Annotated in this window: 50 protein-coding genes and 1 riboswitch (2 of these 51 only partly in view); of the genes, 22 read left to right on the forward strand and 28 right to left on the reverse strand. The window is 73.2% G+C overall.

Annotated features, from left to right (window positions below; translation table 11 throughout):
* From ACIO3O_RS24725 to ACIO3O_RS24735, 3 genes are all read left to right on the forward strand, one after another.
* Nucleotides 1-690, forward strand: partial view of an ABC transporter permease gene (locus ACIO3O_RS24725; protein ID WP_401749304.1) — the 3' portion only. The gene continues 219 nt to the left of window position 1, outside the view; the window shows 690 of its 909 coding nt (coding positions 220-909); the start codon falls outside the window, past its left edge; the stop codon is at nt 688-690.
* Between the two features lie 287 nt (nt 691-977).
* A complete protein-coding gene (locus ACIO3O_RS24730; protein ID WP_401749577.1) occupies nt 978-1,883 on the forward strand; it encodes an ABC transporter ATP-binding protein in 906 nt (301 codons plus the stop codon).
* 20 nt (nt 1,884-1,903) lie between these two features.
* The gene (locus ACIO3O_RS24735; RefSeq protein WP_401749306.1) at nt 1,904-2,581 is read left to right on the forward strand and encodes an ABC transporter ATP-binding protein; all 678 of its coding nucleotides are present in this window, start codon (nt 1,904-1,906) and stop codon (nt 2,579-2,581) included.
* 4 nt (nt 2,582-2,585) lie between these two features.
* Here the strand turns inward: ACIO3O_RS24735 and ACIO3O_RS24740 are convergent, their stop codons facing one another.
* Complete coding sequence (locus ACIO3O_RS24740; protein WP_401749307.1) at nt 2,586-2,939, reverse strand: hypothetical protein; 354 nt, start codon at nt 2,937-2,939, stop codon at nt 2,586-2,588.
* Between the two features lie 205 nt (nt 2,940-3,144).
* Here ACIO3O_RS24740 and ACIO3O_RS24745 point away from each other — a divergent pair, with 205 nt between their 5' ends.
* Nucleotides 3,145-4,089: a phosphatidylinositol-specific phospholipase C/glycerophosphodiester phosphodiesterase family protein gene (locus ACIO3O_RS24745; protein WP_401749308.1), complete on the forward strand. Its 945-nt coding sequence runs from the start codon at nt 3,145-3,147 to the stop codon at nt 4,087-4,089.
* Here the strand turns inward: ACIO3O_RS24745 and ACIO3O_RS24750 are convergent.
* Both ACIO3O_RS24750 and pgm read right to left on the reverse strand, forming a co-directional pair.
* Entirely contained in the window at nt 4,070-4,429 is a 360-nt protein-coding gene (locus ACIO3O_RS24750; RefSeq protein ID WP_401749309.1) for a DUF779 domain-containing protein, read from the reverse strand. The genes ACIO3O_RS24745 and ACIO3O_RS24750 overlap by 20 nt on opposite strands.
* 102 nt (nt 4,430-4,531) lie before the next feature.
* Nucleotides 4,532-6,172, reverse strand: a complete 1,641-nt coding sequence (gene pgm / locus ACIO3O_RS24755; RefSeq protein WP_401749310.1) for a phosphoglucomutase (alpha-D-glucose-1,6-bisphosphate-dependent) — start codon at nt 6,170-6,172, stop codon at nt 4,532-4,534.
* Nucleotides 6,173-6,397: 225 nt separating this feature from the next.
* Here pgm and ACIO3O_RS24760 point away from each other — a divergent pair, with 225 nt between their 5' ends.
* The 3 genes from ACIO3O_RS24760 to cobM all read left to right on the forward strand — a co-directional run bounded on the left by ACIO3O_RS24760 (nt 6,398) and on the right by cobM (nt 8,672).
* Nucleotides 6,398-6,475 (forward strand): 50S ribosomal protein bL37, encoded by a 78-nt coding sequence (locus ACIO3O_RS24760; RefSeq protein WP_373312619.1) that lies wholly within the window; start codon nt 6,398-6,400, stop codon nt 6,473-6,475.
* A 176-nt stretch (nt 6,476-6,651) separates the two neighbouring features.
* Nucleotides 6,652-7,926, forward strand: coding sequence for a precorrin-6y C5,15-methyltransferase (decarboxylating) subunit CbiE (cbiE, locus tag ACIO3O_RS24765; protein WP_401749312.1), 1,275 nt, complete (start codon nt 6,652-6,654; stop codon nt 7,924-7,926).
* Nucleotides 7,923-8,672 (forward strand): precorrin-4 C(11)-methyltransferase, encoded by a 750-nt coding sequence (gene cobM / locus ACIO3O_RS24770; protein ID WP_401749314.1) that lies wholly within the window; start codon nt 7,923-7,925, stop codon nt 8,670-8,672. Before cbiE ends, cobM begins: the two co-directional genes overlap by 4 nt.
* 671 nt (nt 8,673-9,343) lie before the next feature.
* On the opposite strand, the gene ACIO3O_RS24775 is transcribed toward cobM, so the two are convergent.
* Entirely contained in the window at nt 9,344-10,567 is a 1,224-nt protein-coding gene (locus ACIO3O_RS24775; protein ID WP_401749316.1) for a cobalt-precorrin-5B (C(1))-methyltransferase, read from the reverse strand.
* A 20-nt stretch (nt 10,568-10,587) separates the two neighbouring features.
* Here ACIO3O_RS24775 and ACIO3O_RS24780 point away from each other — a divergent pair, with 20 nt between their 5' ends.
* Nucleotides 10,588-11,337 (forward strand): cobalt-precorrin-6A reductase, encoded by a 750-nt coding sequence (locus ACIO3O_RS24780; RefSeq protein ID WP_401749317.1) that lies wholly within the window; start codon nt 10,588-10,590, stop codon nt 11,335-11,337.
* 4 nt (nt 11,338-11,341) lie between these two features.
* Here the strand turns inward: ACIO3O_RS24780 and ACIO3O_RS24785 are convergent, their stop codons facing one another.
* From ACIO3O_RS24785 to cobG, 3 genes are all read right to left on the reverse strand, one after another.
* Nucleotides 11,342-12,862 (reverse strand): precorrin-2 C(20)-methyltransferase, encoded by a 1,521-nt coding sequence (locus ACIO3O_RS24785; RefSeq protein WP_401749319.1) that lies wholly within the window; start codon nt 12,860-12,862, stop codon nt 11,342-11,344.
* Nucleotides 12,863-12,864: 2 nt separating this feature from the next.
* On the reverse strand, nt 12,865-13,491 hold the full coding sequence (locus ACIO3O_RS24790; protein WP_401749321.1) for a precorrin-8X methylmutase: 627 nt from the start codon (nt 13,489-13,491) through the stop codon (nt 12,865-12,867).
* A 62-nt stretch (nt 13,492-13,553) separates the two neighbouring features.
* Entirely contained in the window at nt 13,554-14,858 is a 1,305-nt protein-coding gene (gene cobG / locus ACIO3O_RS24795; protein ID WP_401749322.1) for a precorrin-3B synthase, read from the reverse strand.
* A 92-nt stretch (nt 14,859-14,950) separates the two neighbouring features.
* A riboswitch (cobalamin riboswitch) is annotated at nt 14,951-15,088 on the forward strand.
* Nucleotides 15,089-15,149: 61 nt separating this feature from the next.
* On the opposite strand from cobG, the gene cobN reads away from it, so the two are divergent.
* Nucleotides 15,150-18,749, forward strand: a complete 3,600-nt coding sequence (cobN, locus tag ACIO3O_RS24800) for a cobaltochelatase subunit CobN (protein ID WP_401749324.1) — start codon at nt 15,150-15,152, stop codon at nt 18,747-18,749.
* 86 nt (nt 18,750-18,835) lie between these two features.
* Here the strand turns inward: cobN and ACIO3O_RS24805 are convergent, their stop codons facing one another.
* Nucleotides 18,836-20,422, reverse strand: coding sequence for a PH domain-containing protein (locus ACIO3O_RS24805; RefSeq protein ID WP_401749326.1), 1,587 nt, complete (start codon nt 20,420-20,422; stop codon nt 18,836-18,838).
* On the reverse strand, nt 20,419-20,937 hold the full coding sequence (locus ACIO3O_RS24810) for a PH domain-containing protein (protein WP_401749328.1): 519 nt from the start codon (nt 20,935-20,937) through the stop codon (nt 20,419-20,421). Before ACIO3O_RS24810 ends, ACIO3O_RS24805 begins: the two co-directional genes overlap by 4 nt.
* A gap of 118 nt (nt 20,938-21,055) precedes the next feature.
* On the opposite strand from ACIO3O_RS24810, the gene ACIO3O_RS24815 reads away from it, so the two are divergent.
* The 4 genes from ACIO3O_RS24815 (at nt 21,056) to ACIO3O_RS24830 (ending at nt 25,813) form a co-directional block, all read left to right on the forward strand.
* Nucleotides 21,056-21,694, forward strand: a complete 639-nt coding sequence (locus ACIO3O_RS24815; protein WP_401749330.1) for a TetR/AcrR family transcriptional regulator — start codon at nt 21,056-21,058, stop codon at nt 21,692-21,694.
* Between the two features lie 53 nt (nt 21,695-21,747).
* Nucleotides 21,748-22,563, forward strand: coding sequence for a GntR family transcriptional regulator (locus ACIO3O_RS24820; protein ID WP_401749332.1), 816 nt, complete (start codon nt 21,748-21,750; stop codon nt 22,561-22,563).
* A gap of 174 nt (nt 22,564-22,737) precedes the next feature.
* Nucleotides 22,738-24,042 carry an amidohydrolase gene (locus ACIO3O_RS24825; protein ID WP_401749334.1) on the forward strand — a complete coding sequence of 435 codons (1,305 nt, stop codon included), beginning with the start codon at nt 22,738-22,740 and terminating at the stop codon, nt 24,040-24,042.
* A gap of 139 nt (nt 24,043-24,181) precedes the next feature.
* Entirely contained in the window at nt 24,182-25,813 is a 1,632-nt protein-coding gene (locus ACIO3O_RS24830) for a flavin-containing monooxygenase (RefSeq protein ID WP_401749336.1), read from the forward strand.
* Nucleotides 25,814-26,082: 269 nt separating this feature from the next.
* Here the strand turns inward: ACIO3O_RS24830 and ACIO3O_RS24835 are convergent, their stop codons facing one another.
* The 6 genes from ACIO3O_RS24835 to ACIO3O_RS24860 form a co-directional block, all read right to left on the reverse strand.
* The gene (locus ACIO3O_RS24835; protein WP_401749338.1) at nt 26,083-27,000 is read right to left on the reverse strand and encodes an alpha/beta hydrolase; all 918 of its coding nucleotides are present in this window, start codon (nt 26,998-27,000) and stop codon (nt 26,083-26,085) included.
* On the reverse strand, nt 26,997-27,800 hold the full coding sequence (locus ACIO3O_RS24840; RefSeq protein WP_401749339.1) for a glucose 1-dehydrogenase: 804 nt from the start codon (nt 27,798-27,800) through the stop codon (nt 26,997-26,999). The genes ACIO3O_RS24835 and ACIO3O_RS24840 overlap by 4 nt, the downstream gene beginning before the upstream one ends.
* Before the next feature lie 35 nt (nt 27,801-27,835).
* Nucleotides 27,836-28,789, reverse strand: a complete 954-nt coding sequence (locus tag ACIO3O_RS24845; RefSeq protein WP_401749340.1) for an SDR family NAD(P)-dependent oxidoreductase — start codon at nt 28,787-28,789, stop codon at nt 27,836-27,838.
* The gene (locus tag ACIO3O_RS24850) at nt 28,786-29,667 is read right to left on the reverse strand and encodes an LLM class F420-dependent oxidoreductase (protein WP_401749342.1); all 882 of its coding nucleotides are present in this window, start codon (nt 29,665-29,667) and stop codon (nt 28,786-28,788) included. Before ACIO3O_RS24850 ends, ACIO3O_RS24845 begins: the two co-directional genes overlap by 4 nt.
* 33 nt (nt 29,668-29,700) lie before the next feature.
* Nucleotides 29,701-31,329, reverse strand: a complete 1,629-nt coding sequence (locus tag ACIO3O_RS24855) for a FadD3 family acyl-CoA ligase (protein ID WP_401749344.1) — start codon at nt 31,327-31,329, stop codon at nt 29,701-29,703.
* Nucleotides 31,330-31,527: 198 nt separating this feature from the next.
* Nucleotides 31,528-32,862 (reverse strand): MFS transporter, encoded by a 1,335-nt coding sequence (locus ACIO3O_RS24860; RefSeq protein ID WP_401749346.1) that lies wholly within the window; start codon nt 32,860-32,862, stop codon nt 31,528-31,530.
* A gap of 340 nt (nt 32,863-33,202) precedes the next feature.
* On the opposite strand from ACIO3O_RS24860, the gene ACIO3O_RS24865 reads away from it, so the two are divergent.
* On the forward strand, nt 33,203-34,864 hold the full coding sequence (locus ACIO3O_RS24865; protein ID WP_401749348.1) for an FAD-dependent oxidoreductase: 1,662 nt from the start codon (nt 33,203-33,205) through the stop codon (nt 34,862-34,864).
* A 184-nt stretch (nt 34,865-35,048) separates the two neighbouring features.
* Complete coding sequence (locus ACIO3O_RS24870; RefSeq protein ID WP_401749349.1) at nt 35,049-36,194, forward strand: hypothetical protein; 1,146 nt, start codon at nt 35,049-35,051, stop codon at nt 36,192-36,194.
* A 42-nt stretch (nt 36,195-36,236) separates the two neighbouring features.
* Here ACIO3O_RS24870 and ACIO3O_RS24875 read toward each other — a convergent pair whose 3' ends face one another.
* The gene (locus ACIO3O_RS24875) at nt 36,237-36,683 is read right to left on the reverse strand and encodes an SRPBCC family protein (protein WP_401749351.1); all 447 of its coding nucleotides are present in this window, start codon (nt 36,681-36,683) and stop codon (nt 36,237-36,239) included.
* A gap of 109 nt (nt 36,684-36,792) precedes the next feature.
* Between ACIO3O_RS24875 and ACIO3O_RS24880 the strand changes: the two genes are divergently transcribed.
* The 7 genes from ACIO3O_RS24880 (at nt 36,793) to ACIO3O_RS24910 (ending at nt 45,211) form a co-directional block, all read left to right on the forward strand.
* Entirely contained in the window at nt 36,793-37,866 is a 1,074-nt protein-coding gene (locus ACIO3O_RS24880) for a substrate-binding domain-containing protein (RefSeq protein ID WP_401749353.1), read from the forward strand.
* 110 nt (nt 37,867-37,976) lie between these two features.
* Entirely contained in the window at nt 37,977-39,284 is a 1,308-nt protein-coding gene (locus tag ACIO3O_RS24885; protein WP_401749355.1) for an ABC transporter substrate-binding protein, read from the forward strand.
* 145 nt (nt 39,285-39,429) lie between these two features.
* Nucleotides 39,430-40,326 carry a carbohydrate ABC transporter permease gene (locus ACIO3O_RS24890; RefSeq protein ID WP_401749357.1) on the forward strand — a complete coding sequence of 299 codons (897 nt, stop codon included), beginning with the start codon at nt 39,430-39,432 and terminating at the stop codon, nt 40,324-40,326.
* On the forward strand, nt 40,323-41,261 hold the full coding sequence (locus ACIO3O_RS24895) for a carbohydrate ABC transporter permease (protein WP_401749359.1): 939 nt from the start codon (nt 40,323-40,325) through the stop codon (nt 41,259-41,261). Before ACIO3O_RS24890 ends, ACIO3O_RS24895 begins: the two co-directional genes overlap by 4 nt.
* A gap of 69 nt (nt 41,262-41,330) precedes the next feature.
* Nucleotides 41,331-42,302 carry a hydroxyacid dehydrogenase gene (locus ACIO3O_RS24900; protein ID WP_401749579.1) on the forward strand — a complete coding sequence of 324 codons (972 nt, stop codon included), beginning with the start codon at nt 41,331-41,333 and terminating at the stop codon, nt 42,300-42,302.
* A gap of 60 nt (nt 42,303-42,362) precedes the next feature.
* Nucleotides 42,363-44,378, forward strand: coding sequence for a PQQ-binding-like beta-propeller repeat protein (locus tag ACIO3O_RS24905; RefSeq protein ID WP_401749361.1), 2,016 nt, complete (start codon nt 42,363-42,365; stop codon nt 44,376-44,378).
* A 116-nt stretch (nt 44,379-44,494) separates the two neighbouring features.
* Nucleotides 44,495-45,211: a phosphatase PAP2 family protein gene (locus ACIO3O_RS24910; RefSeq protein WP_401749363.1), complete on the forward strand. Its 717-nt coding sequence runs from the start codon at nt 44,495-44,497 to the stop codon at nt 45,209-45,211.
* 7 nt (nt 45,212-45,218) lie between these two features.
* Here ACIO3O_RS24910 and ACIO3O_RS24915 read toward each other — a convergent pair whose 3' ends face one another.
* The 12 genes from ACIO3O_RS24915 to ACIO3O_RS24970 form a co-directional block, all read right to left on the reverse strand.
* Nucleotides 45,219-46,535 (reverse strand): glutamate-1-semialdehyde 2,1-aminomutase, encoded by a 1,317-nt coding sequence (locus ACIO3O_RS24915; protein WP_401749365.1) that lies wholly within the window; start codon nt 46,533-46,535, stop codon nt 45,219-45,221.
* Between the two features lie 7 nt (nt 46,536-46,542).
* Nucleotides 46,543-47,100: a dTDP-4-dehydrorhamnose 3,5-epimerase gene (gene rfbC, locus ACIO3O_RS24920; RefSeq protein ID WP_401749367.1), complete on the reverse strand. Its 558-nt coding sequence runs from the start codon at nt 47,098-47,100 to the stop codon at nt 46,543-46,545.
* Nucleotides 47,097-48,287: a polysaccharide pyruvyl transferase family protein gene (locus tag ACIO3O_RS24925; protein WP_401749581.1), complete on the reverse strand. Its 1,191-nt coding sequence runs from the start codon at nt 48,285-48,287 to the stop codon at nt 47,097-47,099. The genes rfbC and ACIO3O_RS24925 overlap by 4 nt, the downstream gene beginning before the upstream one ends.
* An 86-nt stretch (nt 48,288-48,373) precedes the next feature.
* Entirely contained in the window at nt 48,374-49,321 is a 948-nt protein-coding gene (locus tag ACIO3O_RS24930) for a glycosyltransferase family 2 protein (RefSeq protein ID WP_401749369.1), read from the reverse strand.
* Between the two features lie 28 nt (nt 49,322-49,349).
* Nucleotides 49,350-50,654, reverse strand: a complete 1,305-nt coding sequence (locus ACIO3O_RS24935) for a hypothetical protein (RefSeq protein ID WP_401749371.1) — start codon at nt 50,652-50,654, stop codon at nt 49,350-49,352.
* Nucleotides 50,651-51,925: a DUF4910 domain-containing protein gene (locus ACIO3O_RS24940; protein ID WP_401749373.1), complete on the reverse strand. Its 1,275-nt coding sequence runs from the start codon at nt 51,923-51,925 to the stop codon at nt 50,651-50,653. Before ACIO3O_RS24940 ends, ACIO3O_RS24935 begins: the two co-directional genes overlap by 4 nt.
* On the reverse strand, nt 51,922-52,947 hold the full coding sequence (locus ACIO3O_RS24945; protein WP_401749375.1) for an NAD-dependent epimerase/dehydratase family protein: 1,026 nt from the start codon (nt 52,945-52,947) through the stop codon (nt 51,922-51,924). Before ACIO3O_RS24945 ends, ACIO3O_RS24940 begins: the two co-directional genes overlap by 4 nt.
* Nucleotides 52,948-52,950: 3 nt before the next feature.
* Nucleotides 52,951-53,598 (reverse strand): PIG-L deacetylase family protein, encoded by a 648-nt coding sequence (locus tag ACIO3O_RS24950; protein WP_401749377.1) that lies wholly within the window; start codon nt 53,596-53,598, stop codon nt 52,951-52,953.
* Nucleotides 53,595-54,389: a glucose-1-phosphate cytidylyltransferase gene (locus ACIO3O_RS24955; protein ID WP_401749379.1), complete on the reverse strand. Its 795-nt coding sequence runs from the start codon at nt 54,387-54,389 to the stop codon at nt 53,595-53,597. Before ACIO3O_RS24955 ends, ACIO3O_RS24950 begins: the two co-directional genes overlap by 4 nt.
* A complete protein-coding gene (locus ACIO3O_RS24960; RefSeq protein ID WP_401749381.1) occupies nt 54,386-55,621 on the reverse strand; it encodes a class I SAM-dependent methyltransferase in 1,236 nt (411 codons plus the stop codon). The genes ACIO3O_RS24955 and ACIO3O_RS24960 overlap by 4 nt, the downstream gene beginning before the upstream one ends.
* A complete protein-coding gene (locus ACIO3O_RS24965; RefSeq protein ID WP_401749583.1) occupies nt 55,618-56,892 on the reverse strand; it encodes a glycosyltransferase in 1,275 nt (424 codons plus the stop codon). The genes ACIO3O_RS24960 and ACIO3O_RS24965 overlap by 4 nt, the downstream gene beginning before the upstream one ends.
* 2 nt (nt 56,893-56,894) lie before the next feature.
* A protein-coding gene (locus tag ACIO3O_RS24970) for an O-antigen ligase domain-containing protein (RefSeq protein WP_401749383.1) crosses the window boundary here: on the reverse strand, nt 56,895-57,223 show its end. The gene runs 937 nt beyond the window's last position; the window shows 329 of its 1,266 coding nt (coding positions 938-1,266); the start codon falls outside the window, past its right edge; it ends in the stop codon at nt 56,895-56,897.

A 57,223-nucleotide genomic window follows, 5' to 3' on the forward strand; every position in this document is an offset into this window, starting at 1 on the left:
TTCGCGCACCCCTTCGGCACCGACGACGTCGGCCGCGACCTGCTGCTGCGCTGTGTCTACGGGCTGCGCGTATCACTGCTGGTGGGCCTGGTGGCCGCGCTCGTCGCCACTGTCATCGGCACCGCCGTCGGCGCGGCGGCAGCGGCCTTCGGCGGCTGGGTCGACCGGATCGTCATGCGCCTGGTCGACACCTTCTCGTCCGTGCCGCACCTGCTGCTGGGCATCTTCATCGTCGCCATGTTCCGCCCCGGAGTGTGGCCCGTGATCGTGTCCGTCGCCCTCACGCACTGGCTGTCCACGGCACGCATCGTCCGCTCCGAAGTGCTGTCGCTGCGCTCGCGCCCGTACATCGACGCGGCGGTCTCCGGCGGCGCCTCCCGGCTGCGCGTCATCGTCCGTCATCTGCTGCCCGGGGTGATGCCGCAGGCGGCGCTCGCCGCCGTCCTGATGGTGCCGCACGCCATGTGGCACGAATCGGCGCTGTCCTTCCTGGGCCTGGGCCTGCCCAGCCACCAGGCGAGCCTCGGCAACCTCATCCAGACCGCCCGCAGCTCCCTGCTCGCGGGCGACTGGTGGCCGACGCTCTTCCCCGGCCTCTTCCTGATCGTCCCGACCCTCGCCATCGCGGGCCTCGCGGGCGCCTGGCGCGAGCGCATCAACCCGCGCCGCCGATCGGAGCTGATGCTGTGAGTACCCGTTCCGCTCCCGGATCCGCTGCCGCGAGCACGCCTTCCGGTGCCGAATCCGCCGCGGCGAGCACGCCTCCCGGTGCCGAATCCGCTGCCGCGAGCACCGGTCCTGCGTCAGGATCCGACGCCGCGAGCACCGGCCCCGCTTCAGGATCCGCCGCCGCGCGTACGGGGCCCACCGCCGGAGCCGATGCCGTGGCCGCCCGCCCTGACGAGGCTGCCGCCGGGGCGCGTGGCGTGGACGCCCGGCCCGTCCTCGCCGTACGCGATCTGTCCGTACGGTTCCGGATGCGCGGCGGCCGGCATGTCGCCGCCGTCACCGGGGCCTCCTTCGACCTTCCGGCGGGGGAGTGCCTGGCCCTCGTCGGCGAGAGCGGCTGCGGCAAGTCCGTCCTCGCCTCCGCCCTCCTCGGGCTGCTCCCCGGCAACGCCCAGACCGCCGGACACGCCCTCCTCGGCGAGACCGACCTGCTGGCCGCCGACGAGAAGACCCTCGCCCGTACGGTACGAGGCAGGCGCATCGGCCTCGTACCGCAGAGCCCCGCCGCCCACCTCACCCCCGTACGCACCGTCGGCGACCAGCTCGCCGAGACCCTCCGGGAGCTGACCGGCGTCCGCAAGCCCGACCTGGCGAAGGCCGTGCTCGCGGCGGCCGAACGGGCCTCCTTCCCCACCGGGCACCTCGACCGCTACCCGCACGAGCTGTCCGGCGGCCTCGCCCAGCGCGCGGCCACCGCCCTCGCCCTCGTCGGCGACGCACCCCTGCTGCTCGCCGACGAACCCACCACGGGGCTCGACCGCGACCTCGTGCACCGCACCGTGGACGAACTGCGCCGCCACGTCGACGCGGGCCACGCACTGCTGATGATCACCCACGACCTGGCCGCCGCCGAGCGCATCGCCGACCGGATCGCCGTCATGTACGCCGGACGCATCGTCGAACTCGCCGACGCCAAGGCCTTCTTCGGCACGCCGGGCCCCCGCCACCCCTACGCGCGCGGGCTCCTCGCCGCCCTGCCCGAACGGGACTTCACCCCGATCCCCGGCATGCCGCCCGAGCTGGGCGACCTCCCGCGAGGCTGCGCCTTCGCGGCCCGCTGCGCGCACGCGGCCGAAGCCTGCGACACCCAGCCGGAGTTCGCCGACTCCATCGCCTGCCACTACCCGCCGGACGAAGGGGCCTTCGATGCGTGAGCCCCACAAGGAGCACTCCCGTGCTTGAACTCGCCTCCATCACCGCCGGATACGAGCGCGGCCGACCCGTCGTGCGCGACGCCCACCTCACCGTGCACCCGGGGGAGTCCGTCGGGCTCCTGGGCCCCAGCGGCTGCGGCAAGTCCACCCTCGCCCGGGTCGCCGCACTGCTGCACCGCCCCGACGCGGGCACCGTCACCCTCGACGGCACCGTCGTCCAGGGCTGGCGGCACCGCGCGCCCCGCGCCCAACGCACCGCGATCGGCGTCGTCTTCCAGCAGCCCCGGCTCTCCGCCGACCCCCGGCTGCGGCTGCGCGACCTGATCGGCGAACCCCTGCGCGCGAACGGCCGCAGGGACGAAGTGGCCTCCCGTGTGGCCGAGTTGAGCGAGACGGTCGGACTCGGCGACGACCTGCTGAGCCGTCGCCCACACGAAGTGAGCGACGGGCAGCTCCAACGGGCCTGCCTGGCACGCGCGTTGGTGCTGCGGCCGCGCTGGCTGGTGTGCGACGAGATGACGGCCATGCTCGACGCCTCGACCACCGCCGCCCTGGTCGCCGTCGTCGAGAAGTACCGCAGCGACCAGGGCGCCGGGCTCCTGACGGTCGGTCACGACCGGGTGCTGCTGGAACGCTGGTGCGACCGTACGGTGCGCTGGGACGAGGTCGCCCCGGGATCAACTCCCGTACAGCGCTGACGGATCAGGCCTCGTTGGGGTTGCTGGGCAGCCCCCGCACCGCGTCCAGGCAGCCCCGTACCCAGGACTGAGGGGCGTCGTCGGCCTTCTTGCCGCCGTCGGCCACCCACTGCTCGCAGCCCCCGGCGACGGCCTCCTTCACCTTGTCGCCGGTGCGGTCCATCTTGCGGATCTGCTGGCCCCGGTAGAAACCGGCCTCGTAGCCCACGTTCTGCGCCCACGGCGGACGTTCGTTGAACTGCGTGACGATCACCCACAGGGCCGCCGCGAGCACGGCCGCCGCGACCACCCCCGCGATCAGCAGGTTCTTGCGGCGCGGGCCGGGGACATGGGTGGACAGCTCGCCTGTGAGGACCATGTGAGCACTCTTTCAGACGGTTCGCACGGATGATCCACCGGGTCCACCAGACCTCCCCGCACACCTGACGCACCGTCAGCAGGCCGCATGGGCGCACCGTTGGCGGGAACTCGCGTGCGGGAACTGACACAGGGACGGCGACGGGCGGATACTCTGCCGCAGCCTGTCCGACGCCCGCTCCGCCGACCCCGGAGGCGCCCACCTCATGTCGTCCCTCACGACCCGACGCACCGCAGCCGCCGTCCTCGCCGGAGCGCTCGTGGGCGCGGCAGGCTGGGCCAGCACCCTGTCCGCCGCCGGTTCCCCGTACGGACCGCAGGAGAGCCGGCGCCCCGAACGCCCCCTGCGGCGCGCGCACGCCCACAACGACTACCTCCACGAACGCCCCCTGCTGGACGCACTGGACCACGGCTTCACCAGCGTCGAGGCCGACATCCACCTCGTCGACGGCCAACTCCTGGTCGCCCACGACCCCGCAGAGGTCGACCCCGCGCGCACCCTCGAAGCGCTCTACCTCGACCCCCTCGCCGCCCTGGTGCGCAAGAACCACGGCACCGTCCACCCCGGACACCACCGCCCGCTGCACCTGCTGGTGGACATCAAGACGCAGGGCGCGGCCACGTACCGGGAACTCCACCGCAGGCTGCACCCGTACCGCCGCATGCTCAGCACGTACGGCGGCGGACGCGTCCGGCTGGGCGCGGTCACCCCCGTCGTCTCCGGCGACCGGGCCGCCCGCGCCCCCATGGAGGCGCAGCGCACCCGATACGCCTTCTACGACGGGCGCCTGCCGGACCTGGCGACCTCGGCCCCGGCCTCGTTCATCCCGCTGATCAGCAGCAACTGGGCGGAGAGCTTCACCTGGTCGGGCACCGGCCCCTTCCCCCGCGCGGAACAAGACAAACTGCACGCCCTGGTGCGCGGCGCCCACCACAGGAGCCGGCGCGTGCGCTTCTGGGGGACACCCGACACACCGGGCCCGGCGCGCGACGCCCTGTGGCACGCACTGCTGGCCGCCCGCGTCGACCACATCAACACGGACGACCTGACGGCCCTGGAGAAGTTCCTGCGCGCGTACGACCCGGAGGCGGGCGGACAGCGGCCTGCGCACGGCCAGGACGTGACCGGGCTCAGATCAGCCGGGACCTGATCAGGAAGCGCACCCCCTCCGGAGCCTCCAGGGAGAACCCGCTGCCCCTGCCCTCGACGACGTCCACGATCAGCCGGGTGTGCCGCCACACCTCGTACTGGCTGGTCGACATCCAGAACGGAACGCTTTCCTGCACGCCCTCCACCGCGAGGGACGCGAGCAGGACGTCGGAGCCGCCGGTGCGGAACTCCCCGTCCGGGTAGCACATGGGGGCGCTGCCGTCGCAGCAGCCGCCGGACTGGTGGAACATCAGCGGCCCGTGGGCGTCCCGAAGCCGCCGTACCAGTCCTGCGGCTTCGGGGGTCAGCTCCACGAGCGGAGCCTCGGGGACGGAACTCATGGGCACAGCCCCTCTCGCGTACGGTCGGTCGTCACCGACCAGCATCCCTCGCGGACGCCGTCGCCGACACCCCGCGAGAGGGGAACGGGCCCTCCCGCGGCCTCAGTCGGCGAGCGCCGCCGACACGACCGCCTTGGCCTCCTCCTGGACGCGGGCCAGGTGGTCCGCGCCGTGGAAGGACTCCGCGTAGATCTTGTACACGTCCTCGGTGCCCGAGGGGCGGGCCGCGAACCAGGCGTTCTCGGTGGTCACCTTGATGCCGCCGAGTGCCGCGCCGTTGCCGGGGGCCGCCGTCAGCACCGCCGTCACCGGCTCGCCCGCGAGGGTGTCCGCGCCGACCTGCTCCGGCGACAGCTTCCCGAGGACCGCCTTCTCCTCCGGCGTGGCGGCCGCGTCGATGCGCGCGTACGCGGGCTCCCCGAACCGGGCGGTGAGCTCCGCGTAACTCTGCGACGGCGTACACCCGGTGACCGCCAGCATCTCCGAGGCCAGCAGCGCCAGGATGATGCCGTCCTTGTCGGTCGTCCACACGGACCCGTCCCGGCGCAGGAACGACGCACCGGCCGACTCCTCGCCGCCGAAGCCCAGCGACCCGTCCGACAGACCGTCCACGAACCACTTGAAGCCCACCGGCACCTCGACCAGCGTGCGCCCGAGGTCCGCGGCCACCCGGTCGATCATCGACGACGACACGAGGGTCTTGCCGACCCCGGCGGACGCCGCCCAGTGTGTGCGGTGCGCGAAGAGGTAGGAGATCGCGGTGGCCAGGTAGTGGTTGGGGTTCATCAGCCCGCCGTCCGGGGTGACGATGCCGTGCCGGTCGGCGTCCGCGTCGTTGCCCGTCGCGATCTGGTACCGGTCGCGCTGCTCGATGAGCGAAGCCATCGCGTACGGCGACGAGCAGTCCATCCGGATCTTCGCGTCCCAGTCCAGCGTCATGAACCGCCAGGTCGGGTCGGTCACCGGATTGACCACCGTGAGGTCGATCCGGTGCTGCTCGGCGATCCGCCCCCAGTACGCCACCGAGGCGCCGCCCAGCGGGTCCGCGCCGATCCGCACCCCGGCCGCGCGGATCGCGTCCAGGTCGAGCACGGTGGGCAGGTCGGCGACGTACGTCCCCAGGAAGTCGTACCGCTCGGTGGTGTCGGCGGCGAGCGCACGGGTGTACGGGATGCGCCGGACGCCCTTGAGCCCGTTCGCGATCAGCTCGTTCGCCCGGTCCTGGACCCACCCGGTCGCGTCCGACCCGGCCGGACCGCCGTTCGGCGGGTTGTACTTGAAGCCGCCGTCCGCGGGCGGATTGTGCGAGGGCGTGACCACCACACCGTCCGCGAGGCCGCTCGTACGGCCCTTGTTGTACGTCAGGATGGCGTGCGACACGGCCGGGGTGGGCGTGTAGCCGTCCGCCGCGTCGATCAGCACCCGCACGCCGTTGGCGGCGAACACCTCGACCGCGGTGACCTTCGCGGGCTCGGACAGCGCGTGCGTGTCGGCACCCAGGAACAGCGGTCCGTCGATGCCCTGTTGGGCGCGGTACTCGCAGATCGCCTGGCTGGTCGCGGCGATGTGGTCCTCGTTGAACGCCGTGTTGAGCGAGGAACCCCGGTGCCCCGAGGTGCCGAAGGCGACCCGCTGGCGGGGCTCGGCGGGATCGGGGTGGAGCGCGTAGTACGCGGTCACCAGCCGGGAGACGTCGACAAGATCTTCCGGCCGGGTCTGCTGTCCCGCTCGTTGGTGCGGCATCCGCCCGTTACCTCCATGGTGTGTCGCAGTGCGGTCGGCACATTGTCCCGGACCGGAGGGGGTGTGTGCACGCACGGGTGTTCGTCGGGAAAAGAGTCGTAACGCGACAGGAGTGACTCTCGTTGCGGCGGGTAGCAGGGCCGATGTCGGCGAGTGGAATACCGCATCAAATGGGTGGAAACTCGTCGATGAGGCACAGATCCATCGAACGTGAGGAGAGGCACCATGTCGTCGAAGCGCCGCCGCAAGAAGAGGGCACGTCGCAAGAACGGTGCCAACCACGGCAGCCGTCCCCAGTGCTGACACGTCAGCGCTGAACCACCGCTGACGTGGTGCCCGAGCGGCGCCCTCCCCGCACTGGCGGGGAGGGCGCCGCTCTGTGCCGGCGCAACCCGGTTCGTACACCTGCGCGGAGGCGTCCGGCGTACGGACAGTAGAGTTTCGGCTGCGTCGTCCCCTGAGCACCGAGGTACTTCTCCGTGACCCCCGCAGCACCCGCCCACCCCGCCCCACCTGCGGTGACCGTCATAGGCATCGGAGCGGACGGCTGGCAGGGCCTTCCCGAGCGGTCACGTTCCGTGCTCCAGGACGCCCAGGTCCTCATCGGCGGCGGACGCCAGCTGGACCTGCTGCCCCCCTCCTGCACGGGCGAGCGCGTTTCCTGGCCGTCGCCGCTGCGCCCGGCCGTCCCCGGGCTGATCGCCGCCCACACGGGCAGCCGGATCGCGGTCCTCGCGAGCGGGGACCCCATGTTCTACGGGATCGGGCGCGCCCTCACCGAGACGCTGGGCCCCGACGCCCTGCACGTCCTGCCGCACCCGTCCTCCGTGTCGTACGCCTGCGCCCGCGTCGGCTGGCCGCTGGAGGACACCGAGGTCGTCACCCTGGTGGGCCGCCCGGCGGCCCGCCTCGCGGCCGCCCTGCACCACGGACGCCGCGTCCTGGTGCTCAGTGCGGGCGCGGACACCCCCGCGACCGTGGCGGAGCTCCTGCGCGAGCGCGGCTTCGGGCCGAGCCGGATGCGCGTCCTGGAGCAGCTCGGCGCCGAGGACGAGCACGCCGTGGCCGGCACCGCCGACACCTGGACGCACGCACCCGGCGACCCCCTCAACGTCATCGCGATCGACTGCGCCCGCGCCCCCGACGCCCCGCGCCTGGGCGCCGTCCCCGGCCTGCCCGACGACGCCTACGAGCACGACGGCCAGCTCACCAAGCGCCACGTCCGCGCGGCCACCCTCGCCACGCTCGCCCCCGCACCGGGAGAGCTGCTGTGGGACGTCGGCGGCGGCTCGGGCTCCATCGCCGTCGAATGGATGCGCACGCACCCCTCCTGCCGGGCGATCACCGTGGAACGCGCCCCGGTGCGCGCGGAGCGCATCGCCCGCAACGCGGACCGCCTCGGGGTGCCGGGACTGCGCGTGGTCACCGGCCGTGCCCCCGACGCCCTCGCCGGTCTGCCCGCCCCCGACGCCGTCTTCATCGGCGGGGGCCTCACCGCCCCCGGCCTCCTCGACGCCTGCTGGGACGCCCTCCCCACGGGCGGCCGACTCGTCGCCAACACCGTCACCCTGGAGTCCGAGGCGCTCCTCGCCTCCTGGCACCGCCGCCACGGCGGCGACCTGGTGCGGCTCGCGGTGGCGCACGCGGTGCCGGTGGGCGGCTTCACGGGGTGGCGGCAGGCGATGCCGGTCACCCAGTGGTCCGTCACCAAGTCCTCTTCCGCATCCCCCTCTGGCTCTGGAGAACCCTCATGACCGTGTACTTCATCGGCGCCGGCCCCGGCGCGGCCGACCTGATCACGGTGCGCGGTGCCCGCACGCTCGCCTCCTGCGCGGTCTGCCTGTACGCGGGCAGCCTCGTCCCGCGCGACCTGCTCGCGGAGTGCCCGCCGGACGCGCGTCTGGTCGACACCGCGCAGCTGGACATCGAGCAGATCACCGCCGAACTGGTCGCCGCGCACGAGGCGGGCCACGACGTCGCCCGCCTGCACTCCGGCGACCCGTCGGTCTTCAGCGCCGTCAACGAGCAGATGCGCCGCCTGGACGAGGCAGGAGTGCCCTACGAGGTGATCCCGGGCGTCCCGGCCTTCGCCGCCGCCGCGGCCGCCCTGAAGCGGGAACTGACCGTCCCCACCGTCGGCCAGACCGTCATCCTGACCCGCATCGCGCAGCGGGCCACCGCGATGCCGGAGGGCGAGGACCTGGCGACGCTGGGGCGCAGCGGTGCGCTGATCGTCCTGCACCTGGCCGCCCAGTACGTCGACCGGGTGGTCGACGAGCTGGTCCCGCACTACGGGACGGACTGCCCGGCGGCGGTCGTGGCCTACGCGTCCCGGCCGGACGAGATCGTGCTGCGGGGGACGCTGGAGGACATCGCGGGCCAGGTCAAGGAGGCCGGTGTCCTGCGGACTGCGGTCATCATGGTGGGCCGCACGCTGGGCGCGGAACAGTTCCGCGACAGCCACCTCTACTCGCCGGCCCGGGACCGCCACGCGTGCTGAGCGCTGCGCGCGGGCGGGGGGGTATGCAGGCCTCCCGCCACTTCCGCCCCGCCCCCTTGGCTCCGCCTTGTGCCGTGCTGCCCCCTTGGGCTCCGCCCTGCGTCGCCCCGCGCCCTTGGGCTCCGCCTCGTGCCACCGCGCCCCTTGGGCGGCGGGGCCGCTCTTCCCCCGCTTCCCCCGTAGCCCCCTTGGGCGGCGGGGCCGCCCTTCCCCACCTTCCCCCGTAGCCGCCTTGGGCGGCGGGGCCGCCCCCCGGGGGCGGGACGGGCGGGCAAGGGGGCGGCCCCTCCCGCTCCCGGCCCACCCGGGTGCCGCCCCTGGCCCCAGCACCGCCACCGGACGCGCGTCCAAAGAGGCCCCGGCCCCGCCCCCGTACCGGACACGTCAACCCCGCCCGGCTCAGGCAGAGAGGCCCCGGACCCGCCCCTTTCCCTAAAGCGCTCGCCGCGCGGCTGTCCAGGGTTCCCGTGCAGATCCGTCGTGGCTGGGCGCGCAGTTCCCCGCGCCCCTGACGGGGCACGGACGAGCCGCCCGGTACCAAGCGGGCGCGCCCGCGCGGCGGAGCCGCAGATCGAGCACAGCCCCGCGCCCCTGGCGGGGCACGGATGAGTGGACGTGCGGCGGAGCCGGACAGGGGATCAGCCCCGTGCCCCGCCAGGGGCGGTCCTGGCTCAGGGGCTGTCGCGGGGTCCCCGCACCCCGCTCCGCCCCACGATCGTCCCCGCCCTGTCGATGCAGATCACGTCCACCGCCACCGGCGCCCCCCGGAGCACCGCCAGGGCCTCGTCCCGGGCCGTCTCCGCCACCAGATCCCCCAGCGGCACCCCCCGCGCCTGGCACAGCTGGAGTGCCGCCAGGCCCGTGTTGGCCTCGGCCACCTCCGCCGCCAGGCCGGCGTCCGCCCCGCCCCGCAGGGCCAGCTCCGCCAGGAAACCCTTGTCGACCTGCGACCGCGCCGAGTGCAGGTCCAGATGCCCCGCCGCCAGCTTCGACAGCTTGGCGAAGCCGCCGCACACGGTGAGCCGGTCCACCGGGTGGCGCCGTACGTACTTCAGCACCGCCCCCGCGAAGTCCCCCATGTCCAGCAGGGCGATCTCCGGCAGCCCGTACTCGGCGACCACGGTCTTCTCCGACGTCGACCCCGTGCACCCCGCCACATGCGTGTGACCTGCCGCCCGCGCCACGTCGACGCCCCGCCGGATGGAGTCGATCCACGCCGAGCAGGAGTAGGGAACGACGACACCCGTGGTGCCCAGGATGGACAGGCCGCCCAGGATGCCCAGCCGGGGGTTCCACGTGGAGCGGGCGATCTCCTCGCCGTGGTCCACCGAGACGGTCACCTCGACGTCACCGGTGCCCCCGTGCGCGGCGGCCACCTGCGCCACGTGGTCGCGGATCATCTGCCGGGGCACCGGGTTCACCGCCGCCTCGCCCACCTCCAGGGGCAGACCGGGCAGGGTGACCGTGCCGACCCCGGGACCCGCCCGGAAGACGACGCCCGAGCCCGGCGGCAGCCGTCGTACCGTCGCCCGTACCAGCGCACCGTGCGTGACGTCCGGGTCGTCACCCGCGTCCTTGACCACCCCGGCCATCGCCGTGCCGTCGCCCAGCTCCTCCACGGCGAGCGCGAACGCGGGCGTCTGCCCGCGCGGCAGGGTGATCGTCACGGGGTCGGGGAACTCGCCGCTCAGGAGCGCCGTGTACGCGGCCGTGGTCGCCGCCGTCGCACAGGCCCCGGTCGTCCAGCCGGACCGCAGACCGGTGTGCTTGAGTTGGGCACTGCGCCCACCCTCGGAACCGGAACCGGAACCGGAACCGGAGCCAGAGCCGGAACCGGAGCCGGAAGCACCCGGAGCACCGGGGCCGGTGGTGCCGCTCTTGTTCTTCTCGCTCATGTCACCCATGGATGGACCCGATGCACATACTCGTCCTCGGCGGTACGACGGAGGCCCGCCGCCTCGCGGAACTGCTGGTCGAAGCGCTGCCCGACGCCAGGGTGACCAGCTCCCTCGCCGGACGGGTGGCCAGCCCGAAACTGCCGCCGGGCGAGGTCCGCGTCGGAGGCTTCGGCGGGGCCGACGGACTGGCCGCGTGGCTGCGTACCCACGAGGTGGACGCACTCATCGACGCCACCCATCCTTTCGCCGAGACGATCAGTTTCAACGCGGCCGCCGCCGCCGCGCAGGCCCATGTTCCCCTGCTGGCGCTCCGCCGGCCCGGCTGGACGGCCGCCGAGGGCGACCGCTGGCACCCGGTCGGCTCACTGGCCGAGGCGGCCGAGGTGCTTCCCGCCCTGGGGGAGCGGGTCTTCCTGACCACCGGCCGGATGGGCCTGGCGGCCTTCGCCGCACTGGACGCGCAGTGGTTCCTGATGCGGTCGGTCGACGCACCGGAGGGACCGCACCCGGCCCGGATGGAGGTCCTGCTGGAGCGCGGGCCCTTCACCCTCGACGGCGAACGGGAACTCGTCCGCCGTCACCGCATCGACGTCCTGGTCACCAAGGACAGCGGGGGAGCGGCCACCGCCCCGAAACTGACCGCCGCGCGGGAGGCCGGAATTCCGGTGGTCGTGGTGCGCCGCCCGCCGGTCCCGGAAGGGGTGCCGGTGGCGGACACCCCGGAAGCGGCGGTGGCCTGGCTGGCCGGTCACCGCCTCCGGGGCTGACCGGTCAGGCCTCCGGGTACCGGCGCGGCGTCCAGACCACCTGGTCGCCGTCGCCACCGCGCCGTACCCACTGCGTCTGCGACGACCCGACCAGCAGGATGGTCCGCATGTCGACCTCCTCCGGCACGAGGTCCCCGAGCCGCACCGTGCGCACGCTCTCCGTCGGACCGCCCACGTCCCGCCCCAGCACCACCGGGGTGTCCGGCGAGCGGTGTTCGAGCAACAGGTCCTTGGCCTTGCCCACCTGCCAGGTCCGGCTGCGCGAACCCGGGTTGTACAGCGCCAGCACCAGGTCCGCCGAAGCCGCCGCGCGCAGCCGCTCCGCAATGACCTCCCACGGCTTCAGCCGGTCGGAGAGCGAGATGGTCGCGTAGTCGTGGCCCAGCGGAGCACCGGCCCTGGCGGCAGCCGCGTTGGCGGCCGTCACGCCCGGCAGCACCCGCACCGGCACCTGCGCGTACTCCTCCTGCGAGGCGACCTCCAGGACCGCCGTCGCCATGGCGAACACGCCCGGGTCGCCGCCCGACACCACGGCCACCCGACGCCCGCGCCGGGCCAGGTCCAGGGCGAACTCGGCGCGCTCCGACTCGACCTTGTTGTCCGAGCCGTGCCGCACCTGCCCCGGCCGCACCGGCACCCGGTCCAGGTACGTCGTGTACCCGACCAGGTCGTCGGCGGCGGCCAGCGCGCCGCGCGTCTCGGGCGTCAGCCACAGCGGCCCGGCCGGACCGGTGCCGACCACAACGACCTCGCCGTCACCGGCGGAGGGCTCCACCGGCTCGGCGGTGTGCGCCGAACCGATCCGGCTCGGCAGCACGGCGACCGCGAAGTACGGCACCGAATCGGCGTCCACGTCGGCCAGCGCACCGGTGCGCTCGCCCTCCATGGTCGCCCGCTCCACGTACCGGGCCTCGGCGAGCCGCCCCGACGCCTCGAACGCCCCGCGCACGGCCGGGAACGTACGCCCCAGCTTCATGACCACGGCACAGTCCGTGGCGGCGAGCCGTGCCGTCAGCTCCTCCTCGGGCAGCGTGCCCGGCAGGATCGTCAGCACCTCCTCGCCCTCCACGAGCGGAGTGCCCAGCCGCGCCGCGGCCGCGCTCACCGACGTCACACCGGGGATCACCTCGGTGGGGAAGCGGTCCGCGAGCCGCTTGTGCATGTGCATGTACGAGCCGTAGAAGAGCGGGTCGCCCTCCGCGAGCACCGCGACGGTGCGCCCGGCCTCCAGATGCGCGGCCAGCCGGGCCGCCGCCTGTTCGTAGAACTCCTCCATCGCCGCCCGGTAGCCGCCCGGGTGGTCGGTGGTCTCCGTGGTGACGGGGTAGACCAGCGGCTCCTCGATGTGGTCCTCGCGCAGGTGCTTCGCCGCGATGGACCGGGCGATCGACCGGCCGTGCCGGGCACTGTGGTACGCCACCACGTCGGCACCGGCGATGACCTCGACGGCCCGCACCGTCATCAGGGACGGGTCGCCGGGGCCGAGCCCGACGCCGTACAGCCGTCCCGTACTCTGCTCGCTCACGCTTACTCTTCCTCGCTGGCGATCGCGTTGAGGGCGGCGGCGGCGATCGCGCTGCCGCCGCGCCGGCCGCGCACGATCAGGTGCTCAAGACCCGACGCGTGCGCCGCCAGGGCGTCCTTCGACTCGGCGGCGCCCACGAATCCGACCGGTACGCCGATGACGGCCGCCGGGCGCGGCGCACCCGCCTCGATCATCTCCAGGAGGCGGAAGAGGGAGGTGGGGGCGTTGCCGACGGCGACGACGGAGCCCTCCAGGCGGTCGCGCCACAGCTCCATGGCCGCCGCGCTGCGGGTCGTGCCCAGCTCCTTCGCCAGGTCCGGCACCGACGGGTCCGACAGGGTGCACACCACGTCGTTGTCGGCGGGCAGCCGCTTGCGCGTGACACCGCTGGCGACCATCTGCACGTCGCACAGGATCGGCGCACCGGCGCGCAGTGCGGCGCGGGCGTCGGCCACCACGTTCGGGCTGAAGCCGATGTCCCGCACCAGGTCGACCATGCCGCAGGCGTGGATCATGCGGACCGCGACCTGGCTGACGTCGGCGGGCAGGCCCGCCAGATCCGCCTCGGCGCGGATCGTGGCGAAGGACTGGCGGTAGATCGCCGGTCCGTCCTTCTCGTACTGGTGCACTGTGCTGTCGCTCTCTTCTGCGGACGGGCGGGACGGGAAAACGAAGTCTTCGGGGTACGGGATCAGGCGCGGGCGGCGGTCACGGCTGCGGGCAGCGCCCGTTCCGTGACGGCGACGGGGGAGGTGCGGGAGTCACCGTGCACGACGGACACCTCGTGTCCGTCCGGGGTGGCCACGACGTCGACCCAGTCGCCGTGCGGGTGCCCGCACCGGCGTGCGCAACCCGACCAGTAGACAGGAAGCGCCCCCGCCGGACCCGGGGCGGCCCCCACGGCGGCCGCCGCCAGGGCCCGCACGTCGGACAGCGACTTCGCGCAGCCCGGGCGGCCGATGCACGCCCCGACGCCGCTCCAGGGGGAGTCCGGGCCGGTGACCAGCCCGGCCGCGCCCAGCGCACCGAGCAGCACGGCCGCCCGCTCGGGGGCGACGCCCGGCACGACGACGCCGCGCCACGGTGTCAGGCGCAGCGTGCCGTCGCCGGCACCGCGTGCGGTGTCGGCCAGCAGCCGCCACTGTGCGGCGGTGACACGCCCCAGAGGCGCCCCCACCGACAGTGCCGCCGCACCGGACGCACCCCCGGTCACGACACCGGTGCCGGGCACCGCTGCCTCGCCGGGCCGGGCGGGGGCCGGTGTGCGGGGCGCACCCAGCTTCCGTACCACCTGTGCGAGGAGTACTTCCGGGCCGTCGGGCAGCTCGGCGATCCGCCAGGTGCCCGCGTCCGGAGCACTGTCCAGAAAGGTTTCGGCAGCCACCAGGGCCGCACCTGCCGCCTGCGCACCGGGAACCCGTACCGCATCGGCGGCCCCGCCGACCCGCAGCAGGACGTCGCCGTCACGCCGCGCGAGGAGCGTCACGTCCGCACCCAGGGCGTCCACGTCACCGCGCCCGTCGTCCAGCGCGAACAGGAAGCGGCCGGACAGGGCGACGGCCCGCTCGCTCGCGCACAGCAGCGCGTCCAACTCCGCCAGCCAGGGCCCCACATCGGCGTTCCCCCGGCCGTCGAGACCCGACAGCGGAGAGGCCACCAGATTGCGCACCCGCTCGTGCCGGGCGGACGGCAACAGGCCCGACTCGCCGAGCCGCAGCGCCAGTTCGCCACCACAGTCGGCGGGCAGGGCGCGCAGTTGCGCGTTGCCCCGCGAAGTGAGGTGAATGTCACCCTCGCCGAGCTCCGCGGCCAACTCCCCGAGCACGTCCGCCTGCTCCGCCGTGACGATGCCGCCGGGCAGGCGGACACGCGCCAGCGCCCCGTCGTCCGCACGGTGCAGCCGCAGGGACCCGGGGCACGCGTCACCACGGGTGCGCGGGGAGTTCTCGCCGGGGGCCGACGGCGAAGAGGCTGGTGGGGGCATGGCGGCGAGCATACCGACCCAAGGCCGACTCCTGTTCGACCGCCGGGTGCCGCCCGCTTGACCCGTACGCCTAATATGCCTGGTGGCGGGCCATGCGGTCCGTCGCGTCGCCCCAGGGCGGCAGTCGCCACCGAAAGGCGACAGGGGAGGAAGCCCGGTGCGATTCCGGCGCGGTCCCGCCACTGTGAGCACGGCCCCCGGGCCGTGCGAGTCAGGAACTCCCTTCCGTAGCTTCTCGACTTTCGTTCGAGCAGTCCGAACACCGCCCGGGGCGTGGACACCCCGAGGAAGGCCCGACGCCGCATGATCCTGCTCCTGTCGACGTCCGACACCGACCTGCTCAGCGCCCGCTCCTCGGACGGACCGACTCGCTACCGCTACGCGAACCCCTCCCGCCTCGACCTGGCGGACCTGCCCGCCCTCCTGGACGGCACCGACCTCGTCGTCGTGCGCCTGCTCGGCGGTGTCCGCGCCTGGCAGGAGGGCCTCGACCAGGTCCTCGCCACCGGCAGGCCCGTCGTCGTCCTCACCGGTGAACAGGCCCCCGACGCCCAGCTGATGGCCGCCTCCACCGTCCCCGTCGGCATCGCCGCCGAGGCGCACGCCTACCTGGCGCACGGCGGACCCGCCAACCTGGAGCAGCTCGCCCGCTTCCTCTCCGACACCGTGCTCCTCACCGGCCACGGTTTCGAGTCACCGGCACCGGCGCCCTCCTGGGGCCCCCTGGAGCGCACCGCCCGCGAGGACGTCGAAGGACCCACCGTCGCGGTGCTCTACTACCGCGCCCACCACATGAGCGGCAACACCGCCTTCATCGACGCCCTGTGCGGACAGATCGAGGACGCGGGCGCCCGCCCGCTGCCGCTGTACGTCGCGTCCCTGCGCACACCGGAGCCGGAGCTCATCGACGAGCTGCGCGCCGCCGACGCCATCGTCACGACCGTGCTCGCGGCCGGTGGCACCCGCCCCGCCGACGCCTCCGCCGGTGGCGACGACGAGTCCTGGGACGCGGGCGCCCTCACCGGCCTCGACATCCCGATCCTCCAGGCCCTGTGCCTCACCAGCTCGCGCGCCGACTGGGAGGAGAACGACGAGGGCGTGTCCCCGCTGGACGCCGCCAGCCAGATCGCCGTACCGGAGTTCGACGGCCGCCTGATCACCGTCCCGTTCTCCTTCAAGGAGATCGACGAGGACGGCCTGCCCTCGTACGTCGCCGACACCGAGCGCGCCGCGCGCGTCGCCGGGATCGCCGTGCGCCACGCCCGGCTGCGGCACATCCCCAACGCCGAGAAGAAGCTCGCGCTGATCCTGTCCGCGTACCCGACGAAGCACTCCCGCATCGGCAACGCGGTCGGCCTCGACACGCCCGCCAGCGCCGTCGCCCTGCTGCGCCGCCTCAAGGAGGAGGGCTACGACTTCGGTACGCAGGAGATCCCCGGCCTGGTCTCCGGCGACGGCGACGAGCTGATCTACGCCCTGATCGAGGCCGGCGGCCACGACCAGGAGTGGCTCACCGAGGAGCAGCTCGCCCGCAACCCCGTGCGCATCCCGGCCGCCGACTACCGGCGCTGGTTCGCCACCCTGCCCGCCGAGCTGCGCGAGTCCGTCGAACAGCACTGGGGCCCCGCGCCGGGCGAGATGTTCGTGGACCGGTCCGCCAACCCGGAGGGCGACATCGTGCTCGCCGCCCTGCGGTTCGGGAACCTCCTCATCCTCATCCAGCCGCCGCGCGGCTTCGGCGAGAACCCGATCGCGATCTACCACGACCCCGATCTGCCGCCGTCCCACCACTACCTGGCCGCCTACCGCTGGATCGCCGCGTCCGCCGACGACAACGGCTTCGGCGCCGACGCGATGGTCCACCTCGGCAAGCACGGCAACCTGGAGTGGCTGCCCGGCAAGAACGCCGGTCTGTCCGCCGCCTGCGGCCCCGACGCCGCCCTCGGCGACATTCCCCTCATCTACCCGTTCCTGGTCAACGACCCGGGCGAGGGCACCCAGGCCAAGCGCCGCGTGCACGCCACCCTGATCGACCACCTGGTGCCGCCGATGGCCCGCGCCGACAGCTACGGCGACATCGCCCGCCTGGAACAACTCCTGGACGAACACGCACAGATCGCGTCCATGGACCCGGCGAAGCTCCCGGCCGTCCGCGCCCAGATCTGGACGCTCATCCAGGCTGCGAAGCTGGACCACGACCTCGGCATCGAGAACCGGCCGGAGGACGAGGGCTTCGACGACTTCATCATGCATCTCGACGGCTGGCTCTGTGAGATCAAGGACGTCCAGATCCGCGACGGCCTGCACGTCCTGGGCGGCGCCCCCGCAGGCGAAGCCCGCGTCAACCTGGTCCTCGCCATCCTGCGGGCCCGCCAGATCTGGGGCGGCACCGCATCGCTGCCCGGCCTGCGCGAGGCCCTCGGCCTGGACGAGTCGGCGGCCAAGCGCACCGACGCCGACGCGATCGAGGAGCAGGCTCGTGGCCTGGTCCAGGCGATGGAGGACGCCGACTGGGCACCCTCCGCAGTGGCCACCGTCGCTGCCGGCCACCCGCAGGCCGTCGCCGACATCCTCGACTTCGCCGCCCGCGAGGTCGTCCCGCGCCTGGCCGCCACCACCGACGAACTCACCCACGCCGTCCACGCGCTGAACGGCGGCTTCGTCCCGGCGGGCCCCTCGGGCTCCCCGCTGCGCGGCCTCGTCAACGTCCTGCCGACCGGCCGCAACTTCTACTCCGTCGACCCCAAGGCCGTGCCCTCCAAGCTCGCCTGGGAGACCGGCCAGGCCCTCGCGGACTCGCTCCTCCAGCGCTACAAGGCCGACAACGGCGAATGGCCCACCTCCGTCGGCCTGTCCCTCTGGGGCACCAGCGCCATGCGCACCGCAGGCGACGACATCGCCGAGGCCTTCGCACTGATGGGCATCCGCCCCGTCTGGGACGACGCCTCGCGTCGTGTCACCGGCCTGGAGGCCATCCCGGCCGAGGAGTTGGGCCGCCCCCGCGTCGACGTCACGCTGCGCATCTCGGGCTTCTTCCGCGACGCGTTCCCGCACACCATCGGCCTCCTGGACGACGCGGTGCGCCTCGCCGCCTCACTGGACGAGCCCGCCGACGTCAACTACGTACGGGCGCACACCCAGGCCGACCTCGCCGAGCACGGTGACGAACGCCGCGCCACCACCCGCATCTTCGGCTCCCGCCCCGGCACGTACGGTGCGGGCCTGCTCCAGCTCATTGACTCCCGCGACTGGCGCACCGACGCCGACCTCGCCGAGGTCTACACGGTCTGGGGCGGTTACGCCTACGGCCGCGAGCTCGACGGCCGCCCGGCCCGCGAGGAGATGGAGACGGCGTACAAGCGCATCGAGGTGGCGGCGAAGAACACCGACACCCGCGAGCACGACATCGCCGACTCCGACGACTACTTCCAGTACCACGGCGGCATGGTCGCCACCGTGCGCGCGCTCAAGGGCAAGGCCCCCGAGGCGTACATCGGCGACTCGACCCGCCCGGAGACGGTGCGCACGCGCACCCTCGTCGAGGAGACCTCGCGCGTCTTCCGTGCCCGTGTGGTGAACCCCAAGTGGATCGAGGCGATGCGCCGCCACGGCTACAAGGGCGCCTTCGAGCTCGCCGCCACCGTCGACTACCTCTTCGGGTACGACGCGACGACCGGCGTGGTCGCCGACTGGATGTACGACAAGCTCACCGAGACGTACGTCCTGGACCCGACCAACCGCGAGTTCCTCAAGGAGGCCAACCCCTGGGCGCTGCACGGCATTGCCGAGCGCCTCCTGGAGGCCGAGTCGCGCGGCATGTGGGCCAAGCCCGACCCGGCGATCCTGGACGCCCTGCGCAAGGCGTACCTGGAGACCGAGGGCGACCTGGAGGGCGAGGACTAAGCGTCCGTAGGTGTACGGGTGGGGGCGGCCGGAATTCCGGCCGCCCCCACCCTGTCCCCGCGAATCCGGCGCACCGGTGCCGGTGCTCACGCGGGCTCCAGGAACTCCTCCAGGATTCCCGGCCGTGCCGCACTCGCCAACGCCAGTGCGTCGCCGGGCGCCATGTCCCGTACGTGGTAGCCGTGTTCACCCGCCGCCACGGCGGCGGTGAGCGTGACCAGGCCCGCCCTGCGGGTGAACGGCGAGGTCGTCAGCGTCCACGCGGAGATCGCCTCCCGTTCCAGCGCGAGGGTGTCCCGGCTGAACGTGCCGGACCGGACCAGCAGGTGCGGTCCCGCGAGCGCGTGCCCCAGGCTCCGGTACGCGTCGCGCGCCAGCAGCAGGGTCACGGCCGTCGAGACGAGCGCGTACACCCAGGCCAGATGCAGCAGTACGGGACTGAACAGCACCCCCGGCACAAGGAGCACCACGCTGCCCGGCAGCACCGCGAACAGCAGCCCCCGTACCACCCTGCGCCGCAGTGCCACCCTCGGATGCGGTGTCAGGGGTACCCCGGTGAAAGGGTGCTCGCCCCTGTCACCGGTGCCGGTACCAGGGGAAACGCCAGTGCGGGTGCCCACGGAAGCACCAGTGCCGGTGCCAGCGGAAGCGCCAGCGCCGGTGAGAGCGCCCACGGCGACCCGCAGTGCCTCGGGGCGGGGCGCGGGCGGAATCAGCGCACCCCGCGCGTGGGCTTCCTCGCTGCTGCCGAGTCCGCCCGCGACCGCTGTCGCGCTCGCACCACCGGCGGCGCGCAGCAGCAGGGGTTCACGCAACAGCACCCCGTGCAGACGGCTCCGCTCGACGGCGACGGACCGGGTGGTCAGCAGGCCGCGCCGTACCGTCAGGGTGTTCGCGTCCGTCCAGGCGGCCCGATAGCCCCACCAGTTCTCCACGTACAGGACGAGCGCGCCGACCGCACCGAGGGCGAGCACCGCGACCAGCGCGGCGGGCACCGTCAGCCACAGCGCACTGCGGCCGAACTCGGTGAAGGCGTCCCGTACGAAGCCCACCCGCCACAGTTCGATGCCGATCCCGTCGAGCACCCGGTACACCGTGCCGGCCGCCACCCCCACCCCGCCGATCACCCAGAAGGTCAGCGGGGCGTACCGCAGCCAGCGCCAGTCGACGCGGCTCAGTTCCGGGCTGCCCGTCCGCACCCCGTCGGCGCGGGCCAGCAGCAGTGCCCGCAGCCGCTCGGCCTCCGCGCGCGTCACCGCGTTGAGAACCGTCTCGGCCCCGCCGGTGCCGGACGCCCGCAGGACGGTGAGACCCAGCAGCCGGTGCAGGGGAGTCGCGGTCAGGTCCACACCGCGTACCCGCGACAGCGGCACCGTGCGCAGTGTCCGGCTGAACACCCCACCGCGCAGCACAAAGGCGTCGCCGGTGACGCGGTAGCGCGTACGGGACCACCGGAGCAGCCCGATCCCGGTGATCGCCGCGAAGGACACGGCGAGCGACGCGAGGGTGATCAGGGCGCCCGGCGGAAACCGGCCCCCCGTCGCCAGTGCGGTCAGGACCGTCGAGCCCAGCGGCGGCAGGAGCCACCCGCAGTGCACCAGCACGGTGCGCGCGTCAGGACGCAGCCAGGCGTCAGGGGCCGGTGCCGCCTCGGCCAGGACCGGGGCCGTCATGCGGCATCACCGACAGTGGCCTGCGCGGCCCGCCCGAGCCGCTCCGCGAGGGCGTCGGCGTCCGCGTCGCAGAGGCCGGAGATCCGGATGTTCCCGGCGGTGGACGCGGTGGTGACGGTGAGCGTGGTCAAGCCGTAGCGCCGTTGCAGCGGTCCGCGCAGCGTGTCGACGGTCTGCACCCGCGACAGCGGGGCGACGCGCCGCTTCTGCCAGAGCCAGCCGCCCGCCGCGTACAGGGAGTACGTCCCGACCTCCCACGCGTGCACCGCGTACCGGCGGCGCGGCATGAGCACCGCGTACGCGCACGCGGGGGCGACGAGCACGACCACCAGCAGCGGCAGCAGCCACGGCAGCGCACCGGCGAAGAACAGCACACAGAGGACGGCGAGCACCAGGGCCGTCAGCAGCAGCGGACCGCTCACCGTGAGGAGCGCCTGCGCGGTCCACCAGCGGCGGGCCCGGGGATCGACCGGATGACGGGGCGGCCGCAGACGCGGCGGACCGGCGAATGACATGGACGAACTCGTTTCAAGTCAACTGTATTGGATGCCGAGAGGGTACAACGGTACAAGTGACTTGCAAAAGTGGGTCGCACATGGATTGCACGCAGTCGCCGGGAAGCGAGGGCAGTACGTGCCGAAGAAGGTGGACCACGAGGCCAGACGTCAGGAGATCGCCGACGCGCTCTGGCGCATTGCCGTCGCCCGCGGCCTCGACGGGGTGAGCCTGCGCGACGTCGCGGCCGAGGCGGACATCTCGCTGGGCAGGCTCCAGCACTACTTCCGCACCAAGGACGAGATGCTGCTCTTCGCCATGCGCTCCGTGAGCGCCCGCGCGGACAAACGCATTCGGGAGCGCATCGCCGCGATCGCCGGAGTCGGCGCCGAGGGCGTCGCCGCCGTCCCGCCGCCCCGCGCCGTACTGCGGGAGGTGCTGGCCGGGATGCTCCCGCTGGACGAGCGCAGCACCGTGGGCGCGCTCGTGGGGGTCGCCTACTTCACCCGCGCCGTCCACGACGAACGGCTCCAGGAGGAGGCCCGGCAGGGCATCCCCGCACTGGCCGCCTTCCTCGCGGACCTCCTGCGGCAGGTGCACGACGGGGGAGGGCTGCGGGCGCCGTACGCGGAGGGTGACCTGCGGGACGAGGCGATGCGGCTGATCAGCCTGGCCGACGGCCTGAGCACGTACATCCTGCTCGGCGTGCACAGCGGCGAGGAGGCGCTGCGGCTGCTGGACGCGCAGCTGGAGCGGATGTGGACGGACGGGCGGTGACAGGGGGTCACGTATTCTCGCCGCAGTACGGGCGAGCGGAGGACGGGGACCGGATGGCAGGCGACGGAACCGGTACGAGCGACCGGCGGGCGGCGACGGACAGCGCCCCGCACACCACGAACGGCACTCCGCACGCCACGGACGGCACCCCGCACACCACGGACCGTGCCCCGCGCACCTCGCTCAGCGCCCAGGCCCGCGAGGCGGTGCGGCAGCGCATCGTCGACCGGCGCTACCCCATGGGCTCCCGCCTGGTGGAGCGCGAGGTGGCCGAGGAACTGCGGATGTCCCGCGTCCCCGTGCGCGAGGCGCTGCGCGCGCTGGTCGCCGAGGGGCTGCTCGAACTGCTGCCGCACAGCGGGGTACGGGTGCGCCGCCTGGAGCGGGACGACGTGCGCCACCTGTACGAGGTGTGGGAACCCCTCGCCGTCCAGGCGTCCCGGCTCGCGGCCCGCCGGGTGGCGGCAACGGCGGGCGGGACGCAGGGGGAGACCCGGGGGACGGCGCACGGAGAGACGCAAGGGGTCGCCGAACTGCGCGCCCTGATCGAGCGCGCCGAACGGGCGGCCGAGACCGGCGAGGGCGAGCGCGAGGTCGCCGCACACACGGCGTTCCACGAGGAGATCGTGGCCCTGGCGGGCAACCCGCTCCTCGTGCGCACCATGGAACAGCTGGGCTGGCAGCTCCAGCTGCTGTTCGGGATGCGCGAGGAGCCCGCGCACATGCGGGCCCAGCACGCGGAAATGCTCCGGCACATCGCGGCGGGCGACGAGGACTCCGCGGCGGCCAGCACGTTCCTGCACGTGCGGGACAGCCGGGCGGTGGCACTGCACTCCCTCTTCGGGGACGCGTTGTATACCAAGGAGTGATCAAGGGGCGGGGCTCATCGCTTCAACCCTTGACCCGTAAGGCTTCCTGACGTCCTGCGGCGATCGACGCACCACCGGATCTTGTCCGCCCACCGCACTTGGTATACAAAAGTGCGAACGGTCGGCACCCCACGTCGTCCGTCCCGGACCGTCAGGCACCGAAGGAGTCCCCCCATGGTTCCCCCTCCCCTCTCCCGTCGCGGCGTCCTCGCCGGAGCCGCCTCCCTCGCAGGCGCGGGCGCGACCGCCTTCACGCCCGCCGCTGCCGCCGCCGACGGGGGCGGCCACGACCGGCGTCCCCGCGAGTCCGTCGTCTTCAAGAACGTCCACCCCTACGGCGCCAAGAAGGCCGTCGACCTGGTGGTGGTCGACGGCCGGATCAGCGACCGGCCCGTCCCGCGCGGCGCCCGCATCATCGACGGCGGCGGGCGGCTCGCGCTGCCGACGCTCGTCGACGCGCACATCCACCCCGACAAGACGACCTGGGGCGGCTCCTGGCTCTCCCGCAAGCCCGCGAAGGGCATCGCCGACTACTGCGCCCAGGACGTCGAGGTGTTCCGCAGCGAACGCCGGGACGTGGGCGAGCGGGCGTACGGGCTGATGGCGCACGCCGTCACCCGGGGCACCCGCGCCATGCGCGCCCACGCGGACGTCGCCCCCGCCTACGGGCTCAAGGGCGTCGAAGGCGTCGCCGAGGCCCGCGAGCGACTGTCGCACGCCCTGGACGTACAGATCGTCGGCTTCCCGCAGCACGGCGTGATCCGCACCCCCGGCACCGACAAGCTCCTGGAGGAGGCGGCCCGCAGCGGCCTCGTCGACATGATCGGCGGCATCGACCCGATCAGCTTCGACAACGCCCTCGACGAGCAGCTCGACCTCGTCTTCCGGCTCGCCGACCGGTACGACGTCGGCGTCGACATCCACCTGCACGACCGCGACGAGAAGGGCGTCAAGGTGCTGCGCGGGATCATCGAGCGCACCAAGGCCCTGTCCCTGCGCGGCAAGGTGACGGTCAGTCATGTCTTCTGCCTCACGAAGATGTCCGAGGGCGACCTCGACGGCATGGCCGCCGACCTCGGCGAACTGGACATCGCCCTGACCACGGTGGCGCCGAACGAATCCCTCGTGCTGCCCATCGCCGCGCTGCACGAGCACGGCGTACGCGTCGGCCTCGGCTCGGACGGCGTGCGCGACTCCTGGAGCCCCTTCGGCAACGCGGACATGCTGCACCGCACGCACATCCTGGGGTGGGTCACCGACGTACGGCTGGACAAGGAGCTGGACGACGTCTTCACCGTGGGCTCGCACGGCGGCGCCGACGTCATGGGCCTGGACCGGGCCGCCTTCCGGCCCGGCGACCCCGCGGACTTCATGCTGCTGCGGGCACAGTGCACCCCGCAGGTCGTCGTGGACATGCCGCAGCGGGACATGGTGGTGCACGGCGGTCGCGTCGTCGCCCGCGCGGGCGAACTGCTCTGAGACGGGGCGGCCGCCCGGCGCCGCCCCCTTCCCACTCACCGGGAAGCAACTGCTGCGCAACCTCCGCCCCAGTGGGAGGCTCCCGTCCGTGACGGGCGGCATCACCCGCCGCCCCCACGGATTCGAGGAGATACCGCACGTGAGTGAGAACACCCCCGCCACCGGCCCGTACGTGCCCGTCACCGACACGGATGTGGTCGTCGTCGGAGCAGGCGTCACCGGCCTCTACACCGTCCACACGCTCCGCGCCCGGGGCTACCGGGTGCGGGGCTTCGACCGCGCCGCTGACGTCGGCGGCGTGTGGTACTGGAACCGCTACCCCGGCGCGCGCTGCGACGTGGAGTCCTTCGACTACTCGTACTCCTTCGACGAGGAACTCCAGCAGGAGTGGGACTGGAGCGAGAAGTACGCCACCCAGCCCGAGATCATGGCGTACCTGCACCACGTCGCCGACCGCTTCGCGCTGCGCGACGCCTACACCTTCGAAACCTCCGTGCTCAGCGCCGAGTTGGACGAGGAGTCGCTCACCTGGACGGTGCGCACGGACGCCGGGGAGACGGTCACCAGCCGGTTCGTGGTGTTCGCCGTCGGATGCCTGTCCAGCGCGCAGCGGCCCTGCATCCCCGGCGTCGACACCTTCGCCGGAGCCTCGTACCACACCGCCGAATGGCCGCACGAGGGAGTCGACTTCACCGGACTGCGCGTCGGCGTCATCGGCACCGGATCGTCCGGCATCCAGTCCGTCCCCGAAATAGCCGCCCAGGCGCAGCAGTTGACGGTGTTTCAGCGCACCCCCAACTACTCCATCCCGGCCGGCAACAAGCCCCTCGACGACGCCGCGCGCACGGAGCTCAAGGCCGTCTACGCCGAGCGGCGCAGGCTCGCCCGGCTCAGCGGCGGCGGCTCGCCCTTCACGACGTACCCGAAGAAGACCTTCGAGGCGGACGAGGAGGAGCGGCGCGCCGCCTACGAGAAGCGCTGGCAGCTCGGCGGCGTCCTGTACTCCAAAACCTTCCCCGACCAGCTCGTCGACCGCGCCGCCAACGACGCGGCCCGCCTCTTCTGGGAGGAGAAGGTCCGCGCCCGCATCACGGACCCGGCCGTCGCGGAACTCCTCATTCCGGGAGACCACCCCATCGGGGCCAAGCGGATCGTCACCGACACCGACTACTTCGAGACGTACAACCAGCCCCATGTGCGCCTCGTCAGCCTGCGCCGGAACCCCATCGAGCGCGTCGACGCGGACGGCGTCACCCTCGCCGACGGCGAGCACATCGGCCTCGACGCCCTCGTGTACGCCACCGGCTTCGACGCGATGACCGGCTCCGTGGACCGGATAGAGGTACGGGGCAGGGGCGGCCGCACCCTCAAGGAGGCGTGGGCCGCAGGTCCCCGCACCTACCTGGGCCTGGGCACCGACGGCTTCCCCAACTTCTTCAACCTCACCGGCCCCGGCAGCCCCAGCGTCATGGTCAACGTGATCCTCGCCGGTGAGCAGCACGGCAACTGGCTCGCCGCTCTCCTGGAGCACCTGGACGCGCACGGCCACCGCGCCGTCGAGGCCACCGCCGACGCCGTCGAGGACTGGGTCCGCGAATGCCGCGACCGGGCGGCGGCCACCCTCCTGATGGAGGCGGACTCCTGGTACCTGGGCGCCAACATCGCCGGAAAGCCACGGGTGTTCATGCCGTACGTCGGTGGTTTCAAGGTCTACCAGGAGATCATCGACGAGGTCGCGGCCAGCGGCTACAAGGGCTTCGAGCTGATCTGACCCGGAAGACGGGCACAGGGGAGCGGGGGGGGGCCCCCCCGGGGGGGCCCCCCCCCCCCCCCTCCCCCCCCCCCCCCCCCTTCCCCCCCCCCCCCCCCCCAGCCGCCCAGCGCCCCCCCCCCGGCCGCGGCCGCCCCCCCCCCCCCCCCCCGGGGGGGCGGCGCCCCCCCCCCCCCCCCCCCCCCCCCCCGCCCCCCCCCCGCCGGGCGGGGGGGGGGGGGGGGGGCCCCCCCCCCGGCCCCCCCCCCCGCTCCCCTGTGTACGGTGCCCTACGCGTGCAGCGCCCCCCGCAGCGCCGCGAACGCGTCCGTGCGCGCCGCCAGGGCCTGCGGCAGCGCCCCCGCCATCGACAGGAACCCGTGGAACATCCCGGGCAGATGCGCCAGGCGTACGTCCACACCCGCGCGCGCCAGCGCGTGCGCGTACGCCCACGCGTCGTCGCACAGCGGGTCCAGCCCGGCCGTCACCAGCTGCGCCGGCGGCAGCCCCGACAGGTCGGCCCGGTGCAGCGGCGACGCGTACGGGTCGGTGCGGTCCGTGGGGTCGGGCAGGTAGTTCTCCCAGTACCAGCGCACATGGTCGGCGGTGAGAAAGTAGCCCTGCGCGTTGCGCCGGTGCGAGGCGCCGCCGCACTCCGGGTCCAGCATCGGGTAGTACAGCGCCTGGCAGACCAGCTCCGGGCCGCCCCGGTCGAGCGCGGTCAGCGCTGTGACGGTGGCGAGGTTCGCGCCCGCGCTGTCCCCGGCGAGCGCGATGCGCCGGCCCGGATACTGCTTTGCCGTCCACAGCAGCGCCGTGTAGCAGTCGTCAGGCCCGGCGGGGAAGGGGTGCTCGGGGGCGAGCCGGTAGTCCACCGACACCACCACCGCCCCGGTCTCCACCGCCATCGCCCGGCAGAACCCGTCGTGCGAGTCGAGCCCGCAGATGCAGAAGCCGCCGCCGTGCAGGAAGACGACCACCGGGGTGCCCTCGGCGCCGTCCGTCGGGTCGTACACCCGCACCCGCACTCCGCCGGCGTCCTCCTCGGCGACGTGCGCCACCGCGATGTCGGACGGCGGGGGAGCGGGGCGGGCGGCCAGGAACTCCCGTACGTCCCCGATGGCCGTCAACTCGGTACCCAGGGCGGGGAAGTTGGCGCTCGCCGCGTCGAGCAGGCGACGCACCTCGGGGGTGGGAGCCGTACTCATGACGCAGCACCCCCGGCCTTCGCCGCCCGGTCGCGCTGCGGGAAGACCGGCATGCGGCCCGCCGCGGCCCCGCCGTCCACGGCGAGTTCCGCACCCGAGAGGTACGACGACTCGTCGGACAGCAGGAACACGATCAGCCGTGCCACCTCCTCCGGCTCGCCGATCCGCCCCAACGGTGCTCCGGGGTGCTCCTTGGTCTCCAGGTGCGCGGTCATCGCGGTGGCGATCGACCCCGGGTGGATGGAGTTGACCCGGATGCCGTCGCGGCCCAGCTCCAGCGCGGCCGTCTTGCTCAGCCCGCGCAGCCCCCATTTCGCCGCCCCGTACGCCCCGTGGCCCCACATGCCCTGGAGGCCCGCCTGCGAGGAGACGTTGACGATCGACCCGCCCCCGGCCCGCCGCAGGGCGGGAGCCGCCGCCCGGATGCCGAGGAAGGGGCCGATCAGGTCGACGTCCAGCAGGCGGCGCAGCTGCGCCGGGTCCTCGTCCTCGATCGGCGACGTCGTGTAGATCGCCGCGTTGTTGACGAGGGCGTCCAGTTGTCCGTACGCGTCGGTCGCGGCGTCCACCGCCGACCGCCAGGAGTCGGCGTCGCTCACATCGAGAGGGACGTACCGTGCCGCGTCGCCCAGCGAAGCCGCCACGGCGCGGCCCTCCTCGTGGAGCACGTCGCCGATGACCACGCGCGCACCACGGGCGACGGCGAGACGGGCCGTCGCCTCGCCCATGCCGCGTGCCGCACCGGTGATGAGGACGGTCTTTCCGGAGAGGTCCGAGGGCCTCAGGGGGGCAGATGACATCAAGGAGCCTTTCATGCAAGGGAGGTGACGATTCATCAGCGCAGCGGGCGCGGAAGGTTGGTGAAGCGGCTCTCGTCGCGCCGGAACCAGCCCGGCGCCGCGAGGGTCCCGCCGTCCACCCGCAGCGTCTCGCCGGTCACGAACCGGGACTGCTCGGACAGCAGGAACACCACCGCGTCCCCGTGGTCCGAGGGATGCCCGAACCGCCCCGCAGGCACCCAACGGCCCACCTGGTCGGCGTACTTCACCGGGGTGCTCGCCCACATCGGGGTCTGCGGGGTGTCCGTGAAGTCCGGCGCGATCGCGTTGACCCGGATGCCGTACTGGCCGACCTCCGCCGCGAGGGAGGCGGTGAAACTCAGGACGGCGGCCTTGAGCGCGCCGTAGACCGCGTTGCCGGGAATGCCGCGCATCCCCTCCACGGACGACACGTTCATGATCGCGCCCCGCCCCGCTGCCTTCATCTGCGGCAGGAACGCGTGCGTGACGCGCAGCACGTGCAGCAGGTTCAGCTCGTACATCGACTGCCAGTCGGCCTCCTCGCTGGTGAGGAAGGGGCCGGAGGGGCGGAAGTCGCCCACGTTGTTGACCAGCAGGTCGGCGTCCGGGGCCGCCCGGAGCAGTTCCGCGACCGTCGAGGGATCGCGCACGTCACCGATCACCGCGACCGGTGCGGCGCCGCTCTCGGCGGCGACCAGCGCACACGTCTCCTTCGCCGCGGCGGCGTCCGTGTCGGCGAACACCACCGACGCCCCGTGCACGGCCAGTGCCCGCACGACACCCGCGCCGATGCCGGCCGCGCCGCCGGTCACGACGGCCGTACGTCCCGCGAAGAGCAACTCCCCGGGATGGCGCGGCAGTACGGACGGGGCGGGCGCGACGGCCGGTCCCGGCAGGCCCTCGAAGGGGAAGGGGGCGGGGGGCTCGGCACGGTCGCCGTGCGGCAGCGCCGCCGCCTCGCCGTCCGCCGCTGTCGTGCGCCCGTTCATCGGCCCAGTCCCAGCGCGGCCGCGGTGTCCGCCATCTCTTCCATCAGCGCCTCGGCGTTCGTCGCCCGCCGCGACCCCGACAGCAGCATCCGGTCCGCGCCCATCGACTCCGCCCACTCCACCTGCTCGTGGGCGCGCGGCAGCGTCCAGCCCAGCGTCACTTCCAGCGCGGCCGGGTCACGGCCCGCCTCCTTCGCCGTCGAACGGGCCAGCTCGATCGCCCCGGACAGGTCGTCGCCGGAAAGACCCAGCGGCTGGAAGCCGTCGCCGCGCCGCCCGGCCCGCCGGGCGGCGGCGGCCGAGTGCCCGCCGATGTGCAGCGGAACGCCCGCCTCCCGGTACGGCTTGGGGTAGCTGTGCGCGTTCTCCACCCGGAAGAAGTCGCCCTCGAAGACGACGCCCTCGGGGCCGGTGCCCTGCCACAGCGCCCGCATGAGGTCGATCGACTCGTCGGCCATTTTGCCCCGCTTGCCGAACACGCCGCCGCAGGCCTCGATCTCCTCCCGCATCCAGCCGAGCCCCAGACAGATCCGCAGCCGCCCCCGGCTCAGCCGGTCCAGGGTGGCCAGCCGCTTGGCGAGGACCACCGGGTGGTGGTTGGGCAGCACCAGGACGCTGGTGGACAGGCCGATGCTGTCGGTCGCCCCGGCGACGTACGCCAGCAGCTCCAGCGGGTCGGGGTAGGGCAGGTCGTGGGGCAGCGACAGCTTGCCGTCGGGGGAGTACGGGTAACGGCTGTCGGTGTCGCTGACCACCACGGTGTGCTCGACGGCACTGACCGCCTCGAAGCCGAGGGACTCGGCGTGCCGGGCGACGGCCACGACGGTGCCGGGGTCGCTGGTCTCGGGGGACACGGGCAGCAGAACGGAGAATTTCATGAGCTCTCAACCAGCAGAAGGGACGGGGGGAAGTCAGCCGCGGGCGAGGCCCCGCAGCTCGTCCTTGAGGACCTTGCCCGCGGCGTTGCGCGGCAGGGCGTCCACGGCGACGAACCGGCGCGGCACCTTGAAGTTGGCGAGCCGCTCACGGGTCCACGCCGTCAACTCCTCTGCGTCCGGAAGGCCTTCGCCGCCCGCGGCCGCGACCAGGAAGGCGACGCCGACCTCGCCGAGACGCTCGTCGGGCGTGCCCACCACGGCGGCCTCGGCGATCGCGGGATGACCGAGCAGGGTGTTCTCGATCTCCGCCGGATAGGTGTTGAAGCCGCCGACGGCGTACATGTCCTTGAGCCGGTCGGTCAGCGTCAGATAGCCGTCCGCGTCCAGCAGACCCACGTCGCCGGTGTGCAGCCAGCCGTCCGCGTCGATCGCCTCGGCGGTGGCCGCCGGGTCGTCCAGGTACCCCTGCGTGACGTGGAAGCCCCGGGTGACGACCTCGCCCTGTTCGCCCGCCGGGAGCGGGCTGCCGTCCGGGCCGACGATGCGCAGCTCCACGCCCTCGATGGGGCGGCCCACGGTCCGTACCAGCGTCTCGGCGGGCGAGTCGACGGGGCAGACGGTGACGACGCCGCTCGACTCGGTCAGACCGTACGCCGAGAACACGTCGCGGGCGCCGAGCACCGAGCGCACGTCGTGGATCAGGGACACCGGTACGTTCGCGGCTCCCGAGCCCGCCATGCGCAGCGAGGAGAGGTCGTGGTCGGCGAGTTCGGGGTGGCGGAGCAGCCCGTGGAAGACGGCCGGGGCGCCGGTCAGCACGCTGATCCGCTCCTCGGCGATCCGGCGCAGCAGCCGCCCCGCGTCGTACACCGGCTCGGGCACGATCGTCGCGCCGCGCAGCAGGCAGGCGACGACCCCCGCCTTGTAACCGAAGGTGTGGAAGAAGGGGCTGACGAGGAGATAGCGGTCGCCCTCGGTCAGCGTGACACCGTCCGCCCACGCCTCGTAGACGCGCACGGACTGGTGGTGGGTGGTCATCACGCCCTTGGGGCGGCCGGTCGTGCCGGACGTGTAGAGGATGTCCGACAGGTCGTCGGGGCGCACGGCGGCGGCGCGCGCCGCCCGGACGTCGTCGCTGACCGCATCGCCCGCCGCCAGGTAGGAGTCCCAACCACGCAGCCCCGGAAGGGAGTTGTCCTGGGCGTCGCCGTCGCCGAGCACCACGGTGCTGCGCAGGGCGCCCAGGTCCTCGCCGGACTCGTGCAGCATGGCGACGTAGTCCGTGCCGAGGAAGCCGCGTTCGGTGAACAGCACCGTGCAGCCGCTGCGGCGGATGATGTCCGCCGCCTCGGCCGCCCGGTAGCGGGTGTTGATCGGGACGAGCACCGCGCCGACGGACACCGCGCCGAGTGCCGCCACCACCCAGTCGGGGCTGTTGGGCGCCCAGACGGAGAACCGGTCGCCGGGACGGACGCCGTGCGCCACGGCGGCGCGTGCCGCAGCGTGGATGCGGTCGCGCAGCTCGGTGAAGCTCCAGCGCACGTCGTCGCTGACGAGTGCGTCGCGGGACCCGAAGGCCTCCGCGGCGCGGTCGGGCAGATCGGCCAGGGTCGTCGCGGCGGCACGGCCTGGAGCCGACGGACGGGTGGGGGCGGTGCGCATGGAGCCTCCGGCGTACGAATACGGAACTGGGGCGAGCGGAAAACATCGCCGGGACCCCATGACACCGGCCGGGGCGGGGGATGGGCCAGAGCACTTTCCCGGTGAGCGGGATCACCCACCGGACCCCGGCCGCCCCCGCCCCCGGAGCGGCCCGGCACGTGGCCGCGCCCCGGCCCGCCGCGGAGTGCCCGGCCCGCCTCAGAGCGCGTCGCCGCGCGTTTCCCGCAGGCGCCAGGCGGCCAGCAGCGACGCCAGGATGCACCCGCCCGCCAGCAGCACGAGCGGTGTGCTGCCGGGATACGCGGCATGCAGCGAACTCGCCGCCAGCGGTACGAGACCCGAGCCGACCAGCGCCGACATCTGGTAGCCGAGCGAAGCGCCCGTGTACCGCACCCGCGTCCCGAACAGTTCGGAGAGCATCGGCGCGAGCGGCGCGAACATGGCGTGCTGCACCACCATCACCAGCGACATCCCCAGCACCAGCAGACCCGGCGACCCCGAGTCCACCAGGTCGTACACCGGCTTGATCGCCACCAGGCCGAGCGCCGCCGCACCCAGTACGACCCGGCGACGGCCCAGCCGGTCGGAGAGCGCCGCGAACGCGGGGATGGTGAACAGGCCGATCGCCGAGATGACCAGCAGCGCGTTCATCACCTCGCCCACCGAGTAACCGATGCCGGTCGCGTACGTCAGCATGTACGTGGTGATCAGACCGGTGAGCGCGAACGGGCCGAGCCCCACGGCCGCCGCCAGCAGTGCCGTACGCGGCTGCTTCAGCACCGTCAGCAGCGGAATCCGGGGCGCCTCGCTCTCTGCGGCCTTCTCGGCGGCCTCCCGGAACAGCGGGCTCTCGGTCACCTTGAGCCGGGTGTACAGCCCGACCGCCATGAGCACCACACTGACCAGGAACGGGACGCGCCACCCCCACGACATGAACTGCTCCGGCGTCAGCAGCGCGTTCGCCGCCGCGACCACACCGGCCGACAGCAGGAAGCCCAGCGACGTGCCGGACTGCATCACTCCGCTCCACGCGCCCCGGCGCCCGGGGGCCGCGTGCTCGACGACCATCAGTGTCGCCCCGCCCCACTCGCCGCCGATGGCCAGACCCTGCACGATGCGCAGCAGCACCAGCAGGACCGGTGCGGCGATGCCGATCGCCCGGTAGTCGGGCAGCAGGCCGATCAGGGCACTGGCCGCGCCCATCAGGACCATCGTCAGCACCAGCATCTTCTTGCGGCCCAGCCGGTCGCCGAAGTGCCCGAAGATGATCCCGCCGAGCGGGCGGGCCACGTATCCGGCGGCGAAGGTGCCGAACGCGGCGACGGTGCCCGCCGCGACGCTGGCCTCGGGGAAGAACGCGGTGCCGAAGACGAGGGCGGCGACCGTTCCGTACAGCAGGAAGTCGTAGTACTCCACCACGGTGCCGAGCAGGCTGGAGAGGGCGACGCGGCGCATCTGCGCGGCGTCGACGGCCACCGGGGTCTCGGGGGCCTCGGCGGGAGGGGCGCCCGTGGGGACGGGGGATGACGGCATGACGCTCCTACGGGAGTGGCGGGACGGGAGACGGAACGGGCGGGACCCGGACGGGGCACGGGTCGACGAGGGGTAGCACGGCCGCCCCTCGTGTGGGGTCGATTGTGCAAGCGGCCCGGGACATTGCGACCGTTCGCCGCCGCGCTTTCCCACTGAGCGGGAGCAACGGCCGCCACGTGGGTACGGACAGGGGATTCGGGGCACGTCGCCCCGGGACCGCCCCAGAAGTGCTCCCGCTCACCGGGAAACACGGCTGCCCGCGCGCCCGCCCCGCACCCACACTGGCGCTCCGACCCGAAGCCGCCCGGCAGGCCGTGCGGCGCGAGAGGAGCCCGACACGATGACCAGCGGCAGCCCGCACGGCCCGAAGGCGTCCGACGCGGCCCACGGTGCGCAGGTGCGCACCACGGACGCGCACGGCGCTCAGGCGCGCACCACGGACGCCCACGGCACGGACGCGCACGACTGGCACGACACCTGCGACGTCCTCGTCGTCGGTTCCGGCGGCGGCGCCCTCACCGGCGCGTACACCGCCGCCGCCCGCGGCCTCGACACCCTCGTCGTGGAGAAGACCGAGTACTACGGCGGCACCACCGCCTACTCCGGCGCGGGCCTGTGGCTCCCCGGCAACCAGGCACAGGAGCGCGCCGGGGTCGAGGACTCCGCCGAACTCGCCCGCGCCTACTTCCGCGCCGTCGTCGGCGACGCCGTCCCGCACGCCCTGCAGGACGCCTACCTCGACACGGCGGGCCCGCTCGTGGACCTCCTGGAGCGCGACGAACACCTGCGCTTCGAGTTCCGCCCCTTCCCCGACTACTACCCCGCGCCGGGCCGCATCGAGGGCGGCCGGAGCATCTACCCCTGCGACCTCGACCTGCCCGAGGGCGGCCACCCGCTGCTCGCGGCCGTGCGCCCGCCCGCCTGGGCAGAGCGCTTCCAACTCCCCGCACCCGACGGCCCGTTGACCGACGGGCGGGCCCTGATCGGGCGGCTGCTGCTCGCCCTGGACGGGGCGGGCGGCCGCACCCTGCTGCGTACCGCACTCACCTCGCTCGTGGAGGAGGACGGCCGGGTCGTCGGCGCCGTCGTCACCGACGCGGCGGGCCGGACCCGGCGCATCCGCGCCCGCAAGGGCGTCCTGCTCGCCGCCGGAGGCTACGAGGGCGACGCCGACCTGCGCCGGGAGTGGCAGGGCCTCCCCGGCGCGGACTGGACCATGGGCCCGACCGGCGCCAACACCGGCGACGCCCTCAAGGCGGCCGTCGCCCTCGGCGCGGACACCGGGCTGCTCGGCGAGAGCTGGTGGTGCCCCTCGGTGCTGTTCCCGGACGGGAGGGCGGCGTTCGCCCTCGGCTTCCGCGGCGGGTTCTTCGTCGACGGCAGCGGCCGCAGGTTCGCCAACGAGTCCCTGCCGTACGACCGGATGGGCCGGGAGCTGCGCGCGGCGCGTGCGGGCACGGACGACTCCAACCAGGTGTGGTGGATCTTCGACGGCCGGCACGGCGACGAACTCCCCGGCATCGTCGTCGTCCCCGCCGACCGCGCCGCGTTCACCGAGGCGGGTCTGTGGCGCACCGCCGACACGCTGGAGGAGCTCGCCGCCGCCGTCGGCGTCGACCCGGCCGAGCTGACCGCCACCGCGAAGACCTTCAACGCGTACGCCGCGACGGGCGAGGACACCGACTTCGGGCGCGGCACCGACCCGTACGACCGCTTCTTCGGCGACGGCAGCGGCCCCAACCCGTGCCTGGTGCCCGTCGAGGAGGGCCCCTTCCACGCGGTACGGATCGTGCTCGGCGACCTCGGGACCAAGGGCGGCGTCCGCATCGACACCGACGCCCGCGTCCTGCGCGCCGACGGCACCGCCATCCAGGGCCTGTACGCGGCGGGCAACACGACCGCCTCCGTCACGGGCCCGTACTACCCGGGCCCCGGCGCCCCCATCGGCTCGGCGATGGTCTTTGCGCACCGGGCGGCCCGGCACATCGCGCAGGACGCGTAGCGGCCAGGGGAAAGAGGGTGACAAGGGGCGGGAGGGGTAGCAAGATCATGGCGGGGTAGGGAGCCCCTGACCGGGCCCCCGCCCAGTCCCGTCACGTGCTGAGCAGCCGAGGACGGGGTACCGGTACCTTCCACAGGTCCACGGACCATACTGGTCGGGCCCCGACTCCTCACAGAACGACTCCATGGCGAAGAACAGCACCCCCTCGACCACCGTCCCCGACACCGCGTGGCTGGGGCGCGGGCGCCACCTCGGGCCCGAGCCCGAGCAGGACGTCCGCCGCAACCTGATCGCCCTCAAGGCGGCCGGGGTGCTCGACGACTTCCTGGAGCTCGACCCCGTCGAGGCGGCCCGCTCCACCGTCCTGCACCCGCGGGACGAGGCCGCCGACCCCGGCCCGACGGCGCGCCGCCTCTTCGAGGCGCGCTGGCGGGTCGGCGACGGCGACATCACCGTGCGCGCGCAGCTCGTCACCTACGACCCCGAGGGCCGCCGCAAGGAGGGCGCGGGCGTCTCCTGGGTGCTGGCCGCCGAGGCACAGGCGCCGTGGGACGCCTACTGGCCCTCGCCCGCCACCATGTTCTGGCCCGACAGCGACCGTGTCCCGTGGGACCACGACACGGTCGCCGACGTGCGCCTGCGTGCGGCCAACCACCTCCCCAAGGACGACGACGACCTGCGCCGGCTGCTGCGCGACTGTGCCCGGCAGAGCTGGTACATCCACCTGGTGGTGCACGAGGCGATGACGCCGGACGCGCTCGGTCAGCGGCCGCTGACCGGCCACCTGCCGCCGAGCCTGCGGCACCGGGTGACAGAGCACCGGGCGACCCCGGAGCAGGCGCAGATCGCCGACTTCGCCGTCAAGCGGGAACTGGGCGTGCGGCTGCCGCGCGGCGGGGCCGTCGTCCTGCCCACGTCGCCGCCCGCCGCCGCGTACGCGGCGGAGGACTTCACCCTGAGCACCGTCTTCCTCGACGGCTCCGTCCCCACCGAACTCCTGGAGCGCATCGCGGCGTTCGCGGCGTTCCCGCAGCCGATGTCCGCCGACGCCGAAGCGGCCCTGGCCCGGCTGCGCCAGGGCTGGCACCTGCTCACCCCGGACGAGGAACTCGTCCACGCGCAGACCATGGTCACCCGGTACGCCGAGGCGCTCGACGCCATGACGAAGTCCCGCGACCTCTACCAGGAGGCGGCCGAGGCGGCACACGCCGCACTCGCCGAGGCGACCGGCGGAGAGGGCCTGCCCCGTCCGGCCGCCACCGACCCGGCGGGCTCACCGCTGGGCGCCCTCACCAAGGCCTTCGGCCGGTTCCGGGGAACGGGCAAGTAGGCACGGCTCGGTTCCCCGGGAGCGGGCGGGGAAGCCGCGTCCCTACCTTCCGGCGTTGGCCATCCGCCGGACCAGCTCCCGCAGCCGGTACTCCTGCGCCGTGGCCGCCTGGCCGAGGACCAACGCCCGCAGGGGCGCGGGGAACAGGACCCGGACGGTCTCGCTCACGCGGGTGCCCGAGGCGTCCGGCACCAGGGCGAGCGTCGACCTCAGCCGCACCCGGCCCGGGCTCACGACCTCGCTGACGACGCGGCGGCCCGGTTCGGGGAACGTCATCGTCACCCGGATCGGGTTGTCCCACCGCAGCGGCCCGAACCGGAAGCGTTCGACGGCGACGTACCGCACCGCCCCCTCCCGGACGTCCACCTCCCGCACGGCGACGACCAACGGCGACAGGCCGACATAGCTCTCCGGCCGCGCCAGGTGCGCGAACACCTCCTCAGCGGGCCGGGCGACCGCGGCATGACGGGTGAACTCCTCGATGGGCATGGGCACATCATGCCTGCCTTAACACCGCACGGAGGAGCGGACCCTGTTGGTACCTTTCTGCTGTCGAGTGAAAGCAAACGACATCACTCGGAAGGGAAGGGGATCACCGGTGTTGACTGAAGAGCGGCGGGAGGCGCTCTTGCGCCTCGTGGAGCGCAGGGGGGCGGTCAAGGTCACGGAGCTGGCGGCCGCGATGGGCGTCTCCGCCGTCACGCTGCGGCAGGACGTCCGCGACCTCGCGGGCCGGGGGCTGGTCGTGCGGGTGCACGGCGGGGTGATGTCACCGGCGGCCGCCCGCCGCGCAGAGGTCGCCGCACCGGCCGTCGCCACCGCGCCCGCGGGCGGGCACCACGTGCTGGGGCTGGTCGTCCCCCCGGGCGGCTACTACTACCCGGAGATCATTCGCGGCGTGCAGGAGGCGGCGCGCACACACGGCGTACGGGTCGTCCTCGCGGTGTCCGCCGAGACCCTGGCGGCCAACCAGGAACAGGTGCGCCGCCTGGTCGGCTCGGGCGTCGACGGGCTGCTCCTGATGCCGCGCGCGGGACTCGAACCCGCCGACGAGGCGGACGAGTGGCTCGACGGGCTGGACGTGCCCGTCGTCCTGCTCGACCGCCGCACCGGGGCGCGCGCCGGACGGCTGGAGCAGGTCGCCGCCGACCACCCCTACGGTGCGGGACTGGCGGTACGGCACCTGGCCGGGCTGGGGCACGGGCGCATCGCACTGGTCGTCCGGGCGATGAGCCCCAACACCCCCCTGATCCGCGAGGGGTACACGGAGGCCTGCCGGGACCTGGGGCTGGCGGCGGGACCGGAGTTCCGCATCGACACCACCGACGAGAGCGCCGCCTGCGACGAGGAGTTCGCAGCGTTCCTCGCCCTGGTCGGGGCCGGGGAGGTGCGGGCGGCACTGGTCCACAACGACCTGGACGCCGTCGCCCTGGTCGGCCTGGCGCGGGCGCGCGGGCTGCGCGTCCCCGAAGACCTGGCGGTGGTGTCGTACGACGACGAGGTCGCCGAGCTCAGCGACGTGCCCCTGACGGCGGTGGCGCCGCCCAAACGGGCCGTCGGCGGCTGGGCGGTCGACCTGCTGATGCGCAGGCTCGCCGACCCCACCCCGCCGCTGGCGGAGGTGCTGCTGCGGCCGGAGTTGCGGGTACGGGCCTCCACCCGCCCTGCCTAATTGCTTTCACATGCTTTCGTTTGACGTCAAGTGAAGCGAAAAGTGTTGACGAAGCATGGAGCCTGTCGAAAGATCGCGTGCGACATCACAGCAAACGATCGGTGGACCCCATGCTTCGCAGAACCGCGGTCGCCCTGACCGGCCCGGTCACGGCCCTCGCCCTGCTCCTCACCGGATGCGGCGGCGGGGAGCCGGACGTGTCCGCAGGCGCCGGGAAGACCGGGAAGGTCACCTTCTGGTCCTTCGTCAAGGGCTCCCAGGAGGTGGCCGAGGCCTTCAACCGAAGCCACCCGGGCATCGACGTGACCTTCGAGTCGGTGCCCTCGGGACAGGAGTACTACTCCAAGCTCACCAACGCCGTGAAGGCCGGCACCGCACCGGACGTCGCGGTCGTCGAGTACCCGAACCTCCCCGAGTTCGCCGCCCAGGGCAAGGTCGAGGACCTGAGCGCCACCCTGGGCGACACCGTCAGGGACCGGTTCCCGCAGGCCGCCCGGCAGTTGGTCGAACTCGGCGGCAGGACCTGGGCCGTGCCGCGCGACGCGGCACCCCTGATGCTGATGTACCGCAAGGACTTCTTCACCCGGCACAAGATCGACGTGCCGACCACCTGGGACGCCTACCGGTCCATGACGGAGAAGGTGAAGAAGGCTGACCCGGCGGCCCGCGGCGGCGTCCTCTACACCGACAACCCCGGTCTGTTCACCGCACTCGCCTGGCAGGCCGGAGGGCGGTGGTTCGCCACCGGGAAGGACTCCTGGAAGGTCACCGTCGACGACGCCCCCTCCCGCAAGGTCGCCGCCTACTGGGGCGACCTCGCCCGCACGGACCTCGTCCGTTCGGTGAGCACGCTCGACCCCTTCTGGACCAGCGTGCAGAAGAACCGGACCGTCGCCTACGTCTGCGCCAGCTGGTGCGCCGGGGCCCAACAGGCCACCGTCCCCGACCAGAAGGGCAAGTGGGCCGTGGCACCCGTGCCCACCTGGGACGGCAAGCCCGCCTCCGCCATGTACGGCGGCTCCTCCTTCGTGATCCCCCAGGGTGCGAAGAACCGCGGGGCGGCGGCCGAGTTCATCAAGTGGATCACCACCGACCCCGAGGGTATGAAGGCCTGGGTCGCCTCCGGCACCAGCAGCATGTTCCCCGCCGACCCCTCGCTCGTGCCCGTCACCAAGGCGGCCTACGCGACGGACTACTACGGCGGCCAGGACGTCTACGCCGTCGGCGCGGACTCGTACCGGGCCATCAGGAAAGGCTGGACGTGGGGCCCCGTCATGGGCACCACCAACACCGCGCTGGTGGACCAACTGCCCCAGGTCGCCGACGGCACGGCCGACCTGCCCACGGTCCTCACCCAGGCCGAACGGACCACCCTCACCCAGATGAGGCAGCGCGGCATGCAGGTCACCGCCCCCTGACCTGCCCCGCCGCCCCCGCGCTCGCCGACCTGCGCGAAGGCGACCCGCCCCGGGCACCGCTTCGGCGACCCGCCCCGCCCGGGACACCCGAGCCGCCCCCGCCCAGGACCCCCGAGCCGCCCCCGCCCCGTTCCGGAAGGCCGTCATGGCAAGCCCCTCCACCCTCGGACAGCGGCGCACCGCCGCCCTGCTCCTCACCCCCTTCTTCGGCCTGTTCGCGGCCGTCACCCTGGCCCCCCTGCTGTACGCCGCCTGGCTCAGCCTGTTCACGACGCACACCTCCGGCCTCGGCTTCGGCGGCGCGGAGAGCGTCTTCGCCGGGTGGGACAACTACCTGCGCGCGCTGAGCGACTCCGCGTTCCTCGACGGCTTCCTCGTCGTCGCCGCGTACTGCGCCCTCTACATCCCCGTCATGATCGGCGGCGCACTGGTCCTCGCGCTGCTCCTCGACTCCGGTCTGGCGAAGGCCCGTTCCTTCTTCCAGCTGGCGCTCTTCCTGCCGCACGCCGTACCGGGACTCATCGCCGCACTGATCTGGGTGTACCTCTACACCCCGGGCCTGAGCCCGGTGATCGACCTGCTCCAGTCCGGCGGCATCCACCTCGACTTCCTCTCCGCCGACACCGCCGTCGTCTCCGCCGCCAACATCGCCGTCTGGGAGTGGACCGGCTACAACATGGTCATCTTCTACGCGGCCCTGCAGGCCGTGCCGCGCGAGACCCTCGACGCCGCGAAGGTCGACGGGGCGGGCGCCCTGCGCACCGCACTGTCCGTCAAGCTGCCGATGATCCGGCCCGCCGTGGCGCTCGCCGTCCTGTTCACCGTCATCGGGTCCATCCAGCTCTTCACCGAACCGAAGGTCATCTACAGCGCCTCCACGGCGATCGGCAGCAGCTGGACGCCGAACATGTACGTCCAGACCGCCGCCTTCCAGGACAACGACTTCGGCCTCGCCGCCGCGGCCTCCCTGCTGATCGCCCTGTTCGCCGCCGTGCTGTCCTTCGCCGTCACCCGTATCTCACGCCGCGGGAGCAAGCCGTGACCACCATGACCCGACCGCCCGCAACCCCCCGCACACCCGCGCCGGGCACCCTGCGCACCCCGCACGTCCGCCGCCGCGGCCCGAAACGGCCGTCGGCCCTCCTCTCGAAGACCGGCGTCACCGCACTCCTCGCGCTGGCCACCCTCTACACCCTGCTCCCGCTGACCTGGCTGCTGCTGTCCTCCACCAAGAGCCGGGCGGACCTCTTCGGCACGAACGGCTTCGCCCTCGGCGACGAGACGCACCTCGGCCAGAACCTGGAGCACCTGTTCACCACGGGCGACGGCGTGTACCTGCGCTGGGTGCTCAACACCGTCCTGTACGCGGGAGTCGGCGCGCTGCTGGCCGCGCTGTTGAGCGTCGCCGCCGGATACGCCTTCGACAAGCTGGCCTTCCCCGGCAAGGAACGGCTGTTCTCCCTCGTCCTGCTCGGCGTGATGGTGCCCGCCACGGCCCTCGCGATCCCGCTGTACCTGCTCGCCGCCAAGGCCGGTCTGGTGAACACCTTCTGGGGCGTGTTCCTGCCCGGGCTGGTCTTCCCGTTCGGCGTGTACCTGGCCCGTGTCTTCAGCGCCTCCTACGTGCCCGACGAGGTCCTGGAGGCCGCCCGGATGGACGGGGCGGGCGAGTTCCGCGCCTTTCGCCGGGTCGCCCTGCCGATGCTCGTGCCCGGCTTCGTGACCATCTTCCTGTTCCAGTTCACCCAGATCTGGAACAGCTTCTTCCTGCCCCTGGTGATGCTCTCCGACCAGGACCTGTACCCCGTCAACCTCGGTCTGTACGTCTGGTACTCCTCCGCGCTCTCCCAGGGCCACCCCGAGGACTACCTGCTGGCCGTCGTCGGCTCGCTCGTCTCCGTGGTCCCGCTGATCGCCGTGTTCCTGATGCTCCAGCGGTTCTGGAAGTCCGGCATGACCGCCGGCGCCGTCAAGTAGCCGAAGAGCGTGAGGAATCGCCCCGTGACCCTGCCCCCTTCCCCCCGCCGTCCCCGTGCCCTGTTCGCCATGGGCCGCCGCCACCGCGACCTGCTCTTCCCGCCCGACGCGACACGCCGCCTCGCGGCCCGCGTCGACATCGACCCCGACCGCGTCGTGGAGGACTTCGCCCGTGAACCCGCCCTGACGGACACGGAGATCCTGATCACCTCCTGGGGCTGCCCCGCCGTCGACGCGGACGTACTGGCGCGCGCACCCGCGCTCCGGGCCGTCGTCCACGCCGCGGGCAGCGTCAAGCACCACCTCACCCCGGCGTGCTGGGAGCGCGGGCTCACCGTGTCCTCGGCGGCCGCCGCCAACGCCGTGCCCGTCGCCGAGTACACCGTCGCCGCGATCCTCTTCGCCAACAAACGCGTACGGGACATCGCCCTGCTCTACCGCGACCACCGGGCGCCCCTCAACTGGTCCGGACTCTTCCCGGGATTCGGCAACTACCGGCGCACCGTCGGCGTGGTGGGCGCCTCCCTCGTCGGCCGCAAGGTGCTCGAACTGCTGCGGCCGTACGACCTCGACCTGCTCCTCGCCGATCCGCTGCTCGACGCGGCGCAGGCCGCCGTACTCGGCGCCCGGCTGGTCGAACTCGACACCCTGGTCGGCGGATCGGACGTCGTGACGGTGCACGCACCGGAACTCCCCGAGACCCGGCACCTGTTGGACGCGCGCAGGCTCGGGCTGATGCCGGACGGCGCGACGCTCGTCAACACGGCGCGGGGCTCCCTCGTGGACACCGAGGCGCTCACCGCGGAAGTCCTCACCGGGCGCCTGCACGCCGTGCTCGACGTCACCGAACCCGAGGTGCTGCCCGCGACGTCACCGCTCTACACCCTGCCGAACGTCCTGCTCACCCCGCACATCGCCGGTTCCCTCGGCGGCGAGCTGAGCCGGATCACCGCCTGCGCCCTGGACGAGGTCGAACGCTACTGCGCGGGCGAGCCGTTCGCGTACGCCGTCCACCACGCGGCGCTCGCCACCTCGGCCTGACCCCGTCGGGACGGCCCCACCCCGACCGGCCCCCTCACCCACGACCACTCAGGAGTTCTCGTGAGCCACCCCCAAGGAATCGGCCGCCGCAACCTGCTGCGGGCGGGCGGCGCCCTCGCACTGGGCGCGGCCGCCGTCCCGCTGCTCCCGGACACGTCCCGAGCCGCACCGGACCGGCCCCGCCCGCGCACCCGCATCACCGACCTCGGCCCCGCGGTCGAACAGTTCGCGCTGATGAGCGGCCTGCTGGTCGGCGACACCGTCTACATCGGCTCCCGCAACCTCGAACCGACCGGGCTGATCGGCTTCCACCTGCCCACCCGCAAGGTCGTCTCGCGAACCCGACTCGGCACCGGCCACTCGGTCCAGGCACTCGCCGTCGACCCCACCGGCCGCCATCTGTACGCAGGCGTCCTCGCCAAGGCCGACGAGGGCCGGCCGAACCTCTTCCGCTGGGACCTGAGCACCCCCGACCAGCCCGCCGTGGGCGTCGGCCGGACCGGCGACCGCGACATCCGCGCACTCACCGTCGCCCCCGACGGCGTCGTGTTCGCGGTGGGCGGGATACCCGGGAAGGCCCCCGCACTGTGGGAGTACGACCCGGCGACGGGCACGGTGACCGACCGGGGAGTGCCCGACCCGAAGGCCACCCTGGCTCGCGCGGTCGCCGCCACCACGACGACCGTCTTCTTCGGCGCGGGCAGCGTCCTGTCGGGCGGCGGCGACGCGAGCCGGGCCTCGCTCTTCGCGTTCGACCGCGCGGCGGGCACGTTCACCGACGTCACACCCCCGGAGCTGGAGACCGACCCCAGCATGCGGGAGGTCGCCGTGCTCGGGGACCGCCTCGTCGTCAGCACCTCGGCGTCGACGGAGTTCGCCAAGTTCGCCGTCCTCGACCCGGCCGACCCGACGTCGTACCGGGTGACCCGCACCGACTCGAAGGTGATCAAGAAGCTGGCCCAGGGCGGCGACCGGATCTACTTCGCGGCCGAGGGCGGACTGCGGTCCTTCGCGCCCGCGACCGGAACCGTCACGCGCGTCGCGTACGAAGGCCCCGACCTCGGCGAGATCTGGGGCCTGGACCACACCGGCGGCACCCTGGCCGTGGTCTCCGGGTTCGGCCTGGTCGCCGAGATCGGCCTCGCGGACGGCACCTGCACCGTCACCGACCTCGGTGCGGCGGGCGCACCCGTCGCCGCGCAGACCGCGATGGGCATCGCCGCCGACCGGCGGCACGTCTACGTCGGCGGCAACAACGTCCTGGCACGCCACGACCTGCGCACCGGAAAGGTCGTCAACCTCCGCGCCCCCGGCGAGGCGAAGGACGCCGAACTGCTCGACGGGGCGCTCTACACCGGCCAGTACAGCTCGCAGGGCATGTGGACGTACCACCCGGCCAAGGACGAACAGCCGCACCGGCTCGCGGAGTTCCCCGCCGAACAGAACCGCCCGCTCGACCTCTGCTACGACACCGTCAACCGGCTCTTCCTGGTCGGCGTCCAGTCCGACACCGAGGGCGGCGGCTCCTTGTGGACGTACGCACCGAGGACCGGCAGGCAGTCCGTCCGGATCAACCCGATCGACGCCGACCAACTGGTGCGCGCCGTCGCCACCTTGGGGGGAGTCGCCTACCTCGGCGGCGACAACCCCACCCCGCGGGGCCCGCGCGGCACCGTCGTCGCCCTGGCCCCCGTCTCCGGGAAGGAACTGTGGCGCGTCGACCTCCCCCTTGCCACGGGCGTGGCCGCGCTGGCCACGCGGGGACGCCACCTGTACGGACTCACCCGCGGCGGCGGCTTCTTCGTCGTGGACCTGACGGCCCGCCGCGTGATCCACACCGCCGACCTGCGCGGCCTCTGCCCCGGCTTCGCGGCCATGACCACCAGCCGCGACACGGTCTACGCGGTCTCCGACACCACCGTCTTCCGCTTCCACCCCCGAACCTTCGCCGTCACGACGGTCGTTGCGGGGATCAACGGAGGCTGGTACAGCGGCCCCCACGTCAACTCCGACGCCGACGGCCGCCTCTACACGCTGCGGGGCCGCAACCTCGTCCGGATCGAGGACAGGCCGTGACCGGGGCCCCGGCGTCGCACAGTCCGTGATCGCCCGTGCGTGCGACGGTTGTTGGCTAGGGTGGGAGGGCCGCGTACCACCGGCAGCCCGCAGCGACAACTGGAGGCCGCTGAGCCATGGTTGTTCACCGTTCCGACTGCGGCGAACGGCGTGCCGACCGACCCGCGACCGCCGTGCTGCCCCCGGTGCTGCGCCGGTGGCTCGGGATCGTGGCGGGCATCGCCGCGCTGGTCGTCGCCGGGCTCGGCGTCGCGTACGCCGGGGACAGCGCGTCCGGAGCCCTGGACAGCTGGGTCATGGACCCCACGGCGGACAGCATCGGCCCGCCGTGGCGGGCCGTCGCGCTGGCGACGGACTTCCTGGGGGAACCGGTGGGAGCGGCCGCCCTGATCGCGGCCGCCGTGGCGGGGTGTCTGCTGCTGCGGCGGCCCCGGGCGGCGGTGCACGCGGTGGTGGCGGTGGCCGTCGCCGTCGGCGTGGGGAAGGTGCTCAAGTACGCGGTGGGGCGCACCATCCACGGGCCCGACAACCTGTCGTACCCCAGCGGGCACACCACCTTCCTCACCGCGCTGGCCCTCGTGCTGGCGTTGCTCGTGGTGGGGCGGTTCGGGCTCGGCAGGGCTGTCGGGCTGGTGGTCGTGCTCAGTGCGTCGCTGGTCGCCGGTGCTGTCATGGGGTGGGCGGAGGTCGCGCTCAGCGCGCACTACGCGACCGACGCCGTCGGCGGCTGGTGCACCGCGCTCGTGGTGGTACCGGCGACGGCCCGTGCGGTCGACACGGTGGCCGACCGCGCGAACCGGACGGCCGACGCCGGCGAGATGACGGGCGGCTGACGGGCCGTCAGGCCCGGCTGCGGAACACCGGCTTCACCGGCCGCCCGCCCAGCCACGGCGTGGGATCACCCGCGTCGAGCGCCTTGCGGTAGACCGCGCACGCCTGGGCGACCACCTCCACGGTGCGGTCGATGTCCGCGTCGTCGAGCGCGCTGCTCACCACGAAGGACGGCGCGAGCACCCCGCCCGCCAGGAGGTGTCGCAGGAAGAGGGTGCGGTACTCCTGCGAGGCCCGGCCCTGCGCGTCCAGCGTGGCGAAGACGAGGTTGCTGGCCCGGCCGCGTACGACGACGTGGTCAGCGACGCCCATTCCGGCCGCCGCCTGCCGTACCCCGGCGGCCAACCGGTCGCCGATCGCGTGCAGTCGGGCGGTGATGCCCTCCTCGGTGTACGTCGTCTGCACGGCCATCGCGGCGGCCAGGGCGTGCGTCTCCGCGCCGTGCGTGGTGGACAGCAGGAACACCCGCTCGCCCGGGTGCCGCAGCCCGCCCCGCTCCATCAGCTCGCGCCGCCCGGCCAGCGCGGACACCGCGAACCCGTTGCCCAGCGCCTTGCCGAAGGTCGACAGGTCCGGCACGACGCCGAACAGGCCCTGCGCACCCGCCTCCGACCACCGCAGACCCGTGATCATCTCGTCGAAGACCAGCACACAGCCGTGCCGGTCGGCCAGCGCGCGCAGCCCCTCCAGATACCCGGGCGCGGGCTCGCCGGGCTCCAGGATCAGACAGGCGACCTCGCCCTCGTACCGGGTGAGCACCTCCTCGGTGGCGGCCAGGTCCCCGTACGGGAAGGACACGGTCAGCTCGGTGACCGCCCCGGGGATTCCGGCGGCCATCGGTGTCGTCCCGATGAACCAGTCGTCCACGGAGAAGAACGGATGGTCGCCGCAGACCGCCACCCGCGCGCGCCCGGTGACCGCGCGCGCCAGCCGCACCGCGGCCGTCGTCACGTCGGAGCCGTTCTTGGCGAACTTCACCATCTCCGCCGTCGGTACGGTTGCCAGGAAGCGTTCCGCCGCCTCGACCTCGATCATCGACGGGCGGGCGAAGTTGCTGCCCCGTTCGATCTCCCGGTGCACCGCCTCGTTCACGCGCGGGTGGGCGTGCCCCAGGCTGACCGAGCGCAGGCCGGACCCGTACTCGATGTACCGGTTGCCGTCGACGTCCCAGACGTGCGCGCCGCGTCCGTGGCTGATGACCGGGGCCAGGTGCTCGGGGTACTGGTCGTCACCCTTGGCGTAGGTGTGCGCGCCGCCGGGGATCAGGGCGTGCAGCCGCTCGTTCGCCGCCCGTGACCGGGGGAGCCCGGACTCTTGGTGTTCCACGGTGACGTCAGCTCTCTTCCTGTACGTGCTTCAGTACCTCGGCCAGGCTCGGCGCCTTTTGGTCCCGTACGGACAACAGTGCCGGGGGCAGCGGCCACGGAATGGCGAGGTCGGGGTCGTCGAAGGCGATCGTCACGTCCTCGGCGGGGTCGTGCGCGCGGTCGATGCGGTACGAGGTGTCGGCCGTCTCGGTGAGCGCCTGGAAGCCGTGGGCGCACCCCGCCGGGATGTAGAGGGTCCGCTGCGTCGCGTCGGACAGGTCGAAGAGGGCCGTGCGCAGGTACGTCGGCGAGGCGGGCCGCAGGTCCACGACGACGTCGAAGATCCTCCCGTACGAACACCGCACGAGCTTCGCCTCGCCCGCCCCTGACCGCAGATGCATCCCGCGCAGCACGCCCCGCGCCGAACGGGACACGCTGTCCTGGACAAAGGCGTACGGGTCCAGACCGACCGAGCGGACCGCCTCGACGTCGAACGTGCGGCAGAAGAAGCCGCGTTCGTCGGTGTGCGGCGTCGGCTCGAAGAGGTACGCGCCGGTGATCTCGGGGACTTCGGTGACCTTCACGGGGCCTCCCGCCGTGCGTCGTGGGCGGCCGCTGGGAACAGGGCCAGGGTCAAGCGCTCGAACTGGGCGCGCAGTTGGTCCGCGGCCTCCCGGTTGCGTTCGGTGAGAGTCTTGCGCAGTTCCACCGCATGTTTCTCCAATTCCCGGAACTGTACGAGGAGTTGGTCGACGTCGATCTCGCGGGCCGGGTGGCGGTAGGGGCCCAGGCCCATCCGGTCCATGAGCGCGTCGCTCTTCGCCGCGTAGCTGAGCGCGAGCGTCGGCGTTCCGGCCTTCAGCGCGCAGACCAGGTTGTGGTACCGGGTCGCCACCACGCTCTCGGCGTCCGCCGCCTCCCGCATCAGGTCCGCCAGCGAGGCCGCGTCGGAGGCGGTGACCAGCGGTGAGTCGACCGCCGCCAGGATCGCCGCGACCACCGGGGCGTCGCAGTCGTCGCCGGTGAGCAGCCGCACCCGCCTGCCGTCCTCGACCAGCGCCCGTACGAAACGGGTCGTCCCGTCGAGATAGCGCCGGTGGATCTCCTCGGCCCCGGCCCGGTCGTCGTTGCCGCCGTGGAAGTCCATCACCCCCACGCAGACCTGCCCCGGGGCGGCGGAGGCCGGCGGCGTCGGCAGGGCGAACGCCAGGTCCGGGTAGACCTCATCGCGCGAGGTGTCCACACCCATCGAGCGCAGGGCGGTGCGCGAGAGTTCGTCGCGGTACGAGCGGTACGCGGCCAACTGCCCCGACCAGCGCACCAGTGCCCGCGTCGCCCGGTCGCGGATCGGCGCGGCCCCCACCCCGACCAGCGCCACCGGCGTGCGCAGCGCCCGGCCGCTCGCGCAGAGCAGGAACAGTGCGTACGGGAACCCCCACGGCCGCAGCGGAAGCGTGGCCTCCAGCACGCCCATGCCCGGCACGATCACCACGTCGTGCCGCCGCACCCAGGCGGCGGTGCGGGCGGCGTCCACGACCTTGCCCAGCGCCTTGCCCGCGACCGCGCCCGCCCGGGACGCGGTCCGGTACTCGCCCCGGAACCAGTGCAGCCGCGTCGCCGGAATCCCGTACCGGGCGGTGACGGCCTCGGGGCCGCCGCACAGGGCGTCCACGACCGCGTCCGGGTGCTCGGCGCGCAGGTACTGGAGGACGGCCTCCAGGGACCCGTCGTTACCGAGGTTCCCGGAGCCGAGCAGCCCGAACACCCCCACGCGGACGGGAGCGCCTGCCCGGTCGTGAGCCCCCGCCGGGACAGGAGCCTTCCTCCGGTACGGGACTCCGGGCGCCCGGAGACGCCTCACGCCCGCCTCCCTTCGCGCCCCGCGACGATGTCGTCCACCTGCACGGCCAGCAGCGCCGGATCGACCGGCGCCCGGTCCTCCACCCGCTCCCCGGCACCCGGCCGGGTCCGGCTCGCCGCCCACTCGGCCAGCGCCAGGTAGCAGGCCCGTCGGTCCGCCGAGGACAGCGGCGCACGCCGGATCGCCGAGACGAAGCCCCCGACGTACTCGGCCAGCAGCCGCGGCGTCGGGTGCAGCACGCCCGCCCGGCGCGGGTCCAGGTTGACGCACCTCGACCGCTTGGACGGGTTCGCCCGCTCGGCCCGCGTGGGGTGGTCGCGGCGGAAGTACAGCAGCTCCGGCACCTGGTGGAAGGGACCGTGCAGACCGATCTCCGCGACGAACGTGCGGTCGGCGTGGTGGTAGCTGTCGTGCGGCTTCACCCGGCGCAGCACGTCGGCGCGCAGCACCCCGTAGAAGTCGTCGCCGCCGGGCTCGAAGAGCATGCTGCGGAAGCGGACCGGGGCGCGCGGCGAGTCGGTGGCGAGCGTGTACGCGTACGGGACCTTCACCTGGCCCGTCTCGTCGATGACGGCCTGGTCGGCGTGGGCCAGGATCACGTCCGGGCGTTCGTCCAGGGCCTCCACGCAGCGCTGGAGGAGGGTGCGGGCGTACAGGTCGTCGTGCGAGGCCCACTTGAAGAGCTCGCCGTGGCACTGGGTGAAGACGTAGTTGTGGTTCGGGGCGGCGCCGACATTCTTCGGCAGCCGGATGTACCGGATGCGGGAGTCCTTCTCGGCGTACCGGCGGCAGATGTCCGGGGTGCCGTCGGTGGAGGCGTTGTCGGAGACGACGAGTTCGAAGTCCTCGTAGGTCTGGCCGAGCAGGGCGTCCAGGGACTCCGCGAGGTACTCCTCGCCGTTGTAGACGGGAAGTCCGATGCTGAGCCGGGGGTGAGCTGTCATGGTGTCCTCACTTCACGATCACGAAACTTCACCAGCACAAAAAGACAGGGGGATTCACGGGCGGGGGACGGTGGCGCAGCGCCGAGCGCAGCTGGAGCCACCACACGACCGAGCTGACGGCCGTCGCGGCGGCGACCCCCCAGGCCGACCCGGGGGTGCCGCCCCAGGCGGCCCCGCCGAGCCCGCCCGCGACGTAACAGACGGAGGCGAAGAGCTGGCAGCGCAGGCTGCGCCGGGCGGCCGCCAGCGCCCGCAGTCCGGCCGCCGCGCCAGTGCCGAGCCCGGCCCCCGCCACCCCGAGGGTCGCCGGGACGATGAGCTGCGCGGCCGCCTCCCAGACCCCGCCCAGCACGAGTTCGCCCAGCCGGTCCGGCACCAGGAGCAGCGCCGCCCCCCACAGCAGGGCGGCGACGGCCTGCCCGCCGCCGAGCAGGAGGCAGAACCGGGCGAGCCGGTGCGGCGAATGCCGCAGCACCCGGGCCGCCTCGGCGACGGTGACCAGCGACAGCCCCATCAGCACCGCGAGGAACGGGCCGAGCAGCAGCTCCGCACCCCGCACCGCGCCGACCGCGCTCACCCCGACGATGGCGCCGAGCCCGTACGCCCGCACCTGGCTGGCACCGCTGAGGCTGACGTTCTCCACCAGGTAGCGCAGCCCGAGGTCGCGCTGCTCGCGCAGCCAGCCGTACGCCCGGGTGACGCGCGGCCGGATGCCGGACTGGACGCACCCGTACGCGGCGGCCAGGGCGGCGGACGCCCCCCACGCCAGCACGAAGGCGCCCACGCTGCCCATGCGGGCGGCGATCAGCAGCGCGGGGACGAGCGCCACGCCCCACACCAGGTCGTTGACGAACGCCTTGCGTCCGTCACCGGCCGCGAAGAACGCGAACCGCCAGGCGTCCTGGAGCAGCAGCCCCGGCAGGACCACGCCCAGGCACACGAACGCGGGCCCCACCGGGCCGCCGAGCACCAGCCCGACGGCCACGGACGCCGCACCGAGCACCGTGCCCACCCCGAGCGCCGCCCCCGAGGAACGGCCCGCCGCCGCACGCCAGTCCGCCGTCTCCGCACCGCTGAAGCGCACCACCAGGGGGTCGGTGGCCAGCCCGCGGGCGACGTTGAGCACCACGCCGTACGTCAGCCAGGCCAGGCTGAACACGCCGAACGCGGTCAGCCCCAGCGAGCGGGCGACGTACAGGCCGACCGCGAAGTTGGTCAGGCTGGAGGCGGCCTGGTCGGCGAGACCCCAGGACAGCCGCCCGGCCATGGCCCGCCGCCCGGCCGGCCGGGCTTCTCTCGTGGGCATCTCCCCCTCGGCGGCCACCCTGCTCATGCCTTGATCAGCCCGGCGGCGTGCAGGGCGTCGGCCGCGACCCCGACGGTGTCGAACGGCAGCCCGGCCCGCTCGGCGACGTCCAGCAGGCTGTGCGCGCCGTCGGACATGCTGAGCACCCACAGCATGGCCAGCTGCGCCTCCTTCGCGTCACTGCGCCCGCCGAGCGAGCCGTACAGGCCGCGCCGCCCCAACTGCGGTTCACCGTAAGGGCTTTGATTGACGTACCGCCGGTTCCTGTCGAGCACGGCGAACGCCTCGCGGCACACGGCGAGGGTGTCCGCCATCGCCTGTGGCGCGACGAAGTCCGGGTTGTCCCCCGAGGTGTGGTATTCGGGGTACCCGGCGTACGGCGTCCGGGTGAGCGAGCCCACCCCCAGGTCGAACCCGGGGGAGCAGTACTGCCGCTCGTCGTAGCCGTACGGAGTGAACTCGTTGATCCGGTGCGGTCGCCCGGAGGACTCCAGCACGTGCCGCAGCACCCGGTCGATCTCCGCGTCGCCGCGCCTGCTCTTCTTGTACGTCAGCGAGCCCCGGTCGCCCGCGCACGCCAGGACCAGGCCGTGCTTGACCCGCTCGACCCGGTTGCGGGCCAGCCAGGTGATCGCCCCGACGGTGCCGGGCGCGTAGATGAACCGGTAGGTGTAGTAAGGGGTTTGCCCGGCCAGCTCCCGGGCCAGGAACGTCGCCACCGCGATCCCGGCCAGGTTGTCGTTGGCCAGCGACGGATGGCAGACATGGCAGGACACGATCACCTCGTCGGTCACCTGCCCGGGCACCACGTGCTCGGCGTAGGTGAGGTGCCCGTCGGCGAGCGTGGAGTCGATCCGCACCTCGTAGTCGCCGTCCGGCAGCGCGTCCAGGGTGTTCTGCGAGAGGCAGAAACCCCACTGCGGTGCGTAGTAACTGGTGCGGTACGGCACCAGATCGGGCTGCTCCGGCAGCGTGTACAGGTGCGCCCGCAGCTCCGACAGCGGCATCGTCCGGTGCACCGGCACGCTGTAGCCGAGCACGTGCAGGCTGGACGCGGCGAAGTCCACGACCCGCCGCCCCGAGGCGTCGGCGACGTACGCGTCCCGGATGTTCCACTCCTGCGGCACCGTCCAGTCCAACACCTGGGTGCCCGTGGGCACTTCGTGCACCTGGAGCGGCAGGAGCTCACCGACGACGTCCAGGGTGGCGCGCACCCCGTCGCCGGTGATGCTCCGGCACAGCGGGTACAGCCGCCGCACCAGATCGTGCATGGCCTCGCCTTCGTCCCCCCGCGTCATCCGCGCCACCGCAGGGTGCCGTCGACCGTGCCCGCCTCGGAGGCCGCGCGCAGCACGGCCAGCCGGGTGAAGCGCTGCTCGAAGCTCTCCTGGGTCAGCGCGAACTTCCGGTAGGCGTCCGCGAGTTCGTTCGCACCCTGGCGCACCGTCCACACGCACTCGAAGCCGGGGAGCGCCGCCCGGAAGCGGGAGAAGTCCACCCGGTACGAGCGCGGATCGGCCCCGTTCTCGCCGGTGATGACCACCTTCGCGCCGGACACCGCGTCGGCGACCTGCTCGGCGATCTCGCTCACCCGGACGTTGTTGACCTCGCTGCCGATGTTGAACGCCCGGTCGTGCACCGCCTCGCGCGGCGCCTCCAGGGCCCTGATGAACGCCCGGGCGATGTCGGCGGCGTGCACCAGCGGCCGCCACGGGGTGCCGTCGGACAGCACCAGCACCTCGCCCGACAGCAGGGCGTGACCCACCAGGTTGTTCAGCACGATGTCGGCGCGCAGCCGGGGCGAGTACCCGAAGGCGGTGGCGTTGCGCATGTACACCGGGCTGAAGTCGGCGTCGGCCAGCGCGTGCAGGTCGTCCTCGACGCGCACCTTGGACTCCGCGTACGGGGTGACCGGGCGCAGCGGGGCGTCCTCGGCCACCAGGTCGTCGCCGCCGGAGGCCCCGTACACCGAGCAGGTCGACGCGTACAGGAAGCGGTGCACGCCCGCGTCGCGGGCCAGCTTCGCCAGCCGTACGGACGCGTGGTGATTGATGTCGTACGTCAGTTCCGGGGCCAGCGAGCCCAGCGGGTCGTTGGAGAGCGCCGCCAGGTGGATCACCGCGTCGACCCCGGCCACGTGCTCGGCGGTGACGTCCCGCAGGTCCACCCGGTGCCCCGCCGGGTCGGCGGGCGGCGGGCCCAGCACGCAGTCGGCGAAGAGCCCGGAGTCGAGGCCGACGACCTCGTGCCCGGCGGCGGCGAGCGCCGGGGCCATCACGGTGCCCAGGTAACCCTGGTGTCCGGTGAGCAGTACGCGCATGGTTCAGTCCCCCAGGTGGAGCGTGAGTTTGGTGACGGCGAACGCCTCGGCGTACCGGGCGTGGCATTCGATGCCGCGGATGCGGGCGAGACCGAGGAAGGCCTCGCGGTCGTACCAGGGGCGGTGCCGCTGCGAGGGATAGTGCTCCTGCAGCAGCCGCACCTTCTGCTCGGCGGCCTCCGGGGACAGCGGCTGGTAGGCCTGCATGCGGCCCAGGTCGCCGTCCCACTTGACGATCTCGTAGCCGAGGACCAAGTGGTCGCGGAACGCGGTGGGCATGAGCTGTGCGAGGCCCCGGTGGTCCTGATGGGCGTCGTCGGTACGCGGTGCGAGCACCAGGTCCGGGTCGGTGCGCCCGCGCAGCTCCTCCACGGCGGCCTTGGCCTCGTCCCACTGCGAGGGAAGCCGCCCGTCCGCCAGCTTGAGCACGGTCAGCCGCAGATCGGCGCCCGGGCAGAACGCGGTGAGCGCTGCCAGCTCCTCCTGCTCGCGCTCGGTGCCGCCGCCGGTGAGCACCAGGGCGTCGACGCGGACACCCGGCCGGGCCTGACACAGCGTCAGCAGGGTTGCGCCCGCACCGATGGCGATGTCGTCGCAGTGCGCACCCACCGCGACGACCCGCTGAAGAGGTCCTGCCCCGAGCCGGATCACGCGCCCACCCGCACGGCGTCGCGCTCCCACACGGCCCACGGGCGGTCGCCCCGGGCGTACGCGTCGTCGAGCGCGGCGCGCTCCTTCACCGTGTCGGTCGGCTTCCAGAACCCGCGGTGCTGGTGGGCGACGAGACGTCCCTGCTTGGCGAGTTGGCCGCAGCCGTCGGCGACCAGGTCGCCGCCCTCGGGTATGTGGTCGAAGACCTCCTGGCGCAGCACGAAGTACCCGCCGTTCTCCCACAGCGGCAGCTCGCTCACCGCCGTGATGCCACCCACCAGGCCGTCCTCGCCCAACTCCACGCAGTGGAACGACGATTGGGGCGGCACCACCATCATCGACGCGCCCGCGTCCCGCTGGGAGAACTTCTCGATCATCTCCGGCAGCGGGGCGTCCGTGAGGACGTCCGCGTAGTTGGCGAGGAACATCTCGTCGCCGTCCAGGTGGTGGCGCACCCGGCGCAGCCGCTCCCCGATCGGGGACTCGATGCCGGTCTGCGCGAACGTGATCGTCCAGTCCGCGATGTCGGTGGACAGCAGCTCCGTCTTCCCGCCGCGCAGCACGAAGTCGTTGGACGTCGTCTCCTCGTAGTGGAGGAAGAAGTCCTTGATGTGGTGCGCCCCGTAACCCAGGCACAGGATGAACTCCCGGTGCCCGAAGTGCGCGTAGTACCGCATCACGTGCCAGATCAGCGGGCGCGGGCCGACCATCGCCATCGGCTTGGGCACGTCGTCCGCGGCGCCGCTGCGCATCCGCATCCCGTAACCGCCGCAGAAAAGGACGACCTTCATTTCGTGACCTCGACAATGCTCAGTTCCGGTATGGGAAAGACCAGGCGACCGCCCCAGTCGCCCACGTACGACAGCTGCTCGATCAGCTCGTCGCGCAGGTTCCACGGCAGGACCAGGACGTAGTCCGGCCGGTCCTCGGCGATCCGCTCGGGCGCCAGGATCGGAATGCGGCTGCCCGGGGTGAACCTGCCGTGCTTGTACGGGTTGCGGTCGACGGTGTAGGCGAGGAGGTCGGGGCGCACTCCGCAGTGGTTGAGCAGCGTGTTGCCCTTGCCGGGCGCCCCGTACCCGACGACCGTCTTCCCCTGCTCGGCGGCGTCGATCAAGAACCGCAGCAGGTCCCGGCGCACCTTCGCGACCCGGGCGGAGAACTCCGCGTACCCGGACAGCTCCTGGAGCCCCGCCGCCTTCTCCCGGTCCAGTACGTCCGCCACGCGCCCCGACGGCTCCCCGGCGGCCTCCGTCGGCCGGGCCCACAGCCGGATCGACCCGCCGTGCGTGGGCAGCAGCTCCACGTCCACCAGGGAGAGCCCGCTACTGGCCAGTGCCCGGATCGCGGAGGCGACCGTGTAGTACTGGAAGTGCTCGTGATAGATGGTGTCGTACTGGTTCTCCTCGATCAGCGTCAGCAGGTGCTGCACCTCGATGGAGACCCAACCGTCGTCCGCGACCAGCGCGCGCAGCCCCTGGGTGAACCCGACCACGTCGGGGATGTGCGCGTACACGTTGTTCGCCACGACCAGGTCCGCCGGGCCGTGCTCGCCCCGGACGGCCGCACCCGTCTCCGGCGACAGGAAAGCCGTCAGCGTGGGCACCCCCGCCTCCCGCGCCGCCGCCCCCACGTTCACCGACGGCTCGACGCCCAGGCAGCGCATGCCCCGGTCCACCACGTGCTTCAGCAGATAGCCGTCGTTGCTGGCGACCTCCACCACGAACGCGTCCGGGCCGAGCCCCACCCGCTGCACGGCGTCGGCGACGAAGGTGCGGGCGTGCTCCACCCAGGAGGAGGAGAAGGAGGAGAAGTACGCGTACTCGCTGAACGTGTCCTCCGGCGTGATCAGCGGCGGGATCTGCGCCAGCCAGCAGTCGGTGCAGACCCGCAGGTGCAGCGGATACGCGGGCTCCGCCAGGTCCAGTTGCTCCGCCGCGAGAAAGCTCTCGCACGGGGGTGTCGCCCCCAGGTCGACGACGCTGGCGAGCGCCGCCGAACCGCACAGTCGGCATCGTGTCATCTGCTGCCCCCATCCCTGCCCGCGCGAAATCCCTGCCGCGAGCCCGATTTCCCCACCGGCGGTGCGCTGTTCGCACCACCGGGCGCCCGCCCCGCGATCGCGGAGCGGTACCCCTCCTCCAGCCGGTCCAGCCCGACGGACGGGCTGTACCGCTGCTCGTAACGGAGCCGGGCCGAGCGGCCCATGTCCGCGTTGGCCGCCGGATCGGCGGCGACCTTGCGCAGGCACGAGGCGAGCGAACCCGCGTCGCCCGGCCGGTGCAGCAGACCGCTCGCCCCGTCCTCGACGAGCTCGGTGAAGCCGCCGTGCGCCGCGGCCACGACCGGCACCCCGGCCGCCATCGCCTCCGCCGCCACCAGCCCGAACGTCTCCAGCGCCATCGACGGCGCCACCACCGCCACCGACCGGGCGATCGCCCGGCGGCACTGCGCCGGGTCGTACAGGCCGACGTACCGCACGTCGTCGCGGCCCGCCGCCCACGCCGCCACCTCCCGCTCCAGCGGCCCCGCACCGGCCAGCACCAGCGGCACGCCGACACCGCCGCCCGCGGCGAGCTCGTCCCACGCCGTCATCAGCAGCCGTACGCCCTTGGCCTCCGACAGCCTGCCCAGGAACAGCAGATGCTCCCCGGCAGCCTCCCGGTGCACACCCGGTTCGGGTACGAAGTTGGGCTTCAGCGCCAGCAGCCCGGCCGGCACCCCGGCGCGCACCAACAGATCACGCTGGGCCCGCGAGATGCAGAAGAACCGCTCCACCCCCGACCACCAGCGCCGCCGGTTCACCGCCATACCGACCGCGAGCGGCACCGTCGCCAGCCGCGAGTCGCGGTAGCAGCCGTGCCGGACGGCGGGCAGCGGCGACCCGGCGGTCACGCACTCGGTGCACGGACGGCCGTCGCGGCGCAGCGTGCCCGGCGGGCAGACCTGGTTGTAGTTGTGCAGCGTGGCCACGGCGGGCACCCCCGCGTCGGCGCACGCGGCCAGCACCGAAGGCGACAGCAGCGGGAACACGTTGTGGACGTGCACCACGTCCGGCCGCTCGGCGCGCAGCCGGGCGGCGAGCTCGGTGCGCACCGCCGGGTTCCACGGCACCAGCAGCGGCACGGCGACCTTGCCGAGCAGCGAGCGGGCGGCGATGTCGTCGCTGAACCGCTGGAACAGCCCGACCCGGTGACCGGCCGCGCGCAGCAGCTCCACCTCCTGGTCGACGACCCTGTTCTCGCCGCTCGGCTGCGCCGAGGAATAGCGGTTGTGCACTACCAGGACGTGCATGCTCACGTCAGCCTCCGGGCCCAGCGCGGGACGTGTCGTCGGGGAACAGCGGGCGTCGGCAGGTGGGTGCCCCCGGTCGGCGTCGCCAGCAGCGCCGCCGCCAGGGCCAGGTGCAGCAGGTACGCCGAGGCGTCGCCCAGACCGGCCTCGGTGTAGGAGGAGATCCCGACGTAACCGATCAGGAAGATCGCGCAGGCCCGTTGCAGCGACGGCGGCCGCAGCAGCGCGACACCGCCCAGGATCAGGAACATCGCCGCGACCACGGCCGTGCCGGTCAGCCCCTGCTCGTCGTAGACCGCCAGCCAGCTGTTGTCGATCGGCAGCCCGCCGA

Source organism: Streptomyces sp. NPDC087440 (assembly GCF_044744005.1).
Lineage (GTDB): Bacteria > Actinomycetota > Actinomycetes > Streptomycetales > Streptomycetaceae > Streptomyces.

Coding starts and splice junctions, on each gene's coding strand:
- ACIO3O_RS24940 (WP_401749373.1), bottom strand. CDS start 51,925: ATGACGCGGGGGGACGAAGGCGAGGCCATGCACGATCTGGTGCGGCGG.
- ACIO3O_RS24730 (WP_401749577.1), top strand. CDS start 978: ATGCGCGGCGGCCGGCATGTCGCCGCCGTCACCGGGGCCTCCTTCGAC.
- ACIO3O_RS24900 (WP_401749579.1), top strand. CDS start 41,331: ATGGGCCGCCGCCACCGCGACCTGCTCTTCCCGCCCGACGCGACACGC.
- ACIO3O_RS24740 (WP_401749307.1), bottom strand. CDS start 2,939: ATGGTCCTCACAGGCGAGCTGTCCACCCATGTCCCCGGCCCGCGCCGC.
- ACIO3O_RS24760 (WP_373312619.1), top strand. CDS start 6,398: ATGTCGTCGAAGCGCCGCCGCAAGAAGAGGGCACGTCGCAAGAACGGT.
- ACIO3O_RS24960 (WP_401749381.1), bottom strand. CDS start 55,621: ATGACACGATGCCGACTGTGCGGTTCGGCGGCGCTCGCCAGCGTCGTC.
- ACIO3O_RS24945 (WP_401749375.1), bottom strand. CDS start 52,947: ATGCGCGTACTGCTCACCGGACACCAGGGTTACCTGGGCACCGTGATG.
- cobM (WP_401749314.1), top strand. CDS start 7,923: ATGACCGTGTACTTCATCGGCGCCGGCCCCGGCGCGGCCGACCTGATC.
- ACIO3O_RS24870 (WP_401749349.1), top strand. CDS start 35,049: ATGGCGAAGAACAGCACCCCCTCGACCACCGTCCCCGACACCGCGTGG.
- ACIO3O_RS24820 (WP_401749332.1), top strand. CDS start 21,748: ATGGCAGGCGACGGAACCGGTACGAGCGACCGGCGGGCGGCGACGGAC.
- ACIO3O_RS24885 (WP_401749355.1), top strand. CDS start 37,977: ATGCTTCGCAGAACCGCGGTCGCCCTGACCGGCCCGGTCACGGCCCTC.
- ACIO3O_RS24875 (WP_401749351.1), bottom strand. CDS start 36,683: ATGCCCATCGAGGAGTTCACCCGTCATGCCGCGGTCGCCCGGCCCGCT.
- cobN (WP_401749324.1), top strand. CDS start 15,150: ATGATCCTGCTCCTGTCGACGTCCGACACCGACCTGCTCAGCGCCCGC.
- ACIO3O_RS24825 (WP_401749334.1), top strand. CDS start 22,738: ATGGTTCCCCCTCCCCTCTCCCGTCGCGGCGTCCTCGCCGGAGCCGCC.
- ACIO3O_RS24840 (WP_401749339.1), bottom strand. CDS start 27,800: ATGTCATCTGCCCCCCTGAGGCCCTCGGACCTCTCCGGAAAGACCGTC.
- ACIO3O_RS24750 (WP_401749309.1), bottom strand. CDS start 4,429: ATGAGTTCCGTCCCCGAGGCTCCGCTCGTGGAGCTGACCCCCGAAGCC.
- ACIO3O_RS24935 (WP_401749371.1), bottom strand. CDS start 50,654: ATGAGCAGGGTGGCCGCCGAGGGGGAGATGCCCACGAGAGAAGCCCGG.
- ACIO3O_RS24930 (WP_401749369.1), bottom strand. CDS start 49,321: ATGACAGCTCACCCCCGGCTCAGCATCGGACTTCCCGTCTACAACGGC.
- ACIO3O_RS24965 (WP_401749583.1), bottom strand. CDS start 56,892: ATGCACGTCCTGGTAGTGCACAACCGCTATTCCTCGGCGCAGCCGAGC.
- ACIO3O_RS24810 (WP_401749328.1), bottom strand. CDS start 20,937: ATGTCATTCGCCGGTCCGCCGCGTCTGCGGCCGCCCCGTCATCCGGTC.
- ACIO3O_RS24835 (WP_401749338.1), bottom strand. CDS start 27,000: ATGAGTACGGCTCCCACCCCCGAGGTGCGTCGCCTGCTCGACGCGGCG.
- ACIO3O_RS24775 (WP_401749316.1), bottom strand. CDS start 10,567: ATGAGCGAGAAGAACAAGAGCGGCACCACCGGCCCCGGTGCTCCGGGT.
- ACIO3O_RS24910 (WP_401749363.1), top strand. CDS start 44,495: ATGGTTGTTCACCGTTCCGACTGCGGCGAACGGCGTGCCGACCGACCC.
- pgm (WP_401749310.1), bottom strand. CDS start 6,172: ATGCCGCACCAACGAGCGGGACAGCAGACCCGGCCGGAAGATCTTGTC.
- ACIO3O_RS24855 (WP_401749344.1), bottom strand. CDS start 31,329: ATGCGCACCGCCCCCACCCGTCCGTCGGCTCCAGGCCGTGCCGCCGCG.
- ACIO3O_RS24805 (WP_401749326.1), bottom strand. CDS start 20,422: ATGACGGCCCCGGTCCTGGCCGAGGCGGCACCGGCCCCTGACGCCTGG.
- ACIO3O_RS24780 (WP_401749317.1), top strand. CDS start 10,588: ATGCACATACTCGTCCTCGGCGGTACGACGGAGGCCCGCCGCCTCGCG.
- ACIO3O_RS24845 (WP_401749340.1), bottom strand. CDS start 28,789: ATGAACGGGCGCACGACAGCGGCGGACGGCGAGGCGGCGGCGCTGCCG.
- ACIO3O_RS24860 (WP_401749346.1), bottom strand. CDS start 32,862: ATGCCGTCATCCCCCGTCCCCACGGGCGCCCCTCCCGCCGAGGCCCCC.
- ACIO3O_RS24850 (WP_401749342.1), bottom strand. CDS start 29,667: ATGAAATTCTCCGTTCTGCTGCCCGTGTCCCCCGAGACCAGCGACCCC.
- ACIO3O_RS24865 (WP_401749348.1), top strand. CDS start 33,203: ATGACCAGCGGCAGCCCGCACGGCCCGAAGGCGTCCGACGCGGCCCAC.
- ACIO3O_RS24890 (WP_401749357.1), top strand. CDS start 39,430: ATGGCAAGCCCCTCCACCCTCGGACAGCGGCGCACCGCCGCCCTGCTC.
- cobG (WP_401749322.1), bottom strand. CDS start 14,858: ATGCTCGCCGCCATGCCCCCACCAGCCTCTTCGCCGTCGGCCCCCGGC.
- ACIO3O_RS24745 (WP_401749308.1), top strand. CDS start 3,145: ATGTCGTCCCTCACGACCCGACGCACCGCAGCCGCCGTCCTCGCCGGA.
- ACIO3O_RS24955 (WP_401749379.1), bottom strand. CDS start 54,389: ATGAAGGTCGTCCTTTTCTGCGGCGGTTACGGGATGCGGATGCGCAGC.